Annotated in this window: 46 protein-coding genes and 3 other annotated features; of the genes, 40 read left to right on the top strand and 6 right to left on the bottom strand. The window is 27.5% G+C overall.

Annotated features, from left to right (window positions below; translation table 11 throughout):
* Positions 1–145 precede the first annotated feature (145 nt).
* From RH95_RS06715 to RH95_RS06645, 15 genes are all read left to right on the top strand, one after another.
* Complete coding sequence (locus tag RH95_RS06715; RefSeq protein ID WP_010246956.1) at positions 146–538, top strand: NusG domain II-containing protein; 393 nt, start codon at positions 146–148, stop codon at positions 536–538.
* Positions 535–1035, top strand: a complete 501-nt coding sequence (locus RH95_RS06710) for a Gx transporter family protein (RefSeq protein WP_010246954.1) — start codon at positions 535–537, stop codon at positions 1033–1035. Before RH95_RS06715 ends, RH95_RS06710 begins: the two co-directional genes overlap by 4 nt.
* Before the next feature lie 10 nt (positions 1036–1045).
* On the top strand, positions 1046–1621 hold the full coding sequence (locus tag RH95_RS06705) for a Maf family protein (protein WP_010246952.1): 576 nt from the start codon (positions 1046–1048) through the stop codon (positions 1619–1621).
* Between the two features lie 4 nt (positions 1622–1625).
* A complete protein-coding gene (gene radC, locus RH95_RS06700) occupies positions 1626–2342 on the top strand; it encodes a RadC family protein (protein WP_010246951.1) in 717 nt (238 codons plus the stop codon).
* An 18-nt stretch (positions 2343–2360) separates the two neighbouring features.
* On the top strand, positions 2361–2909 hold the full coding sequence (locus RH95_RS06695; RefSeq protein WP_010246950.1) for an SGNH/GDSL hydrolase family protein: 549 nt from the start codon (positions 2361–2363) through the stop codon (positions 2907–2909).
* Positions 2896–4038 (top strand): hypothetical protein, encoded by a 1143-nt coding sequence (locus RH95_RS06690; protein WP_010246949.1) that lies wholly within the window; start codon positions 2896–2898, stop codon positions 4036–4038. Before RH95_RS06695 ends, RH95_RS06690 begins: the two co-directional genes overlap by 14 nt.
* Positions 4025–4468: a type II secretion system protein gene (locus RH95_RS06685; protein ID WP_010246948.1), complete on the top strand. Its 444-nt coding sequence runs from the start codon at positions 4025–4027 to the stop codon at positions 4466–4468. The genes RH95_RS06690 and RH95_RS06685 overlap by 14 nt, the downstream gene beginning before the upstream one ends.
* A complete protein-coding gene (locus RH95_RS06680; RefSeq protein ID WP_010246947.1) occupies positions 4452–4835 on the top strand; it encodes a type II secretion system protein in 384 nt (127 codons plus the stop codon). The genes RH95_RS06685 and RH95_RS06680 overlap by 17 nt, the downstream gene beginning before the upstream one ends.
* Positions 4780–5283 carry a PilW family protein gene (locus RH95_RS06675; RefSeq protein ID WP_036743197.1) on the top strand — a complete coding sequence of 168 codons (504 nt, stop codon included), beginning with the start codon at positions 4780–4782 and terminating at the stop codon, positions 5281–5283. Before RH95_RS06680 ends, RH95_RS06675 begins: the two co-directional genes overlap by 56 nt.
* A complete protein-coding gene (locus RH95_RS06670; RefSeq protein WP_010246945.1) occupies positions 5280–6227 on the top strand; it encodes a hypothetical protein in 948 nt (315 codons plus the stop codon). The genes RH95_RS06675 and RH95_RS06670 overlap by 4 nt, the downstream gene beginning before the upstream one ends.
* A gap of 28 nt (positions 6228–6255) precedes the next feature.
* On the top strand, positions 6256–6813 hold the full coding sequence (gene efp, locus RH95_RS06665) for an elongation factor P (protein WP_010246944.1): 558 nt from the start codon (positions 6256–6258) through the stop codon (positions 6811–6813).
* Positions 6814–6825: 12 nt separating this feature from the next.
* Positions 6826–7134 (top strand): CD1247 N-terminal domain-containing protein, encoded by a 309-nt coding sequence (locus RH95_RS06660; RefSeq protein WP_010246942.1) that lies wholly within the window; start codon positions 6826–6828, stop codon positions 7132–7134.
* A 60-nt stretch (positions 7135–7194) separates the two neighbouring features.
* The gene (locus tag RH95_RS06655) at positions 7195–8463 is read left to right on the top strand and encodes a dihydroorotase (RefSeq protein ID WP_010246940.1); all 1269 of its coding nucleotides are present in this window, start codon (positions 7195–7197) and stop codon (positions 8461–8463) included.
* 93 nt (positions 8464–8556) lie between these two features.
* On the top strand, positions 8557–10311 hold the full coding sequence (locus RH95_RS06650) for a DUF4153 domain-containing protein (protein WP_010246938.1): 1755 nt from the start codon (positions 8557–8559) through the stop codon (positions 10309–10311).
* Between the two features lie 14 nt (positions 10312–10325).
* Positions 10326–10826, top strand: a complete 501-nt coding sequence (locus RH95_RS06645) for a hypothetical protein (protein WP_010246936.1) — start codon at positions 10326–10328, stop codon at positions 10824–10826.
* Between the two features lie 62 nt (positions 10827–10888).
* Here the strand turns inward: RH95_RS06645 and RH95_RS06640 are convergent, their stop codons facing one another.
* A complete protein-coding gene (locus RH95_RS06640) occupies positions 10889–12523 on the bottom strand; it encodes a putative manganese-dependent inorganic diphosphatase (RefSeq protein ID WP_010246934.1) in 1635 nt (544 codons plus the stop codon).
* A gap of 90 nt (positions 12524–12613) precedes the next feature.
* Between RH95_RS06640 and RH95_RS06635 the strand changes: the two genes are divergently transcribed.
* From RH95_RS06635 to RH95_RS06550, 18 genes are all read left to right on the top strand, one after another.
* On the top strand, positions 12614–13822 hold the full coding sequence (locus RH95_RS06635; protein WP_010246932.1) for an aminoacetone oxidase family FAD-binding enzyme: 1209 nt from the start codon (positions 12614–12616) through the stop codon (positions 13820–13822).
* A gap of 70 nt (positions 13823–13892) precedes the next feature.
* Positions 13893–15170, top strand: a complete 1278-nt coding sequence (locus tag RH95_RS06630) for an NAD(P)H-dependent oxidoreductase (protein WP_010246929.1) — start codon at positions 13893–13895, stop codon at positions 15168–15170.
* A 35-nt stretch (positions 15171–15205) separates the two neighbouring features.
* Positions 15206–15610 (top strand): RrF2 family transcriptional regulator, encoded by a 405-nt coding sequence (locus tag RH95_RS06625; protein WP_010246927.1) that lies wholly within the window; start codon positions 15206–15208, stop codon positions 15608–15610.
* Positions 15605–15793, top strand: a binding site (T-box leader). It overlaps the preceding gene by 6 nt.
* Before the next feature lie 55 nt (positions 15794–15848).
* Positions 15849–18950, top strand: a complete 3102-nt coding sequence (ileS, locus tag RH95_RS06620; protein ID WP_010246925.1) for an isoleucine--tRNA ligase — start codon at positions 15849–15851, stop codon at positions 18948–18950.
* Between the two features lie 246 nt (positions 18951–19196).
* A complete protein-coding gene (locus RH95_RS06615) occupies positions 19197–19559 on the top strand; it encodes a YbaN family protein (protein ID WP_010246923.1) in 363 nt (120 codons plus the stop codon).
* A gap of 2 nt (positions 19560–19561) precedes the next feature.
* Entirely contained in the window at positions 19562–21280 is a 1719-nt protein-coding gene (locus RH95_RS06610; protein WP_010246921.1) for an ABC transporter ATP-binding protein/permease, read from the top strand.
* A complete protein-coding gene (locus tag RH95_RS06605; RefSeq protein ID WP_010246920.1) occupies positions 21264–22922 on the top strand; it encodes an ABC transporter ATP-binding protein in 1659 nt (552 codons plus the stop codon). Before RH95_RS06610 ends, RH95_RS06605 begins: the two co-directional genes overlap by 17 nt.
* 116 nt (positions 22923–23038) lie before the next feature.
* The gene (locus tag RH95_RS06600) at positions 23039–23761 is read left to right on the top strand and encodes a hypothetical protein (protein WP_235777715.1); all 723 of its coding nucleotides are present in this window, start codon (positions 23039–23041) and stop codon (positions 23759–23761) included.
* Positions 23762–23969: 208 nt separating this feature from the next.
* Entirely contained in the window at positions 23970–25400 is a 1431-nt protein-coding gene (locus tag RH95_RS06595; protein ID WP_010246916.1) for an NEAT domain-containing protein, read from the top strand.
* A complete protein-coding gene (locus tag RH95_RS06590; RefSeq protein ID WP_010246914.1) occupies positions 25390–26346 on the top strand; it encodes a heme-binding Shp domain-containing protein in 957 nt (318 codons plus the stop codon). The genes RH95_RS06595 and RH95_RS06590 overlap by 11 nt, the downstream gene beginning before the upstream one ends.
* A complete protein-coding gene (isdE, locus tag RH95_RS06585) occupies positions 26339–27265 on the top strand; it encodes a heme ABC transporter substrate-binding protein IsdE (protein ID WP_010246912.1) in 927 nt (308 codons plus the stop codon). Before RH95_RS06590 ends, isdE begins: the two co-directional genes overlap by 8 nt.
* On the top strand, positions 27252–28241 hold the full coding sequence (locus RH95_RS06580) for a FecCD family ABC transporter permease (protein ID WP_010246909.1): 990 nt from the start codon (positions 27252–27254) through the stop codon (positions 28239–28241). The genes isdE and RH95_RS06580 overlap by 14 nt, the downstream gene beginning before the upstream one ends.
* Positions 28231–28992 (top strand): ABC transporter ATP-binding protein, encoded by a 762-nt coding sequence (locus tag RH95_RS06575; protein ID WP_010246908.1) that lies wholly within the window; start codon positions 28231–28233, stop codon positions 28990–28992. The genes RH95_RS06580 and RH95_RS06575 overlap by 11 nt, the downstream gene beginning before the upstream one ends.
* Positions 28993–29016: 24 nt before the next feature.
* Positions 29017–29538: a flavodoxin family protein gene (locus RH95_RS06570; RefSeq protein ID WP_010246906.1), complete on the top strand. Its 522-nt coding sequence runs from the start codon at positions 29017–29019 to the stop codon at positions 29536–29538.
* A gap of 38 nt (positions 29539–29576) precedes the next feature.
* On the top strand, positions 29577–33512 hold the full coding sequence (locus RH95_RS06565) for an S-layer homology domain-containing protein (protein WP_010246904.1): 3936 nt from the start codon (positions 29577–29579) through the stop codon (positions 33510–33512).
* 256 nt (positions 33513–33768) lie between these two features.
* A complete protein-coding gene (locus tag RH95_RS06560; protein WP_010246902.1) occupies positions 33769–34371 on the top strand; it encodes a hypothetical protein in 603 nt (200 codons plus the stop codon).
* Between the two features lie 50 nt (positions 34372–34421).
* Entirely contained in the window at positions 34422–38594 is a 4173-nt protein-coding gene (locus RH95_RS06555; protein ID WP_010246900.1) for an S-layer homology domain-containing protein, read from the top strand.
* Between the two features lie 80 nt (positions 38595–38674).
* On the top strand, positions 38675–39544 hold the full coding sequence (locus RH95_RS06550; RefSeq protein ID WP_010246898.1) for a copper amine oxidase N-terminal domain-containing protein: 870 nt from the start codon (positions 38675–38677) through the stop codon (positions 39542–39544).
* Between the two features lie 107 nt (positions 39545–39651).
* Here RH95_RS06550 and RH95_RS06545 read toward each other — a convergent pair whose 3' ends face one another.
* The 3 genes from RH95_RS06545 to RH95_RS06535 are packed head-to-tail and all read right to left on the bottom strand — an operon-like array spanning position 39652 to position 41973.
* Entirely contained in the window at positions 39652–40374 is a 723-nt protein-coding gene (locus RH95_RS06545; protein ID WP_010246896.1) for an amino acid ABC transporter ATP-binding protein, read from the bottom strand.
* On the bottom strand, positions 40361–41158 hold the full coding sequence (locus RH95_RS06540) for an amino acid ABC transporter permease (RefSeq protein WP_010246895.1): 798 nt from the start codon (positions 41156–41158) through the stop codon (positions 40361–40363). The genes RH95_RS06545 and RH95_RS06540 overlap by 14 nt, the downstream gene beginning before the upstream one ends.
* Before the next feature lie 8 nt (positions 41159–41166).
* On the bottom strand, positions 41167–41973 hold the full coding sequence (locus RH95_RS06535) for a transporter substrate-binding domain-containing protein (protein ID WP_010246893.1): 807 nt from the start codon (positions 41971–41973) through the stop codon (positions 41167–41169).
* 36 nt (positions 41974–42009) lie between these two features.
* Positions 42010–42207, bottom strand: a binding site (T-box leader).
* Between the two features lie 171 nt (positions 42208–42378).
* Positions 42379–42576 (top strand) — a binding site (T-box leader).
* Positions 42577–42658: 82 nt separating this feature from the next.
* Between RH95_RS06535 and RH95_RS06530 the strand changes: the two genes are divergently transcribed.
* The 5 genes from RH95_RS06530 (at position 42659) to RH95_RS06510 (ending at position 50077) form a co-directional block, all read left to right on the top strand.
* On the top strand, positions 42659–43879 hold the full coding sequence (locus RH95_RS06530; protein ID WP_010246890.1) for an argininosuccinate synthase: 1221 nt from the start codon (positions 42659–42661) through the stop codon (positions 43877–43879).
* 1 nt (position 43880) lies between these two features.
* A complete protein-coding gene (argH, locus tag RH95_RS06525; RefSeq protein ID WP_010246888.1) occupies positions 43881–45251 on the top strand; it encodes an argininosuccinate lyase in 1371 nt (456 codons plus the stop codon).
* Positions 45252–45486: 235 nt separating this feature from the next.
* The gene (locus RH95_RS06520; protein WP_010246885.1) at positions 45487–45765 is read left to right on the top strand and encodes an ArsR/SmtB family transcription factor; all 279 of its coding nucleotides are present in this window, start codon (positions 45487–45489) and stop codon (positions 45763–45765) included.
* A 17-nt stretch (positions 45766–45782) separates the two neighbouring features.
* The gene (locus RH95_RS06515; protein WP_010246883.1) at positions 45783–48716 is read left to right on the top strand and encodes a UvrD-helicase domain-containing protein; all 2934 of its coding nucleotides are present in this window, start codon (positions 45783–45785) and stop codon (positions 48714–48716) included.
* A gap of 14 nt (positions 48717–48730) precedes the next feature.
* Positions 48731–50077 carry a butyryl-CoA:acetate CoA-transferase gene (locus RH95_RS06510; protein ID WP_010246881.1) on the top strand — a complete coding sequence of 449 codons (1347 nt, stop codon included), beginning with the start codon at positions 48731–48733 and terminating at the stop codon, positions 50075–50077.
* Positions 50078–50137: 60 nt separating this feature from the next.
* Here RH95_RS06510 and RH95_RS06505 read toward each other — a convergent pair whose 3' ends face one another.
* The gene (locus RH95_RS06505) at positions 50138–51376 is read right to left on the bottom strand and encodes a carboxylate--amine ligase (RefSeq protein ID WP_010246878.1); all 1239 of its coding nucleotides are present in this window, start codon (positions 51374–51376) and stop codon (positions 50138–50140) included.
* Positions 51377–51456: 80 nt separating this feature from the next.
* Complete coding sequence (gene mnmL / locus RH95_RS06500) at positions 51457–52419, bottom strand: tRNA modification radical SAM protein MnmL/YtqA (protein ID WP_010246876.1); 963 nt, start codon at positions 52417–52419, stop codon at positions 51457–51459.
* A gap of 98 nt (positions 52420–52517) precedes the next feature.
* On the opposite strand from mnmL, the gene RH95_RS06495 reads away from it, so the two are divergent.
* Both RH95_RS06495 and map read left to right on the top strand, forming a co-directional pair.
* Positions 52518–53408, top strand: a complete 891-nt coding sequence (locus RH95_RS06495; protein ID WP_010246873.1) for a tetratricopeptide repeat protein — start codon at positions 52518–52520, stop codon at positions 53406–53408.
* On the top strand, positions 53405–54160 hold the full coding sequence (map, locus tag RH95_RS06490; RefSeq protein ID WP_010246871.1) for a type I methionyl aminopeptidase: 756 nt from the start codon (positions 53405–53407) through the stop codon (positions 54158–54160). The genes RH95_RS06495 and map overlap by 4 nt, the downstream gene beginning before the upstream one ends.
* The last annotated feature ends 295 nt before the right edge of the window (positions 54161–54455 follow it).

Below are 54455 nucleotides of genomic sequence, written 5' to 3'. Positions count from 1 at the left end.
ATAGAACTATCTGACTAATAATGTCAGGTAGTTTTTTATTGGAAATTTACAAATTTAATATTTTTATAAAATTAAATTTATTTAAACTAGGCTAATTATTTATTTATAATTACTACATATTATAAAGTTGTGCTATAATAAAATTATGGGAAAATTAAAAAAAGCAGATATATTAGTAATTTTTTTAATTGTAATAGCATCTTTTTTTATTTATTTTTTTACAAATAAAACAAATTTCGAAAAAGAAGGAAATATAAAAAAAGTTGTTATAACAGTAGATGGGAAAACTTTTAAAGAAATTTATCTAGATGATAGTATAAAAGAAGATATAGATGTAAATACGATTTATGGAAAAAATAAAATTCATATAGAAAATGGTGAAGTTCATATGCACAGTTCTGATTGTAAATATCAAATTTGTGTAAAAATGGGAAAAATAAAAACTGTTGGCGATTCTATTGTATGTCTTCCAAATCGTTTAATTGTAAAAATTGTGTCTGAAGAGAATAATGATGGTTTGGATATGGTTTTAAAATGAAAAAAAATAGAAAACTTATTTATTTGTCATTGTTATCTGCTATTGGCATTGTTCTTGGACTTTTTGAAAGTGTAATACCAATTCCTGTTGCTATCCCAGGAGCGAGACTTGGTCTATCAAATATTGTAGTTCTTGTAACTATTGTGGCCATAGGATATAAGGAAGGTTTTTTTGTTTCAATTTTTAAAACTATTATTTTAGGAATTGTTACAGGTGCCGTATCTAGTTTCTTTTTTTCAATAGGTGGTGCAATTTTAAGTTCTATTTCTATGATACTTGCACATAAATTTTTGAGGAAGTACCTTTCTTTAATTGGAATAAGCGAAATTGGATCTTTTTTTCACAATTTAGGTCAAGTTTTAGTTGCGTGTTTTATTATGAAAACTACTACTATTTTAGCTTATTTACCTTTGCTTGTTATTTTAGGAATTTTTACTGGATATTTTGTTGGACTGGCTTCTATTTATATCGTGGATAATACAAATATATTAAAATAAAGAGGTTTATATGGAAAAAGTTATTTTAGCTTCAAATTCTCCAAGAAGAAGAGAAATTTTAGAAAATTTTATAGATTTTAAAATTGTAACAAAGGAAATCTTAGAAAATAAGGATAATTTTTTTAAACCTGAGACAACTGTGATGTCTCTTGCTTTTGAGAAGGGGATAGAAGTTGCAAAAGACTATGAGGACAATATTGTAATTTCTGCGGATACTTTAGTTGAATTAGATGGCAAACTTTTTGGGAAGCCTGAAAGTAGGGAAGATGCAAAAAGTATGATAAAAATGTTAAGTGGAAGAATACACAGCGTCTATACAGGTTATTCCATATTTAAAATTTCTAAAAATATTAAGTACGTTAGTTATGATAAGTCTTTTGTAAAATTTTATGATTTAAGTGATGATGAAATTGAAAAATACTTAGACACTGAAGAGTATAAAGATAAAGCAGGAGCTTATGGAATACAAGGGAAGGGATCTCTACTAGTTGAGAAAATAGATGGAGATTATTTTAATATAGTGGGTCTTCCTATTGGAAAGATAAATAGAGATTTGATTAAATTATTTGATTTTTGTTTGTGGTGATGTTATGAAAGAAGAAGTAGTAAGATACACTATTAAAGAAATGCCAGAAGATGAGAGACCTCAAGAAAAATTAATGAAGTTTGGAGCAAATTATCTTTCTAACGCTGAACTTCTTGCTTTAATTATAAGAACTGGAACAAAAAAAGGAGACTCTGCAATTGATACTGCTAAAAATATTTTGAGAAGTATTAAATCAGAAAGTGATGAAAACGGTTTAAATAGTTTAAAAAATGCAAATTTTGCAAATCTTATGAAGGTAGAAGGCATTGGAGAGGCAAAAGCTGCAATGATAATTGCCGCAGTTGAACTTGGTGTAAGACTTGCAAATAGTAGTTATAATTCAAAAATAAGAATAACATCGCCTTCTATTGCTGCAAATTATGTATTAAGTGAAATGAGTTCTTTGGAAGAAGAACACTTTAGAATTATGACAATTAATACAAGAAAAGAAATAAATTATGTAAGAGAAATTTCTAAAGGAACAATAAATATGACTCTTGTTCATCCTAGAGAAGTTTTTAAAAGTGCAATAAGCGATAATGCTCATAGTATTATTTTATTACATAATCATCCAACAGGTGATCCAAGGCCTTCTAAGGAAGATATTAATCTTACTAATAATTTAGTTGAAGCTTCTAAAATTATAGATATAGAAATTTTAGACCATATAATAATTGGAGATAATAAATATTTTAGTTTTTTGGAAGAAAATCTTTTGTAGAAATTTTAGGGAGGTTTTATGAAAATTTGTGCCTTAGGGGATTCTATATTTGAAGGATTTTTAGTTGGTGGAAAATCCATGATTTATTATTTAGTGGGAAAAGGTTATGATATAGATAATTTTAGTGTAAATGGGCTCACTTCTGGGGAACTTCTTTGTTCTATAAATAGTTTGATAAGTTATGATAAATATATAGTTAATATTGGGTTAAATGATTTTTTAAATGGTGATTCTCTAGACCATGTTTTAGAAAATATAGAAAAAATTGTTAAAAAATTAAAATATTTAGGTGGTGAAATTTATATTGTTTCGCCTTATTTAACTTCTTCAAAAAATTTAGACGAGTCTTATGAATATTTTATTAATTTTAAATCTTTAAATGAAAAAATTGAAGATTATGATAGGTCTTTAAAAGAAAAGTCAGAAGATTTTAAAGTTATTTCCTTTTATGATTATGCCAAAAAATTTAATATAGAAGATGACTTAATTGATGGGATTCACCCTAATAGAACACTGCATAAAAAATTTGCAAAATATTTAGAGGAAAATTTAAATGGATATATTTGATATTTTAAGTAAAAAAATTGGATATAGAAATTTATCTAAGAGGGAAAAAATATTATTAATTATTTTAACTTTACTTTTAATAGAATTTCTTTTTTATAATTTATTAATTCGAAAAGAAAGAGAAGAACTTTCTGAAAAAGAGCTAAATTCTAGTATATATCGAGAAAATTTAGACTACAAATATAATGGATTTGGAGATTTTTCTAGTGAAAGTGTAAGTAAAATATTAAGAGAAAAAAATTTAACGGAAGATAATTTTTCAAAAGAAAGTCATACTGATGTTGAAGTTTTGTCTATTTCAGGACAAATAGATGCGGCTAATTTTGATAATATAAAGGATTTTACAAAATACTATGGATTTTCAAATATTGATTTAAATAGAAGTGACGAAGATAATTTTACATATGTTTTTAAGGCCAAAAAGCCTTCAAAAACCATTTATTATTCAGATCTTAAGAGTGCTTATTTTGGAGAAGATAGTCAAAAAGAAAACAATGATGTTCTAGAATCTTCTTTAGAAAATAAAGAAATTGAAAAATCAAAAAATGATAATGAAATAGTAAAATTTAAAAATAGTGATAAAAAAGATGAGTCTATAAAAGGTTCTGAGGGAAATAAAAAGTATTCTATTAAAGATAATAATATTAAAAGTAAAAATATAGATAAGATTGAAAAAAATATTGTGAGTGAAAATAAAATTAAAGAAGAAGTTTTTACTTTAGGGAATGATTTTTTAGATAAGAGCATAGAAGATAGTGTAGAAAATAAATTAGAAAATGATAAATTTATTGTTAGTGATGAAGATATTTTATTAAATTATTATGAAAATTCTGAAATTTTATCTGTGTATGTAAAAAAAGATTGTGTTAAGGATTTAATAAAACTTGGAGTTAATAGGCACTGCAATGGAATGTCCATGTATTTATTTTTTCCTTATGATTCTTGTAAAGAATTTGGAGTTATAAATATATTAGGAGAAAAGATTCCGTATAATGGGCAAATTATAAATTCAGATTGGTTTAAGGTAAATATTTTTGAGGAGGACATAAGTTATTTTTATTTAATTCCAAAAGAAGGCGAAGATTTATTCTTTTTTGCAAAAGAAGTTGAATATTATGAAGAAGTATAAAGCTTTCACTCTTATAGAGATGATTTTAGTTATAGGGATTATAATGATTTTACTTTCTATAAGTGGTTTAAATTTAAATATTCGTGATAGAATTGAATCTAAAAATCAACTCAAAGAGATGGCTTTAGATATGAAATTTCTAAAACATTATGCTCAGATAAATAATTGTGAAACAAGTATAAAAATTAGAAAAGATGGATATTCTACAAATTTTGGACAAAAAAGTAAAGAGGTAAAATTCAATAATCTAGTTAAAGTTGAGTCTACAAATTTGGAAAATATAAGATTTACAAAAAGTGGCAAACCTTCTTTTTTAAATAATATTAATTCTTCTGGTACAATTGAGTTTTCTATTGAAAGTAGGTATTTCTATAAAATAACAATTGAACCAGTTACTGGCAAGGTGAATTTTTATGAAGTTGAAAAATAAAAATCGTGGACATTTAATGATTGAAGTACTATTTTCAATAGCACTCATTGGAATTATTGCATCTATTATTTTGCCAAATATAATAAGTCTTTTGGAAAATCAAAATTATCTAAAAGAAAGAGAAATGCTTGTAAATGAAGTTTTTTCGAAGATGGAAGATATAATTGGAGAAGCTTATAATAATAGTGATAGTAAAGATTTAGATTTTCATGTTACTAGAGATGGAAATAGTGATTTTATTATAAATGTAGATAATAATAAAGTTGGAAATTTAAATCATATAGTGGTTTCTGGTAAAAGGCGTGATTCGGATGAAGAAATTGAGTTTGAAGTGTACTTATCGCAAAAAGGGCTATACTCTTATTGAACTTGTTATATCTGTTGCTATAATTTTAATTATATCAATGGTCTTTACATCTATATTGGGAATTTCACAAAAAGCTTTAAATAAAACTTATTTAAATGAAAATATAAATTCAGATATTTCTTATACTCTAGAATACATAAAAAATGAAATAGAGAAAAGTGAATATTATACTAGGGGAAATAATGATATTTATTTTATACAAACAGAGGGAAATAAATTTAACTACATATGGTTTAATTTAGAACAGAAGCAAGTTTATAGAAATTCTTCTTTAGTGACGAAATTAAAAAGATTTTCTAGTCTTAAAAGTGAAGGAAAAAATTCATTGACAAATTTAGTAGATGATTTTTCAATAAAAGATGATAAAAACTGCTTTATAGTTAAGTTAAAGTTTAAAGAAAAAGAAGAACTTACAATGAAAGTCGCGAAAAGGATAAAAGAATTATGAAGTTTAAACAAAGAGGTTATATTTATATTTTTACAATTATTTTAGTGGGACTTCTTTCTTTATTTTTTTATTTTATATATTCTTATATTTCTAATTCTTCTTACATTAATTTAAATAGGGTAGATAGAATTAAGGCAAATTATGCAGCAGAATCTGTTTTAAATATAAAAATTTCTGAAGATAGTTTTGAAAAAGAACTGAGAGATTTTATTTTTTCTGAAGATACATATAAAAATTTGAGTTGTGAAATAAAACCTTTAGATACAGAAATCATAAAATTATTTTTAAGGAAAGTGAAATTAAATAAAGATAGCGATATAAATGATATTGTAGAGTTAAATGCGAAAATAAAATATAAAAAAATATCAACAGATGCGAAAATTCGAGGGAATTACATAAATAAAATTTATAAAGAAAAAGATGGAGTATTAAACTCAGGAAAGGTGAATAAGGAGGATTTAGAAAAAATAAGAAATTCATTTAAAAATAATGATTGGACTAAGAATAATAAAGTGATTGAATTAGATGGTGATTATATTTTTGGCACGAAAAATGGAAATTATTTTATATTTGAAGAAATAAGAGAATATGATGATGAGTTGAAAGATTTTGTAGTAAGAAGAAATATTCTCTATAAAGTCGATAAAATTGATGTGATTATTCAAAATAGTGGGACTTTAAAGATGGAATCAGAGTGTCAAAATCAAATTTTAATAATAAATGACAAAGTATTGTTTAATGATAATCAATTATCTGGTATAATTGTCTTAAATGAAAATGCGGAAATTTCAAATCATTGCAAGTTAGATGGATATTTAATAGATTTATACGATAGGAATTCTGGCATAGATACTAAATATAATAATTATGTCTTAGAAAAGTATGGATATGTATTGCCTGATTTTATAAAATTTCAGCCAATTTCACTTAACTATAATAATTAAAATACAATACTTAAAAATGGAGGAAAATATGATAACAGCAGGAGATTTAAGAAAGGGACTTACATTTGAATGGGATGGAGATGTTTGGGAAGTAATAGATTTTCAACATGTTAAACCTGGAAAAGGAGCAGCTTTTGTAAGAAGTAAAATTAAATCAGTACTTACTGGTGGAATAAAAGATACAACTTTTAATCCGTCAGAAAAATTTGAAAAAGTAGTAATTGAAAATAAAGAAATGCAATATTTATATTCAGATGGAGAATTATATTATTTCATGGATCAAGAAAGTTATGAACAAATTCCACTAGAAAAAGATATGGTTGAAGATGCGTTAAACTTTATAAAAGAAAATGATATGGCAACAATTAACTTTTATAAAGGAAAGGCATTTAGAGTGACACCTCCAAACTTTGTTGAACTTGAAGTAACAGAAACAGAACCAGGTGTTAAGGGGGATACATCAAGCGGTGGAACTAAACCAGCAACAGTAGAAACAGGTTACACTCTTAATGTACCACTTTTCATAAATACATCAGACGTTATAAGAATTGACACAAGAGATGGAGAATATATGTCTAGAGTTTAATATGGAGGAAATATGGAATATTTACTAAAGAGAATTTCTTATTTACAAGGTCTTTGTGATGGATATGATTTGGACACAAGTACTAATGAAGGGAAAATTATATCAGAACTTGTTGATATTTTAAGTGATGTCATTGATGAAATGAGAGAATCACGTGAAGAAATTGAGGATTATGTCGATATTATTGAAGAAGATCTTTCAGATTTAGAAGATTATGTTTATGACAATGATGATGTTGAATTTGATCTTTATGATGATGATTTTGATTTTGATGATTTAGAAATTTTCGATGAAGACGAAGAAGAACTAGAAGAAGAATAATTTTATAAAATTTAAAGACGGGGATATTCCTCGTCTTTTTTAAAATTCTAAGGAGTAATTATGATTATAAAAAATGGAAGAGTCATAGATCCTATCTCAAAGACAGACGATATTTTGGATATAAAAGTTGCAAAAGAAAAAATTGTTGCAATAGAAAAAGATATTTTTGTAGATAAAGATTCAGATGAAAAGGTTATAGATGCAACAGGTAAAGTTGTAGTTCCAGGATTAGTTGATGTTCATGTTCATTTTAGAGATCCAGGAGCTACATATAAAGAAAATTTAAAGACTGGTTCAAAGGCAGCTGTTGCAGGAGGATTTACCACAGTTGTTCAAATGGCAAATACAATTCCAAAAATTGATTCCAAAGAAAAGATAGATGATCATTATAAAAGAGCAAAAGATCTTCCACTTAAAGTTTTTACTGTTTCAGCTCTTACAAAAAATTTTGGAGATTTAGAAATAGTAGATATGGAAAAAAATTATAAAGCTGGAGCTGTTGCTTTTACTGATGATGGAATTCCAAATAGAAATTCAAAATTAATTTTAGAAGCAATGGAAAGAGCAAAAAAACTTGATGCAATAATTTCTTTTCACGAAGAAGACCCAAATTTAATTTCTGAAAATGGTATAAATCATTCCGAAATTTCAGAAAAATTAAATATCTATGGTTCTCCAAGTGTTGCAGAAACTTCTTTTATAGCAAGAGATATTGCAATGGCAATTTATTCTGGAGCAAAAATTTCAATTCAACACATTTCAACTGGTGTGGGAGTAGAACTTGTGAAGCTTGCAAAAAAAATGGGAGCAAATGTTTTTGCAGAAGTTACGCCTCATCACTTATCATTAAATGATAAAGCTTTGTTAGAATATAAGGCTCTTGCAAAGATGAATCCTCCTCTTAGAAGTGAAAATGATAGACTTAGAATTATAGAAGGAATAAAAGAAGGAACAATAGAAATAATTGCAACTGATCACGCTCCTCACAGTGTTGAAGAAAAATTACTACCTATCACAAAAGCACCATCAGGCATCATTGGGCTTGAAACATCTTTTTCGATTTGTTATGAAAATTTAGTTTTAAAAGAAAATATAAGTCTTATGAAATTAATTGAATTAATGAGTACAAATCCTGCAAAAATTTACGGATTAGATGGAGGAGAAATTGCTTTGGGTAAAAATTGTGATATTGCGATAATTGATTTAGAAAGTGAGTATAAGATAAATAAGTTTAAATCCAAATCTTCAAATTCACCATTTAAAGACAAAGTTTTAAGAGGAGAAATTTTGTACACAATATCAGATGGAAAAGTTGTTTATAAAAAGTAAAAAAATATGTCAAAGTGGAAACAAAGATAAAGATTTAAATGAGTTACTTTAAAAAATGTGGCATTTATTATATTATTAAGATGAGGAGGATTTATGAGAATTTTTAATTACAGTTTAATTAATTTTAACAGTATAAAAAATACCTTTAGAAGATTTCCTTTAACAATTATAAGTGCAATACTTGCCACATTTTTTTTAATTTTTTGGACTTTTGAAAAGGCAGAAGCGACAAATATAAAGATTTTAAGTTACGGTATTGTCTTTGCATTTGGAATATTTCTTTTTTCTTTTATTAGTCTTTTTAACGAAGGGCTTAATAATTATTATGATCTAAAAAATTTGAAAAGTAATAATTTAATAAAAGTATTATCTTATATAATAACTTTGCCAATTTTATATGGAATTTACGAAGTTGTTTATGAAAAAACTGGAGCATTAAAGTTCTATGATGATAAATTTATATTTTTTACTTTATTAGCTTTTTTAGTTGTAGGCTCTTCTTTTATTGGCAAATTTAATTATCATAAGGACTATGTAGTATATGTTGCAAAAATTTTTAGAGCATTTATAATTTCAATTATATATAGTTTTATTGTATTTGTTGGATTAAGTGGAATAATATTTGCACTAAGTAGTTTATTTAAAATTGACTTTGGATCTAGTATTTATATTAGAATTGCAATTTTTTCTTTTGTTTTATTTAATGTAGTTACTTTTTTTTCTGACTTTCCTAAAGCAAGAGATTCTTTTATAGATTATAAATATCCAAAGGCTTTCAAGATTTTACTTGTCTACATTATAACGCCTATTGTAATCATTTATACTGCAATACTTCTTGCTTATTTTATAAAGATATTAGTATTATGGCAAATACCTAACAATTTAATTGTAAATTTAGTATTATGGTTTTCTATATTTTCTGTATTATATTTATTCTTTTTATCGAGAATAAATTCTATTGAATTTATAAATAAGTTTAAAAGAATTTTTCCAATAACTTTATTTCCACTTTTGGGAATGATGTTTTTTGCGATATTTTTGAGGATAAAAGAATATGGATTGACAGAAAATAGATTTCTTGTAATGGCTGCTGGAGTTTGGGTTATTATTTCTTTAATTTATTTTATCTTTTATAGAAATAATTCAAATATAAGTGTTCCAATTTTTTTGTCGATTATTATTTTATTATCAGGAGTTGGACCTGCACCAGCTACGAAATTAAGTATAAAATCACAAAGTTCTAGGTTTGAAAAACTTTTAAATAAAAATAATATGATAGTGGGAGAAGAGATAAAGCCAAATTTAAATATTAAAGTCGATGACAAAAATCAGATAATTGACATAGTAAATTATATGGTGAAAAAAGACAGAGTGGATAAATTAAGCTACGTGCCAAAAGACTTTAAATTAAATGAAGATAGTTTTACTAAATTATTTGGATTTAGCAATAGAATTGATGACAATACTTATATAGGTTATAGTTATAGCGATAGTATATCAAATGGAAATGATCTTAACTTTGATGTAAATATAAGTGGTTATAGCAATTTAATTTATGTTTATTCTTTAGATGATATTGTTACATCTGGAAATTATAAATTTGAAAAGACAAAAAATAAGATTAAAATTTATAAAAAAGAAGATGAAGAATATAATTTAGAACTTTCAATTAATTTATCTGAACTTAAGGAAAAAGTTAAGACACTTAGAAAAACTAAGGAGTCCATTAGTCCTGAGGATTTATCAATAGTAGAAGATAGTTATAAAATAATTTTTACAAATATTTATTTTGCTGATGAAGAAAATTTGGAAAATTCCTATATTGATTTTTATTTTTTGACAAAATAATTAGAGGTGATGAGTTGTATTATATAAATTTTGAAAAAGATGTTTTTATAGATGAAGATGTTGATTTAAAACCAATTTATGATATTCTAAAAATCTTTTTAAATAGATGTGATTCTTACCAAATAAAAAGTTTAAAAGAAGATATAAATTCAAAGAAAATAGTTGAAGAATTTGCAGTTTATACCAATGAAAATGGGTATGAGCTTATTTTTCAAGGAATAGTAGATGATGAATTTAAAAAAGTGATTTTAGATAATTTAATTGGTGATTCTGCACTAAATTTTATGGGAATAAATTTATACGATGATGGAATTTTAAAATTAGAGATATTAAACTATGGGAGCGAAGTTTATATTTATGGTTTTGATGCAAAATCTGTTGTGAAATTTTCTGAAGAACTTGAAAGTATTTATGGAATAAAAGATTTAAATGTGTATATGGATGAGAGTGAAGGAGAAAATAATCAAGAGCATCATAATCATACTCACAATTGTGACTGCAGTAGAGATAATTAAAAATTTTTAAAATTAAAAGGAGCTTATCAAATAAAAAATGATAGTTCCTTTTAATTTTAAAGTTAAGATAACTCTTCTGAAATAGCTGAACTAATTTTAGGGATAAGTTGTTTTTTCCTTGATAAAAGCCCTTCTGATATAAATTTATCATTATAAATTTCACTTTCAAATTTTTTTGCAATTGCATCTTTAAAATTTCCAACTATAATAACTTCTGAAACTTCTTTAAAAATGTCTGTAATCATAAGCACAAAAGTTTCAGTATCAGAATTTTCTAAGAAATTTTCCATAGTATCTTTTAAATCTTTTTCCACAGTGGATGTGCTTTCTAAATCCATAGTAAATATTTGGCAAACTCTTACATTAACGCCTTCGATAAAAAAGTTTTTAACATCGCTTTTTAAAAGTTCTTCAGGCTTTTGCCCCTCCAAGCTTGTTCCAGCTTTAAACATTTCCATTGCAAAACTATCTACATCAATAGCTGCAATTTTTTTCATTTTATTTAATACATACTTGTCAGTTTCAGTTGAAGTTGGAGATCTAAACAAAAGCGTGTCAGATATAATTGCTGCACAAAGTAAACCTGCAATTTGTCTTGAAGGTTTGATTCCATTTTCAAAAAACATTTTTGAAATAATAGTGGCTGTTGAGCCCACAGGTTCATTTCTAAAATAAATTGGAGAAGTAGTAGAAATGTTGGCGACTCTGTGGTGATCAACAATTTGCACAATTTCTGCAGAATCCAGGTCTTCGATAGATTGATTTTTTTCGTTGTGATCTACTAAAGTTATTTTTTTCTTCAAGTTTGAAATTAAATGATATCTTGAAATATTTCCAATAACCTTATTTTTATTGTCTAATACTGGATACGATCTAAATCTTGATTGTGCCATTATTTCTCTAACATCGTCAATTAAATCATCTTTGTGAAATACAACAAGATTATCTTTTGTCATTACATATCCAATGGGAACAGCCTGAGGCAAAATCCTCGCAACCATAAAAGTTGAAAGTCCAGTAGAAATTACCGCTACATTATTTTCTTTTGCAAGTTCTATTAAATTATCATCTAGTTTACTAGAAATAGTTAAAATTAAAAGAGAAACTTTCTTTTTTATGACAGATTCTTGATCATTTACATCGTCGCCAACAATTACAATATCTCCTTCTTTAATTAAATCTTGATTTTTTATTGCCTTTACTGCCATTTTACCAGAAAATTTTCTAGGAACTTCTGGTAAATATAAAATCTTTCCCCTTAAAACATCTAAGATATTTTCAAAACTTGTATTGCTTCTTCCAATAATAGAGTCGTCCCATATTTCCATATAAGATGAGGCAATATTAGATAAGCTGACAATTCCAATTAGATTGTCATCGTCATCAACAACGGGAAGGGAATTGATATTATTTTTTTGAATTAAATCCATAGCAGAAGCCATAGAAAGGTTTGGATTAACACAATAAGCTGCATCGTAGTCAATATCTCTTATTTGAGGTTTTATAGAAGTTTTAAGTCTTGGTTTATTTACTTTGAAGTAATTTAAGACAAATTCTGTTTCTCTATTTAAATTCCCAAGCCTTATAGCTTCTGAATCTTCACCCATTTTATTTTTAAGTTCTGCGAGGGCTATGGCAGAACAAATACTATCAGTATCAGGATTTTTATGTCCTGTTATATAAGTTTTATTTTTCATGATTCCTCCAAATTCCATGATATTATACCATAGTTTTCTTAAAATCTTGTAAATTTATATTAAGTTAGGCTATAATTTAATAGTGATATTATGGATATAGTTATAATAGGAGCAGGACCAGCGGGAATGGTTACTGCTATAAATGCAAAAAATAAATTTAATAATGTAATTTTAATTGAAAAAAATGATAGAATAGGGAAAAAATTGTTAGCAACAGGTAATGGTAGATGTAATTACACAAATTTAGAGTTGTCTCGAAAAAATTATAATAATACTAATTTTGTAAAGGATACTTTGAAAGATTTTTCAAACGAAGATTTAATTAATTATTTTAAAGTTTTAGGGCTTGAATCTACAACAGATGGGAAGAGAGTTTATCCGAAGACATTAAAGGCAAATACAGTTTTATCCGTATTAATGTATTGGCTTTCCAAAAAAGAAATTGATATAAGAACTAATACAGAAGTAAAATTGGTTGAAAAAAATAAAAATACCTTTACAGTTCTAACAAATAAAGAAAGCATAAAAGCAGATATAGTAATTTTCTCAGCAGGGGCAAAGTCAATGCCTTCTAGTGGTTCCGATGGAAAGAGCTTTAAAATTTTAGAAAATCTTGGTGTTAAAATTACAGATTTAAAACCAGCTCTCACACAAATAAAACTAGATTCAAAATACTTAAAACATTTGAGTGGAACTAAGGTTATTGGAAATGTAAAGTTTTATAAAGAAGATAAAAAGATTGACGAAAGAAGTGGAGAAATTCTTTTTACTAATTATGGAATAAGTGGTCCGCCTATTTTAGATTTGTCTGTGAATGTTACTGAAAATAATTTTATTGAAGTTCCAATAATTAACAATGTAGATGAAAATACTAAAGAGATGCTATATTCTAGATACTATATGTTCCCGGATTTTTCTTTGGAAGAGTTTTTGATTGGAATAGTGGATAAAAAATTTGTTCACTATATAATTGATTCACTGGACTTAGATAAAAAGATTGCTATGAATATGATTTCTATTTTAGAGTTTGAAAAAATTGTGGATTTGTTATTAAAATCAAGATTTAAAGTTACTGGAACAAATGGATTTAAAAATTCACAGGTTACAAGAGGTGGAGTGGAATTATCTCAAATAAATAGTTTTGATTATTCAGTTAAAAAAATTAATGGTTTATATGTTATTGGAGAAGCCTTAGATATTGATGGCGATTGTGGAGGATACAATCTTCACTTTGCCATAGCTTGTGGGTATAGACTTGGAAAAATACTTTCTAACAAAAATAATTTGCAATATAGATAAGTTGAGATTAAAATAGTTTTGCAAATAAAATTTATAAATTATAAATTGTGACATAAATATTGGAGGAATAATGTTTTATTTACAGAATAAATTAAGGGAATATGGTAATATTTCTGTTGGAATTGTGGGCTCTGGTATTATGGGTGCCTCGCTCTTTACGCTTTTAAGCCAAAATGAGAATTTTTATCCCATAGTCTTTTCTTCAAGAAATAAAGAAACTTTAAAAAAAGCTATTAATTCGTCAAATATTAATGATAAAGATTTTGCATTCACTGACGATTTAGAAAAAGCAAAGAAACTTTTAAAAGATAAAAAATATATTGCAACTACAAATAATAAAATTGCAGCAACTCTTGTGGATTGTTTAGTTGATTGTACAGGAGATACAGAAACAGGAACAAAATTATCTCTACTTGCAATAGAAAATAATGTTGATATAGTAAGTTTAAATGTTGAAATGGATGCGACAGTTGGGCCTTATCTAAAAGTTCTTGCGGATAAAAAGGGAGTTGTTTATTCTGGAACTAAGGGAGATGAACCAGGAGCAATTGTTGAAATTTATGAATTTGCAAAAAATTGTGGTTTTGAAGTTTTAGTTCTTGGGAAAGGGAAAAATAATAAACTAGATAATTATGCAAAGCCAGAAGATTTAAAAGAAGAAGCAATAAAAAGAGGAATTAATCCTAGAATGCTCACTTCTTTTGTGGATGGTACAAATACTATGATTGAACTTAACTCTGTTTGTAACGCAATTGGGTTTGTGCCAGATGTTAGAGGTTGTCACTTTGTAGATACAGTTCCAAAGAAAATTGCAGATGATTTTAAATTAAAAAAAGATGGCGGTATTTTAAATTCTTATGGAGTCGTAGATTTTGCCACAGGAATTGCACCAGGAGTTTTTGCAATAGTTAAATCTAAATCTGATATAATTGATTCCGAAATGAAATATCTATCCATGGGTGAGGGACCAAATTATGCAATTTACAGACCTTATCATTTGACAAGTATTGAAACTATGATTTCAATAATAAAGGCTGTGGTACTTAGAGATTCTTCAATTGCACCAGTTGGAGAACCTTGTGCAGAAACTGTTGCTGTTGCAAAAAGAGATATAAAAAAAGGTGAAAAATTCGATTCTATTGGAGGAGAGATGATTTTTGGAACACTTGAAAAAGTAGAGGAGAAAGTTTGTGGAAATCACGTTCCAATTGGAATTATTACTGATGGAGCTTATGCACAAAAAGATATTTCTAAAGGAAGTATTTTGACATATGATGATTTATATTTAAATCAAGATTCGGAAATTGTAAAAATTAGAAAAAAACAAGATGATTATTTCAAAAAGTAAATAAAGATGGTATAATATACAAAATAGGTGATGATATGAGAATAACACAGGAAACAGATTATGCCTTTAGAATTGTAGGCTATCTTGCTAAACATGAAGGACAAGTAATAGGTGCACCTGAAATTGCAGAAATGGAAGGTGTCACAAAGAGATTTACATTAAGAATACTTAGGAAATTAAATTTAGCAGAAATAACTGATGCAAAAAGAGGCTCAAAGGGTGGATATTTTTTAAAAAAACCAAAAGAAGAAATTACTTTGTATGATATACTTACAGCAGTCGATGGACCTATTGAAATTAATAGGTGTTTACAGAGTGATGGATATTGCAATAAAAATTCTGAAGACTTTAGGCATTGTAAATTTCATAAATCTTTGGCATTAATGCAATCTGATATAATAAAGATGTTTAAAAATCAAACGATAGACAATTTTATATAAGCTTTGATGAGGACGGTAAATTAAAAAAAACTAAGAGAGCAGTTGGTTGGTGTGAAACTGTGTTTTTATGATTTACAGATCACCTCGGAGCTCAAAGGTCAAAAGCCTTTGCGTTTATGCGTTAAAATTTTAAGTGATAGTTACCTATAATTAGGGTGGTACCGCGGTTAGTTCGTCCCTTCTCTTTTTTGAGAGGGGATTTTTTTATAAATAAATTAGGGAGAATGAGGAGTTTTAAATGGAGAAATTTAAAGAATTATCAAGGGATAAGGTTAGCGTAAGAGAAGAAAAGATCTCTCAATTTTGGGATGAAATTGATCTTCTCCACAAATCCGTTGAAACGAGAAAAGATGGAGAAAATTATATTTTTTATGAAGGACCTCCAACTGCAAATGGAAAACCAGGCATTCACCATGTAATGGCAAGAACATTAAAGGATTTGACTTGTAGGTATCATACAATGCTTGGCTATAAAGTAAATAGAAAAGCAGGGTGGGATACACATGGTCTTCCAGTTGAAATTGAAGTTGAAAAAAAACTTGGACTTCACAACAAGCAAGATATTGAATCTTATGGTGTAGAAGATTTTAATAAAAAATGTAAAGAGTCTGTATTTGAATATGAAAAAGAGTGGAGAACTCTTACAAGAAGAATGGGATATTTAATTGATTTAGATCATCCATACATTACACTTGAAAATAATTATATTGAATCAGTTTGGGATATTTTAGATAAAATGTACAAAGACGGATTGATTTATGAAGGTCACAAAATTGTACCTTATTGCCCAAGATGTGGAACTGGTCTTGCATCTCACGAAGTTGCACAAGGTTATGAAGAAATAAAGACAACTACTGCAACTTGTAAATTTAAACTAAAGGACAAGGAGAATGAATATTTCTTGGCTTGGACAACTACGCCTTGGACACTTCCATCAAATGTTGCCCTTGCAGTAAATCCAAAGGTAGAATATGTAAAAGTAAAATATTCAGACGGAAATTATTATTATCTTGCGAAATCATTAACAAAACAAGTTTTAAAAGATGAAGATTATGAAGTTGTTGAAACCTTTCTTGGAAAAGATTTAGAGTATTTAGAATATGAACAACTTTTGACATTTTTAAATCCAGATAAAAAGGCCTTTTATGTAATCTGTGCTGACTATGTTACAACTGAAGATGGTACAGGGATTGTTCATATTGCACCTGCATTTGGTGAAGATGACTATCAAACTGCAAGAGGTTATGATCTTCCAATGTTAAAACCAGTTGATGAAGAGGGGAAATTTACAGACACACCTTGGAAAGATCAATTTGTAATTGATGCTGATCATGATGTGCTTCATTATTTAATAGACAATGATTTATTATTTTCAAAGCAAAAAGTTTCACACAATTATCCTCACTGCTGGAGATGTCACACTCCGCTAATTTATTATGCTCATCCATCATGGTATATTGAGGTTACAAAATTTAAGGATAAATTAATTGAAAATAATAATGGCGTAAATTGGTTCCCAGATTTTGTTGGAGAAAAGAGATTTGGGAATTGGCTTGAAAATTTAAATGACTGGGCAATTTCTAGATCTAGATATTGGGGAACACCACTTCCACTTTATAGATGTGAATGTGGTCATATTGAATCAGTAGGTTCAATTGCTGATTTAAGAGAAAAGGCAACGACAGATGTGCCAGAAGATGTTGAACTCCATAGACCATATGTAGATGACATTAAGCTTAGATGCCCAAAATGTGGTGGCGAAATGACTAGAGAGCCTGATGTAGTCGATGTTTGGTTTGATTCTGGATCAATGCCTTTTGCACAATGGCATTATCCATTTGAAAATAAAGATAATTTTAATGAATTATTCCCAGCAGATTTTATTTCTGAAGGGATTGATCAAACTAGAGGATGGTTTTACTCACTTATTGCAATTTCAACTTATATGACTGGCAAAAGTCCGTATAAAAATGTACTCGTAAATGATTTAATCCTTGATAAAGATGGAAAGAAAATGTCAAAGTCAAGAGGAAACACTGTCGCTCCATTTGAACTATTTGACAAATATGGGGCCGATGTTGTGAGATGGTATTTACTTTATGTGTCACCACCATGGACTCCTACAAAGTTTGATGAAGATGGACTTCGTGAAATTGAATCAAAATTTTTTAGATCACTAAGAAACACTTACAATTTCTTTAGTCTTTATGCAAATACAGATAATATAGATCCAAGAGAAACTAAAGTTAGTTATGATGATTTAGAAGAAATAGATAAATGGCTTCTTTCTAAATACAATAGACTTGTAAAAAATGTCAGACAAGACATGGATGAATTTGAACTTACAAAAGTTGTAAGAGAAATTCAAGAATTTGTAATAGAAGATGTTTCAAATTGGTATATTAGAAGAAATAGAAGAAGATTTTGGAAAACGGATAAAGATAATACAAAGATTACAGTCTATAAAACAACTTATGAAGTGTTGCTTGGCGTAACAAAATTAATTGCACCAATTGTTCCATTTATTTCAGAAGAACTATTTAAGTCACTATCTGATGAAGAATCAGTGCACTTAGTAGATTATCCAAATTACGATGAAAATATGATTAATGATAAAATTGAAGAAAAAATGGACCTTGTAAGAGATCTTGTAACCTTGGGAAGAGCGTCAAGAGAAGAAGCTAAGATTAAAGTTAGACAGCCACTTTCAAAAGTTATAATCGATGGAAAATACCAAGAAATAATTGGAGATTTGACAGAGCTTATTAAAGAGGAATTAAATGTAAAAGAAGTACAGTTTGAAGAAAATCTTTCTGAATATATGGAATTTGAATTAAAACCAAATTTCAAAGTTTGTGGTAAAATTTTGGGATCAAAAGTCAAAAGTTTTGGAAAAGTATTGAGCAAAATAGATGCAAAAGATTTTCTTGCAAGGTTAAATGAGGGAGATGTAAATCTCGAAATTGATGGAGAAAAAACAGAAATAAAAAAAGATTATGTTGAAGTAAAAATTAGTGCAAAAGAGGGCTTCGATGTTATAATGGAAAATAATCTTTTTGTAATCTTAGATACAGAACTTACAGAAGAACTTTTGGAAGAAGGCTATGTGAGAGAATTTGTGTCAAAGATTCAACAACTTAGAAAGAAAAAAGACCTAGATATATTGGACAATATAAAAATAGTTTACAAATCAGATGAAGAAGTAGAAAGGGCAATCGCAACAGATGAAGAATTTATAAAATCAGAAACTCTTGCTCTTGAAATTAAAAATGAAGAAAATGATGCAGAAGTTGAAAATTTAAATGGTCATGATATAAAGATAAAAATTGAAAAAATTTAATATTTAAAGTTAGTTAGTATGTTAGGAAATTAAATCCTAGCATACTATTTTTTTGTTTCTATTAAAAAAATTAACCTCAGTTAACGCATCTGTACTTCTTGTAAAAACAATAATTGAAAGTATATTTTGAATAAAAAATAAATTCAAAAAAATGATATTTGATATCATTTAACTTTACTTACGGAAATATTTTTGATAGTATCTAATTTGAAAAAATTAGTACATTCAAAAATCAAGGAGGTTTTAATGAAAATATTATTTTTGATATTTGGATTTATTTTTTTGGGATTAGGGATAGTTGGTATTTATTTGCCATTATTGCCTACAACTCCATTTTTACTTGTTGCATCATATTGTTTTGCAAAGGGATCTGAAAAATTCAATAATTATTTTATATCTACAAAATTATATAAAGAGAATATAGAGCCTATAAAAAGCAAAAGAGGGATTACAAAGAGTAAAAAAGTTAAAATTCTTTCGATAGTTACAATCCTTATAAGCATTTCTTTTTACATAGTAAATAATTTACATGCTAGAATTTGTTTAATCTGTGTACTTGTTTTTCATTATTTATACTTTATTTTCAAAATAAAGACAATAGAGGAGTAAATATGTTTAACAGAAAATTATTTAATGAAATAAAAGATGAAAAAGTTTTAATTTTAAAGCTTTTAGTTATCAAGATATTTCAACTTTTAACACAAATTGCCATGATATTTATAATTGGGAAATTTTTGGAAAATTTATATAAAATAAATCTTGAAATTTCAAAGTTTGTAATGGCAATGTTTTTTATAATGGCAATTAATATTATTTTAACAAAGTATTATTCCAAGATTTCTTATAAGGTTTCTTATAGAGTTAAAAATAATTTGAGAGAGAAACTCTTAAAGAAAGTATTTTCTTTTAAAATGGAATATTCAAGTAAGGTTACAATATCTGAGGTTATAAATTTGGGAGTAGAAGGAATAGAGCAGCTAAATTTATTTTATTCAGAACTTTTACCTCAACTTTTATTTGCATTAATTGCTCCATTGATATTGTTTTTAATACTATCGTATTTAAATTTTAAAATAGCTTTAATTATGCTTTTGTTAATTCCTCTAATACCTATTGCAATAATACTTGTTCAAAAAATTGCTAAAAAAGTTGTAAAAACCTATTGGAAATCTTATACAAATTTATCTGATGTATTTATCGATTTTTTGTATGGAATTACGACTCTAGAGGTATTTAGTGCAGATGAAGAATACAATAAATTGTTAAATGAAAAGGCAGAAGATTTTAGAGTTAAAACTATGAAGTTATTATCAGTTCAGTTAAATAATATTACAGTTTTAGACTTAATCTCTTATCTAGGATCAGCTTTGGGAATAACGTTATCTATATTTTATTTTTCAAAGGGAGATTTAAATATATTTTCAGCTTTTTCTTTTGTTCTTTTGAGTCAGGAATTTTTCTTACCGCTTAGGAAATTAGGTTCCTTATTTCATGTTGCAATGAATGGAATATCTTCAGCTAATTCTTTATTTGATATATTGGAAATAAAAGATTCTAAAGATTTTAAAAAGATTATAGAAGATGAGAATATTGATATTAATATTAAAGATCTTAATTTTTCTTATGGTGATAAAGAAATATTAATAAATCTAAATATGGAATTTAAGTATGGAAATATAACGGCAATTGTTGGCAAAAGTGGTTGCGGAAAATCAACGATAGCAAAATTGATTGCTGGATTTTTAAAAGATTATAATGGAAAAATCTATTACAATAAATTAATTGAAGTTTCTAAAGACTCTCTAAATGAAAATATAATGTTAGTGGACAATACACCTTATTTTTTTAATGAAAGTCTAAAATATAATTTGAAGTGTGCAAATAAAAATGCAAATGACGAAATGTTAATTGATGCACTTAAAAAAGTTGGATTATACAATTATTTTGCAAATAAAGACGGTCTTGATTCGAAAGTAGAAAGTTCTGGAAATAATTTATCTGGAGGCCAAAAACAAAGACTTCAAATAGCAAGAGTTATATTGAGAAAACCTAAGATTTTAATACTTGATGAGTCTATATCAAATATTGACAAGGAGTCAGAAGAATTAATTTTAGGACTAATTCAAGAATTAAAAGAAAAAATGACAATTATAATTATAACGCATAGGTTAAACACAGTTGTAAATGCAGATTATATATACTATATAGAAAATAAAAATGTAGCAGAAGAAGGAACTTTTGAAAGCATTCTTAAAAAAGAAAAATTTTCAAAAATTTATAACCATCAAAAAGATTTAGAAATGTGGGGTTTAAATGAGTGTAATAATTGAGTATAAGAACCTTATAAAAAAATTGCTTAAACTTGTAAGGAATTTAAAGTTTCAAATGATCTTTGCTATATTATTTGGAGCAGTTGGACATATTTTTGCCACTTTGTTGCCTTCTCTTGGAATATATTATCTTTGTAAAATAATTTTAAATATAAAGTTAAATTTAAAATCAGTTGTCTATATTCTCTTTTCTCTTGCAATTTTTAGAGTTTTGTTTAGATATTTTGAACAGCTTTTAAATCACTATATCGCTTTTAAAATTTTAGCTGAAATTAGAGATAAAGTTTTTAAAAAATTAAGAAAATTAGGACCTGCAAAAATGGATTGCAAGAATAAGGGTGAATTAATTTCAATAATTACTTCAGATATAGAATTACTTGAGGTATTTTATGCGCATACTATTTCTCCAGTTTGCATAGCTTTAATTCACACATTGTTTTTATTTATATTGCTCTGGAGATTTAGTCCCATATATAGCTTAATACTTTTAGTTTTCCACTTGATTTTGGCAATTTACATTCCAATATTTACAGAAAAGTCAGCTGGAAAAATAGGAATGAAACAGAGAAAAGCATATTCTTCATTGAATTCCTTAATACTAGAAACATTTAAGGGAATAAAAGAAATAATTAACTTTTCCTATTTTGATAATAGATATAAAGAGATAGAAGAAGCGTCCTTTCTATTAAATAAGTGTACGAAAAAATTATCAGAAAAATCATCGAATAATTTTGCATTGTCCTCTTTCTTTATAATATTTGGAGATTTTATATTTATATTAACAGGAGCATATCTTTATAGAAATTCTAATATAGATATTCTTGGTATTTTATTTTCAACAGTTTTATTTATATCATCTTTTGGACCGACAAGTGCACTTTCTTCTCTTGCAAATAATTTAGTTTTAACTTTTGCTTCTGGAAAAAGAGTTATAGATTTGTTAGAAGAAGAGCCAATTACAAAGGAAAATGTGGAAGGCGAAAATATAATTTATGACAACCTTTCTTTGGAAAATATAAAATTTTCTTATGATGACACAAAATTAATTGAAGATTTTGATTTAAAAGTAGAGTTAAATCAAATAATAGGTTTAAAAGGAAAAAGTGGCTGTGGAAAATCCACATTAATAAAATTAATTATGAGGTTTTTTGATGTAGATGAGGGTAAAATTAATTTTAATGAAATAGATGTAAAAGATATAAAGACTAAAAATTTAAGAGAAAATATTTCTTATTTAAGCCAAGAAACTTATTTGTTTAAAGGAAGTATAAGGGATAATTTAAAAATAGCAAAAAAAGATGTTACTGAAGAAGAGTTGATAAAGGCTTGTAAGAAAGCAAATATTTATGATTTTATTATGACTTTAGAAAATGGATTTGATACAGAGATTGTAAAAGAAAATAATGAAATTTCAACGGGACAAGCACAGAGACTTTCGCTTGCCAGAATCTTTTTAAGAGAATCAAATCTTTATTTATTAGATGAACCTACAGCTAACATAGATGCATTAAATGAAGGAATAATTTTAAAATCACTTTATAATGAAAGAGGGGATAAGACTATAATAATTTCATCTCACAGAGATAGTTCTCTTAGAATTTGTAATAAAATAGTTGAAGTTAAAAGAGAAATGGAGTCATAGATATAATGATAGATTTAAATATAACAAAGATACAAATAGATTATCTTCTTTTTATAAGAAATTATAAAGGGTCTAAGACTATAACTGAGGCCAGCATTTTTTTTAATTGCTCTCGTGTGAACTCTAAAAAAATATTAGATAGAATGATTATTATAGGTGTTTTATACAAAGAAAATAAAGAATATGAATTAACTAAAATAGGTAAAGATCTTGCCGATTATTACAATGAAAATCTTCAAAAAAATTTATTTATAGTTGAAAAATTTTTAGATCTAGACTCTAAAGTAGCAGAAGATTTAAGTATTGAAATATTGTCAAAAAGATTTGAAAATTTTAAAGAAGCAATTGATAAAAAATATAAACTTTTAAGCCTATCAAAAACTATAAAGGAGAGGAAAAAAATTAAAGATATTTCTTCCTTACTTGGAAATGGAGTCTATGAAATAAATTTTAATATAAAAAAAATTGATGAAATTGGAGAACAGTCTTTTATGCAAGATTCCATGGCTTTATTTGGATTTGAGAATAACGCAAGTATAGTTATAGAAGAAGAGTCATATATAGAAATTTATGCAAAACCTATAAAAAAAGTTAATGACGGATATTATAGAAAGGGAATAGCGACAAAACTTTTTTATTTTCATGACGGTGAAGAGTTTGAAATAAATTCTAAAGATAGAGTTTTTAAAATCCCATTAAGCATAATAGATTACTGGTCAACATCCGATGGTGTAATATTAGAATCTTCTTTAATTTTTACTATAAAGTCTCAAATAGGTATGAAAGTTCATGAAAAAAAAGCAAATTTTTTGTTTCTCGTTAACCTTTGTTTAATTTAAAAAGTTAAAATTATTTTGTAGGAAATAAATAAAATATTTTCAAACCTTAGCAAAATGCTGGGGTTTATTTTATTGAAATCAATTACAGTAAAATAATAAAAAAATTGTTAACTTGAGTTAATAAAATATTTTAAATAATTGTATAGGCTATCCAATTGATAAGTTATATCATTATTACGAATAATGTTAATTATTAAAAGAGGTAGTTATGATAAGAAATAGAAAAATATACGTATTTATAATTGTTTTAATTTCGCTATTTAGTACGGTTTTTGCAGAGGATGAAAATAATCCTGTAAAAAAAGAAATTGATTTAGAAGACGGTTATTATGAAATTCCAATAAGACTGTGGCACGCAGTTGAAGAAAAACCAAGTATGGGGAATAAGGCACTAAGACAAATTGCAGAGATAGAAGTAAAAGACAAAGAGGCCAATTTATACATAGGATCAGACAAGATGGAATATATGTCTATAACAGCTTCTCTAATTAATATATATTTCCAAAAGGAAGATGGAAATTATTATAAAGCAGAACCAGGATGTTATGAATTGGAAGTTCCAAAGGAACAAGACAAGAGACCAGAGGTTTTTAAAACTTCTTTATTAAATATGGATAAAATGACAAAGGTTTATGTAGATCCAAAAGTTGAGCCAATGGGAGATGAACCAATTAGAGCAAGAATAAATCTTGATTTTGAAAAAATAAAAAAGATATCAGGAAATGATTCTATTTTAATAAAGAAATTTAAAGAAGGAGCAAAAAAACCTGAATTTAATTCGAAAAATTCGGGTGAAGTGCAAAATAAAAATTTAATAGTAAAATATGGTCCCGAAACTTTTTCGGAGGAATTTTCTTTTTATGGAAATAGATTATCTGGCAAGGAAGCAGAACAATATTCCAAAGAATTTGATAAATTAGATCAAATAAATATATTTAATATTGAATTTTTAGGCCCTCTTGATGAAATAAGAGAAAAGGAAGAAAATATACAGTCAAAAAGAAAAAAGATATATGCAAATAAAGAATTTGATTTAAAACTTCCGCTTCTAAAATTTAAAAAAGAAGATAATTTAAATCTTTACTATATACATGATGGAAATAGAGAAAAATTAGATTTTAAAATAACAGACGATTATATAGAAACAAAGACAAAAAATTCAGGTGTTTATATTGTAGTAAAAAGTTCTGGAGAAAACATAGCTTTATCAAATAATCTAGAAAACAGTAATCAGATTTCAGAAATAAAAAACACTGCAGATGAAAGAGGAAAAACTTTTATGGCATCTGTAAGAAAACCTCAAGTAAAAAAGACTACTGCAACACAAGATACTAAAATTCCTGAGAAGAAGCAAAATTCACAAGTAAATTCATTGTTGGTAGAAAATTCGTCACAAAATAAAATAGCAAGCCAAGAAAATAATTTAAATTCTAAAAATATAGACACGACTTCTGAAACACTAGAAAAAACTGAGGAATTAGAAGAAAAAGAATCAAAGAGGATTATTTATCTAATAGTATTAATATTTATAGGATTAAATGCTTTTGCCATAGTTTTTGTTAAGAAAAACTTAAAAGAAATAAAAGACATGAGAGAAGAAATAGTATTTTTAGGAGGGCTTGAGAAAAATGAAAAATAAAATAAATAGCCTCATCTTGATTTTAATTATTTTTATAAATTTATTTAATGTTACCTTTGCTTATAGTGAAGAAACTGCAAAGACAACACCATATTATGCACATCCAGTAACTGGGGCAATTGAAGATCCGGGAAATAATCCAGGGATAGGTCAAGGGATGACTGAAAATGTATTGTCGCCACAAGCACTTGTAGAAACGACAGATGATGGAAGAATATTTTTATCAGTCCGTTATAATTTAGCAAATTATATAAAAAATGAAACATTTGCAGTTCAAAATTATGGGGAAAAAGGATTCTATTCTGTATCAGCAGAAGTTACTGCACAAACAGAAGAAACAAGAGATTATAGATTTGAAATACCAAGTAAAAATGTAGTAGTAAGGGCAACTTTTTTTGTTGGACCAATGGGACGTGATGTAATATTTTATTACACAATTTCAGACTTGGTAGAAGGAAACACAGATTTTGTTTCAATGAAAGGTACAAATTATTCTAATGGAGGTAGTGAATTAGAAATATCAGAAAAAGATAAAGTGCAAGAAGAAAAAAAACAAATTCAAAATTCTATTTCAAATTTAGACGAATTGAAGCCAGTAGAGAATAATGTGAAAGTTGGAGAAAAATTACAAGCAAATCAAGGTGAAAAAGTAGAAGAAAAGGTAGTGAATTCTAAATTTTCAGCAGGAGACCTTGGATATAGTCATGGGCTTCTCACTAAAGACTCAGATATAATTAAAAAACTTTATTATTCAGATGAAAATAAAGAAGAAACAGAAAAAAGAAAAACAAAATTAGGGAAAATCACCCTATCTTTTATTTATGGATTAATAGCTCTTTTAGTAATTTTAACAGCAGTATTTTTAGTTTTAGCTATATTATCTTATATTTATAAAAATAAAATTGAAGAAGAACTGGAAGAAAAGAGGAGAAATACTTATGAATAAAATAAAAAAACTTCTAATACTGTTTCTATCAGCATTGATATTTTCATCTTGCGTCGACCAAGGAGCAAGTAAAAAAAGTGATAAAGGAGAACTTAGAATAGCAGCAACATCAATGGCGACAGTATATATAATGGAAAAGTTAAATGTAGACTTGGTGGCGGTACCAGATTCAAAAATAGATAAGATGCCAGAAAGATATAAAGATGTCCCTAAAGTTGGAATGGCTATGACACCTGATGTAGAGAAACTAAAACAGTTAAATCCAGACTATGTTTTTTCTCCAGTGTCATTAATATCAGATTTGCTTCCTAAGTATAAGGCAGCAGGATTAGATTATGGTTTTTTGAACTTGAACAATATTGAGGGGATGTATAAGTCAATAAAAGACTTAGGAGATTTACTCAATAGAAAAAAAGAAGCAAAAGAATTAGTCGATGATTATAACAAATTTATTAAAGAATATAAAGAAAAGCATAAAGATAAAAAAGCACCGAAAGTGCTAATATTAATGGGACTTCCTGGATCCTATGTAGTAGCTACAGAGAATTCTTATGTTGGAAGTTTAGTAGAACTTGCAGGGGCGGAAAATGTATATGCAGGTACAGATCAACAATTCATAACAATTAATACAGAAGACATGCTAAAAAAAGACCCAGACATAATACTTAGAACGGCACACGCACTTCCAGAAGAGGTTATGGAAATGTTTAAAAAAGATTTTGCAGAAAATGATATTTGGAAGCATTTTAGAGCAGTAAAAGAAAATGAAGTATATGACTTAGACTACAAAAAGTTTGGCATGAGTGCAAAGTTCAACTATAAAGAAGCTTTAGATGATTTAGAAAAAATATTTTACAAAAATGATAAAAGTACAAAGGGAAAATCAAATGGAGGAGAGGTAATAGATGAAAAAAAGTAAAATCTTCTCAATATATTTAGTGTCAATAATAGTTTTAATAATTTTAATTTTGTACTCAGCAAAAACAGGTTCAATAGAAATGACTTTTTCAAAATTAATTAAAGGACTATTTGTAAAATATGATTCAGATGTAGCGACAATATATGATCTTAGATTTCCTAGAATAATAATAGCGATTATTGCAGGTGCAGCTATATCAATATCAGGAGTTTTGCTTCAGGCAGTGATGCAAAATCCTCTTGTCGATCCTGGGATCATAGGAATATCATCAGCCGCAAGTTTATCGGCGAGTATTGCAATGATAATATCTCCATCGCTATATTACTTATCGCCACTTTTTTCTGTTTTGGGAGGACTAGTAGCGTACTTATTAATTTATTCCATTGCATGGAATGGAGGAAGTAATCCAATAAAATTAATACTTGTTGGAGTAGCATTAAATATGACTCTTGTAGGGATAAACGAGGCTATAAAATCTATGATGGGAGGTAATCTCACAAATGTTCAGTCAATAATTGAAGGGAATGTTTCACAAAAAACTTGGGCAGATGTAAAGATAATGGCAGTTTATGGAATAATTTTCTTGATAATATCTTTATTTACAATAAGAACTGCAAATTTACTTCAATTAGAAGATCAAACAGCAAAGTCTCTTGGAGTAAATGTAAATAGAGATAGATTTATGCTGGCACTTGTAGCAGTTGTACTTGCATCAGTATCTACAGCAGTAGTTGGTGTTATAGGATTCTTGGGACTTGTAGTTCCACATATATCAAGAATAATAATAGGGTCAAATCATAAAAATTTAATACCTTATTCAATGATACTTGGAGCAATAACACTCTTATTGTCAGACACTTGTGGACGTGTAATAGCATATCCTTATGAGATAAAACCATCAGTTGTTATGTCAGTTGTAGGTGGAATATTTTTTATAATACTTTTAAAAATAGAAGGGAAAGATTATGGAAATTAAACATTTATTTTTCTCCTATGGAAAAAATATGGTAATAAAAGATTTAAATTTAGAAATAGAAAAAAAGAAAGTTACAACATTTCTAGGGGCAAATGGTTGTGGAAAATCTACATTGTTTAAATTAATGACAAGAGTAGAAAAACCAAAAATGGGAATTATAAGTCTTGATGGAAAAAATATAAAAAATTTTGATAGAAAAGATTTTGCAAAAAAAGTTGCAATTGTAAGACAAAAAAATCAGATAGCTGGAGATATAAAAGTAGAAGAACTTGTTTATTATGGTAGGAATCCTTATATAGGATTTATGCAAAAGCCAAGTAAAGAGGACAAAGAAAAAGTTGACAGAGCTTTAGAAGTTTGTGGTTTGAAAGATATAAGAAAAGAAAGAGTAAATGCATTATCAGGAGGGCAAGTTCAAAGAGTGTGGATTGCAATGGCAATAGCACAAGATAGTGAAATACTTTTATTAGATGAACCTACAACATATCTAGATATTAAATATCAAATAGAAATTTTGAATTTAGTAAGAAATTTAAATAAAAATTTAGGCAAAACTATAGTAATGGTTCTTCATGATATAAATGAATCCATAGAATATTCTGACACAATTGTAGGAATGATGAATGGAAAAATTGAATTTTGCGGAAAAACAGAAGAGGTTTTGACGTCAGAAAAAATTAGTAAAATATATGATACAAATTTAAAAATTTTAGATTTTCAAAATAAGAAGTATGTATTAGCAGAAGGCTAAAGAAATATTAAAGGAGAAGGACAAATGAAAGGAATAATAATTTATTCATCAAGAACTGGAAATACAAAGAGAATGGCAGAAAAAATTTATGATATTTTAAAAGATAAATATGAGATGACAATAAAAGACATGAATGATGTCGAAGATGAAAGAGAAACAAAAGAATATGAATTTGTCCTTTTGGGAGCATGGATAGATAAAGGAACAGTAGACAATAAAGCCATGAAATTTCTGAAAAAAGTAGAAAATGAAAAAGTAGGACTTTTCGCTACTCTTGGAGCAATGCCAGACTCAGAGCATGGGAAAAAGGTAATAAAAAACTTAAAAGAACTTTTAAAAAATAAAGAATCTTTAGGAGAGTATATTTGTCCAGGGCTTGTCGATTCTGATTTAATAAACAAATTAGAAGGTATTACAGGAAAAGTAGTGCCAAAAAAAGTAAAGGAAAAGATGATAAAAACAAGTTTAGAATCAAGGAGGGCAACAGAAGAAGAATTAATTGGTGCAGGAAACTACTTTTTGGAAAAAATAAATAGAATGGCTTAAAAAGATTTTTAAGTGAATATAAAAATTAAGGAGTAAAAATGAAGAAATATAAAAATATTATTTCAACTGTATTAGTAATAACACTTGTATCACAGGCTAATGTATTTGCAAAAGATTCTTTTGAAGTACAAGAATTACAATCAAATAGACAAAGTATTATTAAAAATTTTGAAGAAAATGTTGATATTAAGAATATAAACAATGGTATAAAAAAAGAACAATTTATAAATAAAAAAGTGTACAATGCGCCAGTTAAAATAATACATGCATACGAAGAAGGAAAGCTATCTATGGCTAATGGAGCAATAGTATCTCCTGCAAAATTAACATATAGTGGAGATAAAGTAACAATAGAATTAACGTTTAATGGGATGACATTATATAACATGAGGGGACATTTAACTAACTTATTCTATTATGAAAACAATCAAGCTCCTTCAGAAGACGGTAAAGCAGTAGAAACAAGCATAATAGAAAATTGGACGGATACAGGGTTAGATGGAAAAGAAAATGAATATCCAAGAGTATTTTCTTTTACTATAGACAAAGATCTGTTTGAAAAGTCAGACTATCTATGGTGCAAAGTTTGGGTAGATGCAATGGATGGAATTGCAGGCAAGGGACTTGGAGGAGGAGAACAAAATGCCAAGATAGTTATAGATAAAGAAAATAAAGAAGAAATAAAACCAGAGTTAAATAAAGAAAGCTTGACAAGCACAATAGAAGAAGCAAAAAAAATAGAACGAGGGGAAAAAACAGATGACGCATTTAATACATTAAAAGAAGCAATAATAGTAGCTGAAAAAGTATTAGAAGAAGCAACAGAACAAACTCAATTAGATAATGCAACAAATGCATTAAATAATGCAGTAGAAACATTTAAAAATAGCAAAGATAAAGAAGAATCAAATTTTGAGTTAGTAAAGTTTGTAAAACTTGAAGTGGAAGATGGCGGGCCAACAGATCCTAAAATAAGAAATATACTAGATGATTATGGACAAATAGTAAAAATAGACGGAAAAAATTATTTGCGTTTAACATATTTTTCAGTAGAAAAAAGAAGCAATGGATATGATTATGGAACAAAAACACTTAAATATGCTTATGAAGAAAAGAGCGAAAAATTAGAAACTAGTGTCAAAATTATCGAACGAGGTAAAAATTCAGGAGAATATGAGCTATCACAAATAGATATACCAATTGATAGAAAAGATGAGGTTTATCTATTTGGAGAGTTTATGGCAAGTCCCTATAATGACAACAAAATACCCGGAAAAGCTATTGTAAGAGTTAAAGATAGTGATATAAGTGAAAAAACTTTTGGAAACATTGATGATTTTATAGTTAGTCAAAAAGGATTTGCTCAAAAAGAACCCATAGAAAAAAGATTTGAATTTGATGTAGAAAAAGATGGAAATTTATATACTCCTTATACATCTAGTGAAGAAGGCAAGTTTAAATTAATAAACGATGGGTCAGGGGAAGTTGCAATAAAAATAAAAAGAAACTCATTTTTACTCAACGATATTAGACATATAAAATATACAGTGGATGGTTTAGAACCTACAAAAGATTCAAAAGAGGCTGATTTAAGAACTGAAAATAAACCGGCCATAGGGTTTGACAAATATTTTGTAATATATATTTCTTACGATAATGTAGAAAGATTAAAAGAAACTGGTGGAAATCTTGAAGTTAATTTCAAAGGTTATAACAAAGATTTTACAAAGTCAACAGATACAAAAAAAATAATAATTCCATACTCAAAAGAATCTTATGATAAGCTTGATGAAGTTAGAGATGAAAATAACAATATAAGTTTTAAGGCTGATAGCAATAAAGCATTTTGCTTTAATAAGACAACAGAGTTAAATGTAGAAAACATAACAGATCCTGAAATTCTTAAAACCTTTGATAAATTAGCAAAAGATGAAAAACTTTCAGATTTTGTGGCATATAAATTATCCTTTATTGACAAGGAAAATCCTGCAAACTTGGACATAAAAAATTCTTGGAATAATGATAGTTTTCCTTTAGTAAAGATAAAAATAGAAAAAGATAGTGCTGATAAGTCTTTCTATAAAAATTTAGCTATCTATGAAATTAAAAATGCAAAATTAATTCAAGTTCCATTTAATAATATTACGAAAAAAGCGTCAATAAAAAATCAAGAGTCCTATTATCTGATAGGGGCAAAAGATTATAATACTCAATTAATAGAAGCTAAAGGACATCTAAATAATAATATGTCTGAAATAGAAAATAATATTAAAGGAAATTCTAAAGCTGAGATTAATTTAAGAAATTTGCTTGAAAAAGCAAAAAAAGATATGCAAAAAATATCTTTGGAGAAATCATTAATCTTAAATTATCAAATGGACTATAATTTTGATTTGCTTAAAAATTCTAACAATTCTGACTTTCGAATAAACCAAGAATTAGCAAAAGAATTAGTAAAATGTATAAATAGTGATATTTATAAAGAAATTTTTACAAAAGATTTCTATAACCAAGTTTTAGAAATTAAAAATGAACTAGAGAATAAATTACAATCAGGAGAAGACTTAAAACAAGATCTTTTAAAATTAGATGATCTATTTAAAAATGCAAAATATGCACTTCCATATAAAAATATTTCAGTTGAAATAAAAAAGCAAATTAACGATGAACAATCTATGGCAAGTGGATGTTTTATGGAAAATGGGAAAATTTTATATGGCGAAAATGGAAATTATATTTTGCTAAATTTACAAACTATGAGTCCTGGATTTTTAAATGCACATTTAATGGAATTAAGCGTTTTTAAAGATAGAATAGATGGAGAAAAACTTGATGTTTTATCAATTTATAAATATAGCGATATAATGCCTGGAAATTCAGGGAAAGTAGGGATATTTGATAAACAATTATTAATAAAATTGCCAAAAATAGATAAAGATACTTTTTTCATTAGAGTTGCAAATGACGGAATGAATGGAGCAGCTCCTGGAGCAAGGTTAAAAATAACTCCTACAGGAGATTTAATAGAAGATGAAGTCGAAAAACCAAAGAAAGAGTTAAACAAAAAAGATTTGACAAACACAATAGAAGAAGCGAAAAAATTAGAACAAGGCAAAAAGACAGAGGAATCTTTTAATATATTAAAAGAAGCAATAATAGAAGCAGAAAAAGTATTAAAAGAAGCAACAGAACAAACTCAATTAGACAATGCAACAAATACATTAAATAATGCAGTAGAAAACTTTAAAAATAGCGAAGATAAAAAAGTAAATCCAACGTCAGAAGAAAAGATAATGCCTAAGGAAGAAAGTGATTCTAAAATAAGAACACACTCAAGAACTGAAAAAAATAAGACAAATAAATCAACTGATGAAAAGAAAAAAGAAACTAAAAAAATAGAAATTAAAAATATTGAAAAGTCTACGATCAACAAAAATTTTAATGATACAAAAGATCACTGGGCAAAAAATTCAATAGACTATGTAGTAGAAAAAGGATACTTTGTAGGACTTAGTGAAACAGAATTTGGGCCAAATAAATCAATAACAAGAGGACAATTCGTAACAGTGCTAGGAAGAATGTTAAACATAAACATAAGTGACTATAACACACAAAACTTTAAAGATGTGAAAGCTAGCACATACTACAGTCCATATATTACATGGGCAAATAAAGAAGGAATAGTAAGTGGAATAGGAGAAGGAAAATTTGCACCAGACAAAGAACTGACAAGAGAAGAAATGGCAGTTATGATGACAAAATTCCTAAAAGTATCAGGAAAGAATCTAAATGCCAAAGGAAATGAAAATGGATTCAAAGACGAAAAAAACATTGCAACATGGGCAAAAGAATCAGTAAAAGAAATGGCAAGACTTGGAGTAGTAAGTGGAATGGAAGATGGAAAATTTGAACCAAAATCAGCATTTACTAGAGCACAAGTTGCACAAGTATTATATAACATTGACCACAATTAATATTATTTAGAGTTTTCTTAAAGCTTTGAAAAAAAGTCACTTAAAAATCATAGAAAAAGATTTTTAAATAAATATTAAATTAGAAGGGGTGATTAAGAAAAAATATTTTAAAAATAAAGCTTCAGAAATAATTTAGATTATTTTTTATGTAAGAATGTAACCATAAAACATAAATGTTTTATAAATTTATTAAAAAAGTAGAGGAATATTAAAATTAGTAAGACTGTAACTAAAGCAAATTACAAAGGAGCAAAAAATGAAAAATATAAAAAAATTAGGTCTACTTATGTTTGTATTGATGATGTTATTGCCATCATTTGCAATGGCAAAAGAAGAAGATATGAAATCTATCGAAGATCAAATTAGAGAAACAATAGATTATTCAGATAGAGAAATATTTGGAACAAATTATAGCTTAAGATCAGCTGGAATTGAAGATTTTGCAGTATATCATAGGGAAGAATCAAAGCTATCTATGGCAGATGGTGCTTTTGACAAGGAAAAATCAATTGTAGAACAAGATGAAAATAATTATATTTTCACTTTTTACACTAAACCAGTTACGAAGAAAATGTTTGGAAAGTATTATGAGGCCGATTGCACAGAATTAAAATTTATAATAAAAGGACAAGAAGTAAATGCTACACCATTTGGTTCTAAAAAAGCTACAAGTAGTGAAAAAATGGTGCCAGAAGGATTTACAATAACAGTCCCTAAGTCTGCACTATTCAGTCAAAATTTAGGAGGATATTCACAATATTTTAAAATTAAGTTTGAAACAAATCTTGAAGATTCTGGAGCATTGGGAGTAATTGGAGATAAGATGATGAATCGCAATGCCAGATTATTTGTAAGATAAAAAGTTTAAGTAGGAAAAATATTCCTCAACTTAGAAAAGGAGAATAATAATTGAGAAATAATTTTAAAAATTCAAACAGATTGTTTTTTTCGATTTTACTATTATTAATATTTATTCCGTTAAATATATTTGCAACAGAGGAACCTCCTATAGAAGTGCCTACTGTAAATGATTCTATGACATATTTTGATATTCATCCAGAAAATTATAGAAGATGGAAGGTAAAGCATAATTTTTCAGAAGATATGTTGAAAGTAGAATCAAAAAAAATCAATGAAGAGGATAATCTATTCAAAAATTTTAAAGAAAAACATAAGGCAGAAGCTGACTCCATGATTTATCAGAAAGAAGAGTGGAATTGCTATGAAATAGACGTATTCTGCAAAGACAATGCTGGAAGTTATGGTAACTTTGTTATAAATAGCAAACACAAGAGAGATGAAGACACTTACAATATTTGGCCAGAACAATTTGAAATGTACGTTTCAAGATTTGATGAAACAACAAATACATTTGAAGAGCCAAAGAAATATGTAAAAGTAAAAAATGATGTTGAGGCAAATGATTGTAAAACAGAAGAACATTATTATCTAGTACAAGATTATAACTCAAGTTCTGACGGTAGAGCTTACTACGCTTCTGTAAATTTAGGAACTAAGCGAATAGGAAAAGATCGTACTCATAAGGACAAATTTAGAGTATATGTATTTCAAGGACATCCTGAGCCAATACCTAAAGACCTATTAGCAGGAGAATATGAAATACCTTTATCAATAAGATATGCTTTTAGACCGGGTATGTATTCAATGGCATCAGATGCTGTAGACGACAGAGGTAAATTAATAGTTGGAAATGATGGAAGTTTAAAACTTAGAATAAAATTTAAGCCAATGACTAATTCAGATCCAAAATATACTGGAACAACAAAACCTATAGAAGGACATTTGACGGATCTTTGGACTTATAATTCTATAGATGATTTCAATAATTATATGAATAACCGTACGTATTTTTCAGGAAATAAAATATTTTTAAATGATCAGAAATATTTAAAATCAACTTATAGCAGAGGATATTATAATTATCCAGAAGAGTTTGAAATTCCTCTTGAGTATTCTAATGGCAAAGCTAATTATGAATCTCAAAAGATGTTTACCGTAAGGGTTGATGCAATGGGAAGCATGGATCCTCAATTTAATCTTCTTATGCGTCACAAAGACATGACTTTGAAAAAAGTAGATCTCCTATCAGGGAAGTATGAATCTATGCCTCTTATAGACGAAACAGACACAATGAACGAAGGTATAAAAAATTTTTGGGAAAATGGAAAGTTTAAATACACCAAAGAAGAATATAATAATATGCTTGCAGATTCTTCCATATCAAGTTCAAAACTTTTAAATACTGATATAGGAATTAATCCATATTATGAAGTTGAATTTAAAGATAACAAGGCGAATATTACAGTATCCTATGTGAAAGGAGTTGTAGGCTCAAACGGTCCTGAAGAATTTGGTTTAGTAAAAATTAATGAAGATAAGGACATCAGATATAAAACTGCCGATGGAAAATTAAAACCTATCGAAATATTGGAAGAAGAAGACTTTACTTTAGATCCTGCTAAAACTAAGTATAAAAAGAGAATTACAAAGATAAGATTGGATAATGTACCTTTGTCAAAGCTTGGAGATCTAAATCAATTTATATATCTTGAAAATGCAAGACTTGCTCGCTGTTATAATGACTCTGGTAATATGAGAATTGGGCTTAAACCGAACGAATGGGATGATCCTATTGAAAATATGTATGGCATCAATAATTTTGATATAAAAAAGATGGTCTTATTAGAAAAGACAGAACCTACTATAAAAAAAGATGAACTTCAAAATAAAATAAAAGAAGCAAAAGCTATAGAAAATGGAGATAAATCTGATGCAGATTTTAATACTCTTAAAGAAGCTATAAAAATTGCAGAAAAAGTTCTTGAAGAATCAACTAAACAAGAAGAAATAGATAGAGCAGTTAAAGACTTAGATACTGCAATAGAATCTTTTAAGAATAAAAAAATCTCTCTAAATAAAAATGAACTTCAAAATAAAATATCAGAAGCTAGAAAAATTACTCAAGGAAACAAAACTGATAATGACTTTAAATTGCTACAAATTGCAATAAATTCAGCAGAATCAATTTTAAATAGCGCAAATGAACAAAAGCAAATAGATGAAGCTTTAACTAATTTAAATACTGCAATAGAAACTTTTAATAATAGTACAGGCAAAAATACTGAGGAACAAAAAGAAAAAATTTATAATGTTCCAGTAAGACTTATGCATTTTATAGAAGATAAGGATTCTATGGGTAACAAGGCCTTAATATCACCTGCTAAGGTGAGCATAAAGAATGATCTTGTAACTATTGACTTAACTTTTAAAGGAATCGAAGTACCAATAGGAGCAAATAGTTTTTATGGACATTTAACTAACTTATTTACTTTTGAAGAAAATAATTCTAGAGGAAAAGCTATTGAAACCCAAATCATAGAAAAATATATGGATCAATCTTTAGACGGATCTCAGAAAGAATTTCCAAAGGTATTTAGAATTAATATGACTAAGGTCGAATTTGAAAATCTAAAAGATAATGCTCTTTATGTAAAAGTTTGGGTAGATGCTATGGATGGTTTAGCAGGTGGAGAACCGGGAGCAGGATCACAAAAAGCAAGGCTTGTTTTTGACAAGGCTAATATGACTGAAGTGACTCCTGGAAAAGACACTCCTACACCTCCAACTCCATCAAGTCCTGATCTAGGTAATAAGGAAAAACTTATAGATGCTTTAAGATATTCTGCAAACTTAGGAGGTTCTCAATACACTTATGAAAGTAATATGAGATATGTAAATGCTTATAATGCGGCTATGGCTTTATTATCTAAGAGCAATGTGTCTGAAAATGAAATTAAGATTGCTATAGACAATTTAAATGCTGCAGCCTCAAGTCTTGTTAAAAATACTAATAATGTAAATAATAATGGGATTAGCAACGAAGATAACAATTCATCATGGAGAGATAATAACAACAATGGTTGGAATAACAATTGGAGGAGTGATAGTAATAATTCCTCTTGGGTAAGCAATAAATTATCATGGGACAACAATCAAAATAACAACAATAACAACAACCAAAACAATGGGCCAGTTACAATAACTTATGAAGTACCAGTAGAAGTGTTGCATGCACATCAATCAGGCTACTCAATGGCTAACAATGCTATAAACCATACAGCTAGAGTAGAAGAAAGAGATGGAAAATTCCGTTACAGTGTTCAATTTACTCAAATGAAAAGAGATTTTGGTGGCAAACAATTCACAGGAAATCTATATAATTTATTTATCAATGATGGAAGCAAGTATAGAGCAGATCAATCACGTGGAAATATTTGGTCATGGGTCATGAATGGAAAATATGACAAAATAAATATATCAGTATGGGTTGATGCCATGGATGAAATAGCTGGCAAGGGTCCAGGAGGGGGAGAACAAGATGCAGTTTTATCTTTTAACTGGAATAACGCAAAAGAAGTTTCAAGAACTGGTGGAAATAATAACCAAAATAATCAACATAATCAACGAAATCAACAAAGCCAAAACCAACAAAATCAAAACAATTCTAGCAAAAGTACAAGCAAATTTAACGATACATCTGGTCACTGGGCAAAAAATTCAATAGACTATGTAGTAGGGAAAGGATACTTTGTAGGACTTAGTGAAACAGAATTTGGGCCAAATAAATCAATAACAAGAGGACAATTCGTAACAGTGCTAGGAAGAATGTTAAACATAAACATAAGTGACTATAACACACAAAACTTTAAAGATGTGAAAGCTAGCACATACTACAGTCCATATATTACATGGGCAAATAAAGAAGGAATAGTAAGTGGAATAGGAGAAGGAAAATTTGCACCAGACAAAGAACTGACAAGAGAAGAAATGGCAGTTATGATGACAAAATTTCTAAAAGTATCAGGAAAGAATCTAAATGCCAAAGGAAATGAAAATGGATTCAAAGACGAAAAAAACATTGCAACATGGGCAAAAGAATCAGTAAAAGAAATGGCAAGACTTGGAGTAGTAAGTGGAATGGAAGATGGAAAATTTGAACCAAAATCAGCATTTACTAGAGCACAAGTTGCACAAGTATTATATAACATTGACCATAATTAAGGGATATGTGATAGGGACTTTCCTTTATGGATCGTCCCTAAAAAGTTTAATTATTTTATAAAGAAAAGAAGAGGTTAAAAATGAAAAAATTAATTTTATCATTGATGTTAGTATTAGCTTTAATTCCAAGTTCAATATTTGCAGCTGGAACAAAATATGAAGTTCCAGTAAAACTTGAAAAATATGGAGAACCTGGAAAGGACTCTATGGGGAATTCATCATTAAAGCAAATGGCAGAGGTAGAAGAAAAAGATGGAAAATTTATTTACAAACTTTATTTAAGAAAGATGGAGTTTATGAATATGGAGGGTGAACTTACAAATCTTTTCATCTACGAAGGAGATGAAAACTCTAATAGAGTTGAGACAAAACAAACTCCAAATGAGGGGGAGTATTGCAAGGTTCACGAATTTGAAAGACAAAATCCAAAAGAAGAAAAAATTCTTGTTGCAGTTTGGGTTGATGCAATGGATTCCATTGCAGGTGGAGGAAAAGGTTCAGGAGAACAGAAGGCTTATTTAAAATTTGATTGGGCAAATGCTAAAACTTTAGAAAATAAAGAAGCTAAAACTGAAATAAAGACAGAAAGCAAAAAAAAAGAAACTAATTCTGAAATAAGAATTTTTGTAAATGATAGCGAAATACAATCAGAAACACCAGCTTATATTGAAAATGAAAGGACTATGGTGCCGCTTAGATTTATTTCAGAAGCACTTGGAGAAAAAGTTAATTGGAAATCTGAAACGAAAACTGTTGTAATTGGAGATAACAAAGCTAGTCTTGTTATTGGATCAAAAGAAATCGATGCTAATGGAAAAAATATTGCAATTGATTCTCCAGCAGTTGTAAAAAATTCTAGGACTTTTGTACCTTTAAGAGCAATTTCAGAAATTTTGGGAGCAAAGATAGAGTGGGATGGAGTTACAAAAACTGTAAAAATAAATAAATAGTAAAAAAATCTCTTGTCTTTAATTAGTATAAAAAGATAAGAGATTTTTTGTTTAGGAAATTTTTCATAAAACATGAGCGAACATAAAATTTTTTATAAAAAATTAAATTATAGTACGGCATTTAAAAATTTTTGTGTATTTTTATTTTTCGTTGTATTAAATATATATTCAGGATTTCCAATATCTTCTATAATTCCATTTTTCATAAATACAACTGTATCTGATATTTCTTTTGCAAAGCCCATTTCATGTGTCACGATTATCATAGTAAGCCCTTTATATGAGAGATTTTTTATTACAGTTAATACCTCTTTTACCATTTCTGGATCAAGTGCAGATGTAGGTTCATCAAATAATAACACATCTGGTTTATTTGCAAGTGCTCTTGCAATAGCAACTCTTTGCTTTTGACCACCAGAAAGCGAATTAGGATAGGAGTCTTTTTTATCTTCTAAGCCCATATTTTGTAAAAGTTTTATTGCATTTTCTTTTGCAGATTTTTCATCTTCTTCCTTGACTTTAATGGGAGCTAGAGTAATATTTTCTAGTACAGTTTTATTAGGAAATAGATTAAAATTTTGAAAAACCATTCCAATTTTTAGCCTTATTTTTTCTAAGTTTGAATTTTCTCCAGTAATTTCATATCCATCTAGATAGATTTTTCCACTGTCGCATTTCTCAAGAAGATTAATACATCGAAGAAGTGTTGATTTTCCAGAACCACTTGCTCCTATAATTGTTGTTACCGTTGAATTTTTAATGTTTAAGTTAATTCCTTTTAACACTTCTTTGTTATCAAAGGATTTATACAAATTTTCAATTTTTATCATATTTTCCCTCCACAAATTTTAATAATCTTGTAAGAGTAAAAGTAATTGCAAAATAAAGTAGGGAGCCAATAATAAGTGGTTCTAGAGATTTATAAGAAGAACCTCTAACTAAATTTACATTGTACATAATATCTGTAACACCAATAGTTGAGATAATAGAAGTTTCTTTAATTACTGCTATAAATTCATTGGCAAGAGCTGGTAAAATATTTTTTGTAGCTTGTGGTAGTATTATTTCTTCCATAACTAGAGATTTTTTCATTCCAAGTGAAATTGAAGCCTCCCATTGACCTTTGTCGATTGCATTTATTCCTGATCTAATAATTTCTGCAACATAAGCAGCAGAGTTTAAACTCACAGCGATTACACCTGTGATATACGCAAAAGTAGAAATTGAAATTCCAAAGTCTTTAAAATTAATTAAAGTTGCAAGACCAAAAAATATAAAAAATACTTGAGTTAGCATAGGGGTTCCCCTCACAATTTCTATATAAATATTAGAAAGTATATTTAAACTTTTAATTTCAGAAGATTTCATGAGATATAAAAAAAGTCCCAATATTGACCCAAGTAAAACTGAAATTAAAGAAAGTGAAATTGTAACTCCAAGACCTTTTAAATAATAAGTACTGTAATCCTTAAAAATTTCTGCACTTGTGCCAAAAAAGTTTATTATTAGATTTCCAAAAATAAATATTAATAAGATAAATACTAGAATTACAAGGATATTAATTATCTTATTTTTAGAAAGTTTATTGTTTCCTAATTTATAAATATTTTCCATAAGATCACCTATTTAACAGATAGTTCCAAGGCTTCGTTGTAATATTTATCAATTTTGCCTTCTTTTTTAAGCCTATCTAAAGTTTTGTTTACAGCTTTAAGAAGTTCATCGTCATTTTTATTAAGCCCAATGGCTGTTCCATCAACGTTAGCTTCAAAATAAAAACTATCTTCAAGTTTTAAATTTTTATTTGAGAGTTCATAATTATCTCCCACACATTTTTCTACAATAATTCCATCTATAAGCCCCTTATTTAATTGAGCAATTAAGTCAGGAGTTTTTGAAAGAGAAACTATATTTTTTATATTTAAATTTTTAGCAATTTCTTCTTGCTCTGTTGCAGTTTGTACTCCAATAGTTAATTTTTTTACGTCATCTTCATTTTTATATTTTCCAAAATCTTTAGAATTAACTAATAAGTAATTTTTAGGTTCATAGTAAACTTTTGAAAATGCCATAGATTTTTCTCTTTCAGCAGTTTTTGAAATGCCAGAGATTGCAAGATCAATAACTCCTGTGTCTAAACTTGCAAGGACAGAAGAAAATTCCATGTCAGATATTTCTAGTTTGACACCTAAATCTTTTGCAATTTCTTTCGCTATAAAAATATCAAAGCCAACTATTTCGTCTTTTCCATTTATATTTTTGTGAAATTCAAAAGGTGGATAATTTGCATTACATCCCATGACAATTTTTCTAGATTTTTGAATTTCATCTAGTCTGTTAGAGTTATCCTTGGACTTATTTAAAAATAATGTGAAAGCCAAGATTATGGCAGCTAAAATTATTATTGATGTACTTATTATTTTTTTCATTTTTACCTCCATTTTAAAATAAAAAATCGCCTCTATGAAAGAGGCGAAGTCCGCGGTACCACTCTAATTATCCTTAGATATCTCAAAACTTTAAGGCAGTTAACCTCTGCAAATACTATTTTCCTTGCAGAATCTCTGTGGTTCTATTATATTCCTTTCCTTTACAAGCTTTCACCTAATCTTGCTCTCTAAAAAAGTTATGAGAATACTTTTTGTCCACTTCATTGATTTCTAAAAACTTTACTACGACAAATTTAAAATGTCAAGTGTTTTTTGGGAATTTTACAAATAATTTTTTTTAGCGACAATGAATTTATTTATTATTTTATAAATAAAATAAATTTCTTCTAAAAATTTTCAAAAAAGTCTTGACAAATGAAAAATATGTTGGTAGCATATCAAACAACATAAGCAAAGAAAAGACTAGTAAAATTATCCGAGACTTTTAGAGAGTTTCTGTTTGGTGAAAAGAAATAGGGAGGATAATTTGAAAAGGAGCTTGGAGCTTGCATTTCGAAATTTAGATTTGCACGGTTACGCGTTATAGTTTTTGAGGTATAGAAATATATAAATTTGGGTGGTACCACGTTCTTCGTCCCTTCATAGGGGCGATTTTTTTATACTTTTTTTGAGTCTCAATTTGTAAGTTATTAAAAAATAGTTGATAAAATTTGGAGGAAGAAAAATGAAAAATAACAATTATAAAAAAGTTGCCCTAGCTTATTCAGGTGGTCTTGATACATCAATAATAATACCGTGGTTAAAGGAAACTTATGGCTGTGAAGTTATTGCAGTTGTAGGAAATGTAGGACAAACAAAAGAGATTGAAGGTTTAGAAGAAAAGGCTATAAAAACTGGTGCTTCAAAAATTTATATTGTAGATCTTGTAGAAGAATATGTAAAAGATTTTGTGTTCCCTACTTTAAAGATGGGTGCAAAATATGAAAAAAATTATTTACTTGGAACTGCAACCGCAAGACCAATTATAGCAAAGGCTCTTGTTGATATTGCAAAAAAAGAAAATTGTGATGCAATTTGTCATGGTTGTACTGGAAAGGGAAATGATCAAATTCGTTTTGAAATGGGAATAAAACATTTTGCACCTGATATGCCAATAATTGCACCTTGGAGAACTTGGGATATAAAATCTCGTGAAGAAGAAATTGATTATGCTGAGGCACATAATATTCCTCTAAAGATTTCAAGAGAAACGAATTATTCAAAAGATTTAAATATAATGCACTTGTCACATGAAGGTCTTGATTTAGAAAATCCAGGAAATTACCCAGATTTTGATAAAATTTTGGAACTTTCTGTATCTCCTATGAAAGCAAAAGATGAGGTTTGTAATCTTGAAATTGAATTTGAAAGTGGAGAACCTGTTGCAGTAAATGGAGAAAAAATGTCGCCAGCAAATCTTTTGAAATATTTAAATGAGGTTGGGGGAGAAAATGGAATAGGAATAGACGATATAGTTGAAAATCGTCTTGTTGGGATGAAGAGTCGTGGAGTTTATGAAAATCCAGGTGGAGCGATTTTATATAAAGCACTTGAAATTTTAGAATCAATTACTCTTGATAAGGATTCAGCTCACTTAAAAGATTATTTGGCAATAAAATTTGGAGAACTTGTATATGACGGTAAGTGGTATTCAAGTTCTTTAAAGGGACTCCTTGCTTTTGCTGGTGAAGTTTGTAAAGATGTTTCAGGTATAGTTAAGTTAAAACTTTACAAGGGAAATATAATTCCAGCAGGAGTTACATCAAAAAATTCACTTTATAGTGAGGACTTGGCTTCTTTTGGAGATGGAGCGGAAAGTTTATATTCACACAAGGATGCAGATGGATTTATTAATTTGTATTCACTTTCTACACTTGTAGATGCAAAGGTAAATAAAGGAGTTTAATATGTATTTATGGGGCAGTCACTTAGAAGGTTTAGAGAATTTTACACATGAATTTAACAAATCAATTGATTTTGATAAAATTTTATTTGAAGAAGATATAAAGGGATCTCTTGCTCATGTAAAAATGTTAGGCGAAGTTGGTATAATAACAGAAGATGATTGCAAAATTATTTCAAATGAATTAAAAAATATTTTAGAAGAAATAAAAAATAATAAACTTAAAATTGATTTAGATGAAGAAGATATTCACTCTTTTGTAGAAAATGAACTTACAAGAAGAGTTGGAGATGTTGGAAAAAAGCTTCACACAGCGAGATCTAGGAATGATCAATGTGCACTTGATTTAAGACTTTATTCTAAAAAAAGTTTAATTATAATAAAATCTGAAATAAAGAAATTAATTGAAACGATAATAGAAATTGCACAAAAAAATAAAGAAACAATTATGCCAGGTTTTACACATATGCAACACGCACAGGTGACGACTTTTGCCCATTATATTTTAAGTTATGGGCAAATGCTCTCTAGGGATTTAGATAGACTTACTGAAACTTTTGATAGACTTGATGAGAATCCTCTTGGTAGTTGTGCACTTGTAACTACAAGTTTTAATATTGATAGATTTATGACTACTGAACTTTTAAATTTCAAAAAGCCGACAGAAAATTCAATGGACTCTGTTTCTGATAGAGATTATGTACTTGAAATTTTATTTAATAATTCAGTTATTATGACGCATTTATCAAGGTTGTGCGAAGAACTTATTTATTTTTCAAGTAGTGAATATAGTTATATTAAATTTTCTGGAAAATTTTCAACTGGTTCAAGTATAATGCCTCAAAAGAAAAACTCCGATATGGCTGAGCTTGTTCGTGGCAAAAGTGGAAGATGTTATGGTGATTTATTGACATTATTTACAATTTTAAAAGGGACACCATTATCTTATAATAAAGATTTTCAAGAAGATAAAGAACCACTTTTCGATTCAGTAAAGACAGTTACAAGTTCTCTTAAAATTATGAATGGAATTTTAAAAACTATTTATATTAACAAAGAAAAAATGCGTGAATCTGCTGAGGAGGGATTTTTAAATGCAACAGATTTAGCTGATTACTTGGTTTTAAAAGGTTTGCCATTTAGAGAAGCTTATAGTGTTGTTGGACAGATTGTAAATTATGCAATAGAAAGAAATGAAAAGCTTGAGAATATAAGCTTAGAAAAATATAAAGATTTTCACAAAGTCTTTGAAAAAGATCTCTATAATTTTATAAAAATAGAAAATTCCTTAAAAAATAGAAAGGTATATGGAGGTCCAGCACCCGATGCTGTTGATAGACAAATTAATAATTTAATAGAGTCTATAAAAATTTAAAATAAGGTTAGTAGCCTTATTTTTTTGTTTTATTAAAAATATGTGGTAAAGCAATGTCTAAATTAAGTCTAAGATTTTAGTGTAAAAACAAAGTGGCTAAAATTAGCTTTTATAAGGAGTTACATAAAATGTAATTTATATAAAATAATTGACAAGGACTTTACTTTTCAATATTATAATCAAAGAATATAAATTATATAATTAATTTATTTCAATACATATTAGGAGGTAGTTGATGAAAGAAGATATGGAAAGTTTAGAAAAAATAGCTGAAGTTTTAAAAGTTATGGCACATCCTGTAAGGCTAAAAATTATTAAGAATTTAATTGAAACAGGGCCATCTAATGTTGGAAAGATGCAAGAAAAATTTGATATTCCACAACCTACTGTTTCATCTCATCTTGGGAAGTTAAAAAGAGCTGGAGTTTTGAAAAGTGAGAGAAGAGGGACAGAAATATTTTATAAAGTGGATGATGAAATGATTATTTCTCTTGCTAAAGTTTTATTCAAATAAATTTTAAAAATTAAAAAATGAAATTAAATGAAGTTCAATTAGAAGCAGTAAACTCAATTGATACAGATGTAACTTTAATGGCAGGAGCAGGAACAGGAAAGACAAGAGTTTTAACTAGTAGATTTATAAATATTGTAAAAAAGTATAAAAATCCCGAAAAAATTTTGGCACTTACTTTTACAAAAAAAGCTGCAGAAGAGATGCGCGGAAGAATTTCAAAAGAACTTGTAAAGGGAAATATATCCTTTGACGAGAGAGATTTAAATATAATGACGATTCACTCTTTTGGAGCTGAAATTATTAAGGATTATTCTATTAATTTAGGAATTAATCCAAACTTTAAAATTTTAGAAGAAAATCAGTCAAAGAAAATTTTGGAAAATTCTGTAATTAAAGTATTAAATAGTATAGAAGAATTAGAATATAAAAATTATTTGTTAGACTTTAATTCCAGCCCTTTTGAAGAAAAGGATCTTTTCATAAGTCTTTATTTAAGCTTTAAAAATAATAATTTTGATTTTGATGAAATTTTAAATAAGAGTTTAAATTTTGATAAAGAAAAGTGTGATTTTAATAATTTAATAATTCTTTTGGAGGAGTACAGAAAAGTAAGCGGAAAAAAGTTTAAGAATTTTTATGATGAAAATATTTCAGAATTAAAAAGTTTGGAATTTTACAATCTTGAAGTTTTAAATTGTATAGAAGAAAGTCTTGGGACTTCTAAAAAATACATAGAAAAAATAGAGGATATTCAAGAATATATTTTAGTTCTAAAGAAAAATTTAGAAGAAAAAAATAAAGATTACTACAAAATAATCATAAAAATCTTAAAGGAAATTCACAAAAGCTATCAAAATGAGAAGAAGAAAATTGGTGTAATAGATTATGATGATATAATTTTATATACTAATTGCATATTAAAAGATAGATACTGTCAAAAAAGCTTAAAGGATAGATATTCTCACATACTTGTGGACGAATATCAGGATACTAATGAATTGCAAAATAATATTATTAATACATTTGAAAATTCTAATTTATTTATAGTTGGAGATCCCAAACAATCTATCTATGGATTTAGAGGGACAGATATTAAAAGTTATTTTAATTTTTCTGATAAAATAAAAAATCGTGGAAAATCTCTTGATATGAATAAAAATTATAGAAGCGATGGAAAAATAATAAAATTTATAAATAAAACTTTCGAGAATTTAATTGAACCTTACGATTCAATTGATTATTCTTATGAGAGTGGTGGAGATGTATATTTTTATAATTCAGAAGACAATAAAGAAATTGTTAATTTAATAGAAGATCTTTTAAAAAAGTATGAAGAAAAAGATGTGGCAATTTTATCAAGGAGCAATGCACAAATAGACGAAATCAGTAAGATTTTAACTACAAATAATATAAAGTTCAATAAGGGTTCTAGAAATGTTTCTGAAATTGAAGTTTTGAAAGTTACAAAAAATATTTTGTCCACAATATATAGTTCAGATGATTTTATTTCAACTCTTTCTCTTTTTAATTCTCCAATTTTAAATTTTAAGTTTAAAGATTTAGCGGAGATTTTAAATGCAAATGTAGAAAATTTTAATGATTTAATCGAACATAAAAGTTTCAATGATAATATAAATTATTTTATAAATTTTTTAATAGAATTAAAAAATAAATCTAAATTTTTACAAATCGATGAATTAATAGATGAGATAATGATTTATTTCTTTAATTTAAATACTATTAAACTTAGTGATTTCCAATATCTATGTAAATTTAAAGAAATTACTAATGAATTTTTTGAGAACAACACTTATGATTATAGGGATTATGAAAAGTTTATCAGTTTACAAAATTTTGAAGATTTAGAAGAAGGTATAAATCTTTTAACTATTCATAAGTCGAAAGGTTTAGAATTTGATGTGGTGATTATTTCTCATATGGATGTTGGCAAAAATAACAGCCCTAGGGAAAAAATCATAGTGGATAAGGACCTTGGATTGGCTATAAAATCTGATTTTTCTGATTATAGATATAAGGAAATTTCAAACAGAATAAAAGATATTTATAGTGAAGAGGAAAAGAGAATCTTATATGTTGCAATGACTAGAGCAAAGAGGGAATTAATATTATTTGGAAACTATGACAATCCTAAAAAATCTTCATATTTTGATTTAATTGGTAAAGATAATTGTACAAACAATTATAAAAATTCAAAAAATCTTGAGGTAAAAAAGGAAGAAAGAAATGATTTAATTTATTTAGATTTAGATATAAGTTTTGAAAATAGAATAAGAGAATATTATACAGTGACGGATTTTATAAATTATAAGAGGAGTCCAGTGGATTTTTATAAAAAATATTTTTTGGGAATTGACAAGTACACTAAAGGTAGTGGAAAAAATCAATTAATAGATCCAAAAACGCTTGGAAATATTATACATTTATTTGCAAAAGAATACTCAAGTAATTATATAGATAATGGAGATATTGATGAGATTCTAAAAGGAATTTTTAAATTTTATGAAGAAGAAATAAATGATGAAAAATTAAATATAGCAAGGAAGTTAGCTTTAAATTATCTTGAAATGGAAGAGAATAATATATTGGAAAAGGAACTTTTATTTTATTATGATTTAGAGGGATTCTTGGTTAAGGGATATATAGATCAAGTTATAAAAATTTACGATAAATATTACATTGTGGATTTAAAGACAGGGAACCTTTCTATTGAAAGGTTTAAAGAAATTTATGAAGATCAACTAATAATTTATGCAAAAATTTATGAATATCTGTATAATGTTAAAGTAGAGGGTGCATATATTTTTGATTTAAGGGGTAAAAATAAAATAATTATAGAAATAAATGAAGAAAAAAGTAAAAATATAATGAATGGATTTTTAAATTATATTAAATTTTTAAGAACTCATACTTTTTATAATGATTATTTATAATTAAGGAGGAAATAATGGATTATTCTAAAGAATATCAGAAAAAACTAATTACAGCTAAAGAAGCTGCTGAAATGGTTAAGGATAATATGTGGATTGATTATGCTTGGGCAGGAACTACACCTGTTGCTTTCGATAAAGCACTTGCAAGTAGACTTGATGAATTAAATGAAATTTATTTAAGAGGTGGAGTTCTTCTTTGGGAACCAGAAGTATTTAAAAAAGATCCCAAAGGAGAAAAGGTTGTTTGGAATTCTTGGCACTCAAGTGGAATTGATAGAGTAAGAATTAATAAAACACCTGGAGGATTTTATGCTCCACTTAGATATTCAGAACTTCCAAGATGGTACAGGGAAAATTGTAAGGTTGACATTGCATTAATAGTGACACCTCCAATGGATAAACATGGAAACTTTAATTTTGGTTTAAATGCATCTCATTTAAAAGCAGTGACAGAAGTAGCTGATAAAGTAATCGTTGAAATAAATGAAAATATGCCAACTTGTATTGGTGGTTTTGAAAATGAAATTTCAATTAAAGATGTTGACTATATTATTGAGGGAGAAAATCCAGAAATTGCTACTCTTCCAAAGGGAAGTTTTGGTGAAGTTGATGAAAAAGTTGCAAAATTAATTGTAGAAGAAATACCAAATGGGGCAACTCTTCAACTAGGAATTGGCGGTATGCCAAATGCAGTTGGATCAATGATAGCAGATTCTGATTTAAAAGATCTTGGAGTTCACACAGAAATGTATGTCGATGCTTTTGTTGATATGGCTAAAAAAGGTAAAATTACTGGAGCTAAAAAAAATATTGACAGATTTAGACAAGTTTATGGTTTTGCGGCAGGTTCAAAGGAAATGTATGAATATTTAGATCTTAATTCTGATGCAATGGCAGCACCAGTTTCTTATACAAATGATTCAAGAGTAATTTCACAAATAGATAATTTTGTTTCGATAAATAATGCAGTAAATGTGGATTTATTTGGACAAGTAAGTTCAGAATCTTCTGGGGCAAAACATATATCTGGAGCAGGTGGACAACTTGACTTTGTTTTAGGTGCATATTTATCTAAGGGCGGAAAATCATTTATCTGTCTATCTTCTAAATTTATGAACAAAAAAACTGGAAAAGAAGAATCAAGAATAGTTCCAAACTTTGAAACATTTTCTGCAATAACAGCTGCAAGACCAAACACACATTGGATTGTAACTGAATATGGAAAATTTAATTGTAAAGGTAAGTCAACTTGGGAAAGAGCAGAAGGAATAATTAATATTGCTGCACCAGAATTTAGAGATGAACTTATAAAAGATGCAGAAAAGATGAATATCTGGAGAAGAAGCAACAAAAGAAAATAGTATAATAAAGTACAAAATGGAAACTGACTAGAGTAAAATCTAGCCAGTTTTTGTTTTTATTTATTTTTCTAATTTATAATACATTTTATAATGTTTAATTGAACCGTACTTTCTCTTTAAATAAGTTTTTTTTCTGCTAAAACTAAAATCTTTTTTATTATTAATTGTGAACTCATAGCCATTTTTTAAAAGTTTGTCAATTGTGGCATGATATCTTTCATCTGTGTATTCTTTTAAAAGTTTTGGATGAGCATTCATCCAAATTTTTGAGGTTTCTTTGTGATAATAAACATCTTCTTCAAATCCTAAATCTAAAAGATCTCTAATATAAAAATCAAGTACATTGACACCACCAGCCGCCATAAAATAATGGCTTTGAGGTAATCTTAAGTTCATCTCGAAGGCTTTATAAGTATTGTCACGAGGATCATATTTGAGATCTATATTTGAAAAACCAGTATAATTGATGGACTCTAATTTTTCTTTATAAAAGTCAAAAAGCTCAGGCATATATTTTGTATATATAGCATCATTATTTCCTATTCTAAGAGGAAGTGGATCTGCAAGTAAAATTTGTCCATATACCATCATTCTAACTTTAGCATTTTTATCACAATAAACATTAAAAGAAGCTTGGTTAGATGCAGGCCCTGGTATATATTCTTGAACAAGCATAGTACCTTCGTAATTATTTTCATCATAAATAGTTTTAACGACAGATTTTAATTCGTCAAAATCATAAATAGTGTAAACTTTGTATTTATTTGGAAAAGATAATTTCACATAGGAAATTGAATCATTGGGTTTAAGTATAAGTGGAAATTGTAAATTTAGATTTTCTATTTCTTTTGAATTATTTATAATTGTAAATTTAGGGTAAGGGATGTCCATTTCTTCACAAGATTTATAAAAATCTATTTTATTTTCTAGTTTCTCATTTAAATTTGTAGATGGAGTATTAAATTTATAGTATTTTTTTATCTTATCTTTATTATTGCTAAGTAGCTTTGAATACTCGTCACCACAAGGAATTGTTATAAGAGCTGAATCATTATTATCCTTTGCAAAATTAATCATAGTGTCTACGAAAACTTTGTCATTAGAGAAATTATTTATGATTTTTCTATCTAAAATTTTTGAATTATCAGTTGCTGGGAGTGGTTTTTGACAGAATACAGTGGATATTAAGCCGTAATTGTCATTTAGAATACGAGCAACTCCATAAGCATTTTCATCGGATCCAAGTATTACAAATTTAACTTTAAATTTTTTTATTATATCTTTAGAAATGTTTTTCATTTTGCTCCTTTATAAATTTTAATTTTTATTAATTTTTATTTACAGTATACATTATACACTAAATATATTTAATTTCTTCATTAATTGCAGATAAAGAAATTATCCTTTTTCTTCCAATAATTTGAAATTTTTTTTACTTCAGATTCATTGACTATACTTTTATTTAATTCTTTTAAATTTTTGTCAATTTCTGATATGACAGATAATTTGTCGGAACACCACTTTGGTTTATAAAGATTTTTCTTTGGAGGATCGCCTGTTATTCTATGTACAACAGTTTTTTTATCTATATTATCAAGAGCATAAATAACAGTTTCAATATATTCTTCTTTTGATAAAATTTTAAAATTATTTTTTTTATAAAGTTTATAAATCGGAGAATTTTTTAGAATATACAAGTTGTGAAATTTAACACCGAAGGGGACTATTTTTTTTATATAATTTATAGAATTTGTAAAATCTCTTTCATCTTCATAGGGAAGTCCAAAAATTGTGTGAATTAAAAATAAAATATTGGCATCTTTAAGTTTATTTATAGTTTCATCAAAGAATTTATGAGTATAGCCACGATTTATTAACTTTATAGTATTTTCACTTACACTTTGCATTCCAAGTTCTAACCAAAGTGTTTTTTTCTTAGAAATTTCTTTTAAATAATTTATTTTTTCATCGTCAAGGCAGTCGCATCTCGTTGCAATTGAAATAGCAGAAATATCATCCCTAGAAGCTACTTCATCATAAATTTTTTTTATCTTTTCAATAGAGCCATAGGTGTTTGTAAAGTTTTGAAAGTAAGCTATATAATTCTCTGCTTTCCATTTTTTGGACAAAAATAATTTTTGTAATTCAATTTGATTTGATATAGAAAAGTTTCTTGACGCAGCAAATTCTCCACTTCCTTTATCTGAACAAAAAATACAACCATATGTAGATAGAGTTCCATCTCTATTAGGACATGAAAATCCTCCATCAAGAGAAAGCTTTACAGTTTTTCCAGAAAAATATTCACAAAAGAAATCGTTAAAAGATAGAAATCTTTTCATTTAATCACCAAAGATATTATATAATCTTTTAAATATTATTTCCATGCCTGTGAAATTTTAAAAAATAATATATAATAGAATAAGAATTGAGGTTTTTTATGGACTTAAAATTTAAGAACTATTTAATTTTAGCAGAAGATTTTTTACTTGAAGGTAATTATAAAAAAGCAAAGGAAACTCTCTTAAAATCTCTTAATTTTGCAAAAGAAGATAATGAAAAAATTTCTGTGTATTTTGAGCTTTCTGATATTTATTTGAGAGAAGAAAATTATGACGAAGCAAAAAAATATTTTATAAAAATTTTAGATATAAAAGAAATTGCTGGAGCATATTATGGGCTTGCTATAACAAATGATTTTTTAGGTGGAAATTTAATTTATTCTGTTGAAAATTATAAAAAAGCGATTGAGATAGATCCAAATTATGACAGAGCATATTATTATCTTGCTCACTCTTATGACAAATTGGGAGAAACTGAACTTGCAATAAAGTATTTAAAGAAAACTATTGAAATAGATAGATTTGATTTTGTAAGTTACAATGATCTTGGTTCTATTTATGAAGCAAAAAATAAAGACAACTTAGCAGAAAAATTTGTTAAAAAGTCCCTTGAAATAAAACCTGATTATGGAAGGGCACTTTATAATATGGGAGTTTTGGCAAAAAAATCAAAGGATAATAATTTAGCACTAGAATATTATTATAAAGCAATTGATAAATTTCAAAATCCATTTTTATTTTTAAATATGTCAGCAATATATATTGAAGAAAAAGATTATTTTTCTGCTATAAATATATTAGATAGAGGACTTATGGATTTTCCTAATTCTGTCAATTTACACTATAATAAAGCTTGTTCTTTTTCACTTTTAAATTACAAAAAAGAGGCAAAAGAAGAATTAATAAAGGCGATAGAAATAAATTGTGATGCTTATACTTGGGCAAAGACAGATGAGGATTTATGTGAAATTGTAAAGGAGTTAAAATGATTATTATTAAAACAGAAGAAGAAATAAAAAAGATGCAAGTAGCTGGTAAAGTTTTGTCAGATGTTCATCACGAACTTAGACATTTTATAAAACCAGGAGTAAAAACTATTGAGATAGATAGATTTGTAGAAAATTATTTAAAAGAAAGAGGAGCATATCCTGAACAAAAAGGTTACGAAGGATATCCTTATTCAATTTGTGCATCAGTAAATGATGAAATTTGTCATGGATTTCCATCAGAATATGTTTTAAAAGATGGAGATATTATCACAGTTGACATGGTTGTAAATGTTGATGGATGGCTTGCAGATTCTGCTTGGTCTTATGAAGTAGGCGAAGTTTCTGAAGATGCTAAAAAACTTTTACGAGTGACACGAGAATGTATGTATAAGGGCATTGAAAAAGCTGTAATTGGAAATAGACTTGGAGATATAGGTTCAGCTGTACAAAAACATGCAGAAGAAAATGGATATTCTGTTGTTAGAGAATTTGTTGGACATGGTATAGGACAGGAAATGCACGAAGATCCACAAGTTCTTCACTATGGAAAGCCAGGTCGTGGCATTAGACTTCAAGAAGGTATGGTATTTACTATTGAACCAATGATTAATATGGGAAAAAAAGAACTTACAATTGATGATAATGGATGGACTGCCAGGACAAAGGATGGATCTCTATCTGCACAATATGAACACCAACTTGCTATCACAAAGAATGGGCCGATAATAATAACAGATCAAGGCGACTGCTAACAAATGAAAGAGGTCAATTTATTAAAGGGAAATATTTTTAATTCTCTTTTAAAAACAGCACTTTTCTTATACCAGATTTAGAGATAAATGGAATTTGGTAGCTATGAGTTTGTCGTCTGTACTGAAAGGTATATTTTTGACAATTATTTATTTAAATTTGCGAAAAAAGACAGATGGTTTTAGAATAGATATGAAGACTTATGTTTGAAAGGAGAAAAAATGTTAAAACAATTTGAAAAACCTACAGTTGGAGAAAAGGTTGCAGTTCTTAAAACTAATAGGGGTGATATAAAAA

The organism is Peptoniphilus rhinitidis 1-13, from assembly GCF_000246925.1.
GTDB classification, from domain to species: Bacteria; Bacillota; Clostridia; order Tissierellales; family Peptoniphilaceae; genus Peptoniphilus_A; species Peptoniphilus_A lacydonensis.
Note: the sequence above shows the minus strand (reverse complement) of the source record. Positions and strands in the feature narration are given on the sequence as shown.

Coding starts and splice junctions, on each gene's coding strand:
- RH95_RS06655 (WP_010246940.1), top strand. CDS start 7,195: ATGATTATAAAAAATGGAAGAGTCATAGATCCTATCTCAAAGACAGAC.
- RH95_RS06570 (WP_010246906.1), top strand. CDS start 29,017: ATGAAAGGAATAATAATTTATTCATCAAGAACTGGAAATACAAAGAGA.
- argH (WP_010246888.1), top strand. CDS start 43,881: ATGTATTTATGGGGCAGTCACTTAGAAGGTTTAGAGAATTTTACACAT.
- RH95_RS06505 (WP_010246878.1), bottom strand. CDS start 51,376: ATGAAAAACATTTCTAAAGATATAATAAAAAAATTTAAAGTTAAATTT.
- RH95_RS06695 (WP_010246950.1), top strand. CDS start 2,361: ATGAAAATTTGTGCCTTAGGGGATTCTATATTTGAAGGATTTTTAGTT.
- RH95_RS06565 (WP_010246904.1), top strand. CDS start 29,577: ATGAAGAAATATAAAAATATTATTTCAACTGTATTAGTAATAACACTT.
- efp (WP_010246944.1), top strand. CDS start 6,256: ATGATAACAGCAGGAGATTTAAGAAAGGGACTTACATTTGAATGGGAT.
- RH95_RS06635 (WP_010246932.1), top strand. CDS start 12,614: ATGGATATAGTTATAATAGGAGCAGGACCAGCGGGAATGGTTACTGCT.
- RH95_RS06545 (WP_010246896.1), bottom strand. CDS start 40,374: ATGATAAAAATTGAAAATTTGTATAAATCCTTTGATAACAAAGAAGTG.
- RH95_RS06610 (WP_010246921.1), top strand. CDS start 19,562: ATGTTTAACAGAAAATTATTTAATGAAATAAAAGATGAAAAAGTTTTA.
- RH95_RS06595 (WP_010246916.1), top strand. CDS start 23,970: ATGATAAGAAATAGAAAAATATACGTATTTATAATTGTTTTAATTTCG.
- RH95_RS06690 (WP_010246949.1), top strand. CDS start 2,896: ATGGATATATTTGATATTTTAAGTAAAAAAATTGGATATAGAAATTTA.
- RH95_RS06630 (WP_010246929.1), top strand. CDS start 13,893: ATGTTTTATTTACAGAATAAATTAAGGGAATATGGTAATATTTCTGTT.
- RH95_RS06550 (WP_010246898.1), top strand. CDS start 38,675: ATGAAAAAATTAATTTTATCATTGATGTTAGTATTAGCTTTAATTCCA.
- RH95_RS06650 (WP_010246938.1), top strand. CDS start 8,557: ATGAGAATTTTTAATTACAGTTTAATTAATTTTAACAGTATAAAAAAT.
- map (WP_010246871.1), top strand. CDS start 53,405: ATGATTATTATTAAAACAGAAGAAGAAATAAAAAAGATGCAAGTAGCT.
- RH95_RS06580 (WP_010246909.1), top strand. CDS start 27,252: ATGAAAAAAAGTAAAATCTTCTCAATATATTTAGTGTCAATAATAGTT.
- RH95_RS06540 (WP_010246895.1), bottom strand. CDS start 41,158: ATGGAAAATATTTATAAATTAGGAAACAATAAACTTTCTAAAAATAAG.
- RH95_RS06605 (WP_010246920.1), top strand. CDS start 21,264: ATGAGTGTAATAATTGAGTATAAGAACCTTATAAAAAAATTGCTTAAA.
- RH95_RS06535 (WP_010246893.1), bottom strand. CDS start 41,973: ATGAAAAAAATAATAAGTACATCAATAATAATTTTAGCTGCCATAATC.
- RH95_RS06640 (WP_010246934.1), bottom strand. CDS start 12,523: ATGAAAAATAAAACTTATATAACAGGACATAAAAATCCTGATACTGAT.
- RH95_RS06510 (WP_010246881.1), top strand. CDS start 48,731: ATGGATTATTCTAAAGAATATCAGAAAAAACTAATTACAGCTAAAGAA.
- RH95_RS06560 (WP_010246902.1), top strand. CDS start 33,769: ATGAAAAATATAAAAAAATTAGGTCTACTTATGTTTGTATTGATGATG.
- RH95_RS06515 (WP_010246883.1), top strand. CDS start 45,783: ATGAAATTAAATGAAGTTCAATTAGAAGCAGTAAACTCAATTGATACA.
- ileS (WP_010246925.1), top strand. CDS start 15,849: ATGGAGAAATTTAAAGAATTATCAAGGGATAAGGTTAGCGTAAGAGAA.
- radC (WP_010246951.1), top strand. CDS start 1,626: ATGAAAGAAGAAGTAGTAAGATACACTATTAAAGAAATGCCAGAAGAT.
- RH95_RS06520 (WP_010246885.1), top strand. CDS start 45,487: ATGAAAGAAGATATGGAAAGTTTAGAAAAAATAGCTGAAGTTTTAAAA.
- RH95_RS06575 (WP_010246908.1), top strand. CDS start 28,231: ATGGAAATTAAACATTTATTTTTCTCCTATGGAAAAAATATGGTAATA.
- isdE (WP_010246912.1), top strand. CDS start 26,339: ATGAATAAAATAAAAAAACTTCTAATACTGTTTCTATCAGCATTGATA.
- RH95_RS06715 (WP_010246956.1), top strand. CDS start 146: ATGGGAAAATTAAAAAAAGCAGATATATTAGTAATTTTTTTAATTGTA.
- RH95_RS06625 (WP_010246927.1), top strand. CDS start 15,206: ATGAGAATAACACAGGAAACAGATTATGCCTTTAGAATTGTAGGCTAT.
- RH95_RS06660 (WP_010246942.1), top strand. CDS start 6,826: ATGGAATATTTACTAAAGAGAATTTCTTATTTACAAGGTCTTTGTGAT.
- RH95_RS06670 (WP_010246945.1), top strand. CDS start 5,280: ATGAAGTTTAAACAAAGAGGTTATATTTATATTTTTACAATTATTTTA.
- RH95_RS06680 (WP_010246947.1), top strand. CDS start 4,452: ATGAAGTTGAAAAATAAAAATCGTGGACATTTAATGATTGAAGTACTA.
- RH95_RS06675 (WP_036743197.1), top strand. CDS start 4,780: ATGAAGAAATTGAGTTTGAAGTGTACTTATCGCAAAAAGGGCTATACT.
- RH95_RS06710 (WP_010246954.1), top strand. CDS start 535: ATGAAAAAAAATAGAAAACTTATTTATTTGTCATTGTTATCTGCTATT.
- mnmL (WP_010246876.1), bottom strand. CDS start 52,419: ATGAAAAGATTTCTATCTTTTAACGATTTCTTTTGTGAATATTTTTCT.
- RH95_RS06495 (WP_010246873.1), top strand. CDS start 52,518: ATGGACTTAAAATTTAAGAACTATTTAATTTTAGCAGAAGATTTTTTA.
- RH95_RS06685 (WP_010246948.1), top strand. CDS start 4,025: ATGAAGAAGTATAAAGCTTTCACTCTTATAGAGATGATTTTAGTTATA.
- RH95_RS06705 (WP_010246952.1), top strand. CDS start 1,046: ATGGAAAAAGTTATTTTAGCTTCAAATTCTCCAAGAAGAAGAGAAATT.
- RH95_RS06615 (WP_010246923.1), top strand. CDS start 19,197: ATGAAAATATTATTTTTGATATTTGGATTTATTTTTTTGGGATTAGGG.
- RH95_RS06590 (WP_010246914.1), top strand. CDS start 25,390: ATGAAAAATAAAATAAATAGCCTCATCTTGATTTTAATTATTTTTATA.
- RH95_RS06530 (WP_010246890.1), top strand. CDS start 42,659: ATGAAAAATAACAATTATAAAAAAGTTGCCCTAGCTTATTCAGGTGGT.